This is a genomic window from Hymenobacter sp. 102 (assembly GCF_049949205.1).
In the GTDB taxonomy this organism is placed as follows: Bacteria; Bacteroidota; Bacteroidia; order Cytophagales; family Hymenobacteraceae; genus Hymenobacter.
In genome coordinates, this window is sequence record NZ_CP188172.1 from 3,788,313 (window position 1) to 3,845,983 (window position 57,671).

Consider the following 57,671-nt stretch of genomic DNA (forward strand, 5'->3'; position numbering starts at 1 on the left):
ATTTCTACTCCGGTCATTTCGTGCTGCAGGAGCGGGGCCGGCTCAAAACCCTGGCGCTGGGTGATTATCAGCTGCAGTACGGGCAGGGGCTGCTGCTGTCGTCGGGGTTGGCGGTGGGGAAGGGGGCCGAAACCATTACTACCCTGCGGCGCAGCTCGGTGGGCGTGCGGCCGTATTCTTCGGTGCTGGAAAGCACGTTTTTCCGGGGCGCGGCGGCCACGGTGGCCGTTACCAGTACCGTGCGGGCCACGGCGTTTGCCTCCCGCAAGCGGGTGGATGCCTCTCTGCAAGCAGCGCGTGATTCGCTGGCTGATTTCAGTGAATTCACCTCCGGCCTGCTGCTGACCGGCATGCACCGCACACCCACCGAACTGGCCAACCGCCAGGCCCTACGCGAAACCGTGCTGGGCGGCAACCTCAGCTACGCCAGCACCAGTGGCGACCTGCAGGCGGGCATCACGGCCGTCAATACGCTTTTCGATAAGCCCCTGCTGCGCCGCGACGAGCCGTATAATGCCTTCGAGCTACGCGGGCGGCGCAACCTGGCCCTCAGTGCCAACTACAGCTACGTGTGGCGTAACCTGCTATTGTTCGGCGAAACGGCCCGTAGCAGCGGAGGCGGGCTGGGCACCGTGAACGGCCTGCTGGCCAGTCTGGCTCCGAATGTGGACGTGTCGGCGCTGTACCGGCACTACGCCCGCAACTTTCACACGCTCTACGGCAACGCTCTCAGCGAAAACACCCGCAACATCAACGAAAGCGGCTTGTACCTGGGGCTGAAGCTGCGGCCGGCGGCCCGCTGGGAGGTGTCGGCGTACTATGATAGGTTCCGGTTTCCGTGGCTGCGCTACCAGGCCGGGGCCCCCACCACCGGCCACGACTGGCTGGTGCGCCTCGCCTTCAGCCCCACCAAAACCAGCCTGCTCTACGCCCAGATCCGGCAGCGCACCAAAGCGTACGACGCCGATACGCTGCGGCCGGTGCCTCTGCCCGTGCCCACGCGCCGCCGTAGCTTCCTGTTGTTTTACGATGCCAGCCCTGCCGCGTTTCTGAGCCTGCGTACCCGCGTACAAGGCTCCGAGTACCGGGAAGATGCCGGCCCCGCCCGCCACGGTTACGTGCTGGCCCAGGACGTGACCGTGCAGCCGCTGCCTCGCCTGCGCCTTACCGCCCGCTACGCCCTCTTCGATACCGATGATTACGACACCCGCCAGTACGTGTTCGAGCAGGATGTACTGTACGCCTTTTCGGTGCCCGCTCTTTACGGGCAGGGCACCCGCGCCTACGTGCTGGCTCAGGTAGAAGTCAGCCGCCACCTCACGCTCTGGCTGCGCTACGCCGATACGCACTACCGCCACCAGCGCACCGTGGGCTCCGGTCTGGAGGAAATCCAGGGTTCCCGCCGTTCCGAGGTGCACGCTCAGCTTCGCTACCGGTTCTGAAGGAGAGGTTGCGGCGCAATACGTGCGGTGTACTACAGGGTGCCGAACGGTGCATACCCCGGTGTAGAGACATGCTGCTGCTGGTGTCTCGGCATCCGCACCGCCTGGTTCCGGAGGAAATTCAAAAGCATAGAAAAAGCCGGCCCCTGTAGCAGGAGCCGGCTTCTTCATGTTCATGAGGCTGATTTATTGCTTCAGCAGGCGCACTACCGTCGAGCCGTTGGGCATATCGAAGTGGAGGGTGTACACGCCCATGGTAAGACGACTGAGGTCCAGGGGCACCTGCAGGGCAGTGGCCCCTTTGTTCAGCGTCTGGGTTTGCACCTGCCGGCCCAGCGCATCCGTCACGCGCAGCGTGATGCTGCCCTGCTGGGCATTGTCGATGCGCACGTTGAATACGCCGGCGCTGGGGTTGGGGGCCACCTCAATGCCTTGCAGCAGCGTGGCGTTGCTGAGGGCCGTTACCCCGGCTACCGTCTGGCAGCTTTCATTGCTGTAGGCTGAGGCCCCGGTGGGGTTTATAGCCCGCACGCGGTAGCAATAGGCTCCGTTAGACGTTACCTGGTCGGTGTAGAAGGTGGTATTGGCGGCCACCGTGGCAATGCGGGCGAAGGCCCCGCCCGAGCGGGAACGTTCAATCTCAAAGCCGGTTTCGTTGCCCGAGTTGTCCAGCCAGATCATATCAATGCTGGCTGAGGTAGCGGTAACAACGGGGGCCAGTGCGGTGAGGGACGCCGGCGCGGCGGGCAGGGCGCCCAGGGTACAGAGCTCCAGCGTCCAGCCCGTGAGGGTGCCGCCGTTGGCCGCGTTGTTATCGGCAATGGTCAGGGTCCAGTTGCCGGTAGCGGCCGTATTCAGCAGCTCGGCCAGGGAGGTGGCCGGCCGTACGGTGGCCCCGCTGGTAAGCGGGCAGGCCAGGGCAGCGGCGGCCGCTTCATCAAACGAGATACTGAGGTTGCTGGTGCCCGGGCAGGCCCGCGCGAACAGTACCGCTCGCTTGCCTGCCGGGTTGGTCAGGGAAATTTCCAGCTCACTCACGTCCGGGTGCGTGATGGTGAGGTTGCGCACCCGGATGGCGGATACCACTTCCGCGTTCTGCACATTGATAACCGACGTAACCGTGGCCGTTGCTCCGGCCGGAATAGTACGGGGCACGGTAGTGGCCACCGTGCTCTGGCAGGTTTGGGTGCCGGTGGTAAACTGCACTACGGCCGAGAACGGGGCCGTGCTGCAGGGGCTCAGGCCGCGCACCCGCACGTAGTAGGTAGTGCTGGGCAGCAAGGGGGCGGCAAGGGTGTAGCTGGTACCCGTGATGTTGGTTTGTTGCTGCACAATGGTGGTGAAAGCGGCGTCGGAGGCTACCTGCACTTCGTAGGCCGTAGCATTCGGCACGGCATCCCAGCTAATGACGGGGCGCAGGGTAGTGGCGCTGGCGCTGGTGGGGGCCCTCACCACGGCCGCCTGCGTAGCCGAAGGCTGAATGGTCAGGGTGACATCCTGGTAGCGGATAACGCCGCCGCTGGTGCCCGTCAGGCGAATGATGTAGGTGCCCGCCGCCGCCGTGCTGCCCGCGCTGATGGTGGCGGTAGTGCTGGCCCCGGCCTGTACCGTGGCGGTGGGGTAGGTAACGGTGATGCCCGTGGGCAGGTTGGTAGCCGAGAGCGTTACGTCACCGGTAAAATTCTGCAATTGTCCTACGGTTACGGCTACACTGCCGGAAGCACCCGGGCAGAACGACAGGGCCGGCGCGCCGCAGCCCGGCCCCTGCAGGAAGAACGTGGGGCCCGAGGGCGTTTCCAGCGTAAAATTCTGGTTGGAAATATCGAAGAAGATACCCCCCGTAGCCTGCACCCGAATGCGCGCCTGCGAGGAAGCGGCCACGGTAGCGGGCACCGTCAGGGTTTCGCAGCCGTCGTTGGGAGTGTTGGCCAGCAGGGTGGTGGGGTAGGTAAGGCCCCCGTCGGTGGAAAGCAGGATGTCCACGTTGGCGGCGCTGATAGGAGCCTGCGTAGTGTTGGCCACGTTCCAGGTAACCTGCTGCGGAGCGCCGACTACCCAGTTGGTGGCCGTGTTGGGGGCCGTCACCACAAATGGCCCGGCTGAACCCACCACCACCACGTTCATCGAGTCGTAGTCCACGCCGCCTCCGCCCACGCGGTTATCACGGGCGACCAGCCGGAAAATCAGCCGGCGGCCGTAGCTGGGCAGCAATTCTCCCTTGGTCTGGGTGTTGCTGATCAGGTCGGTGAGGCGGGGGAAGGTGCGCGTAGGGCTGGTAGTGGGCGTGAAAAACCGGAACAGCGGCGCATCGCCCGAGGGCGAGTTGGGGGCGCCCCCGTTGCCCAGGTTGTACTGCTCCCAGCTGTAGGTAAGCGCGTCGTTGTTGGCATCCGTCGCCGAACCAGTGAGCACAAAGGGAGTACTCACCGGAATAGCGTAGTTGCGGCCGGCGTTTACTACGGGCGGCGTGTTGCCGGTGGCCGTATTGACGGAGCAGTTGCCCAGGCCGGTGATGTGAGCCACAATCTGGTCGAAGCTCCGGGAGTGGAAGTAGGGGTCGGAGTTGCGTTGCAGGTCATCAATGCCGCAAATACCCGCGTAAGCCATGATGGTAGTACCCGAACCCGGCTCGTAGGCCGAGTTGGGGGCCCGGTTAACGCCCCCGCAGCTGCCGGTAACGCTGTTAAAGGTGTGGTCGGCCCCAAACTGATGGCCTATTTCGTGGGCTACATAGTCCACGTCGAAGGCATCGTTGCGCGGCGCGGAGGAGCCGGTTACGCCCCGGGCTTTGCCGGAAACGCACACCGACGGCTTCTGGGCTATGCCCCCGCCCCCGGTACTGAACACGTGCCCGATGTCGTAGTTGGCCGAGCCAACGCGCAGATCCACCGTGGCCTGGTTTTCGTTGAGCATGGCCGGACCGCTGGTATTGGTGTACGGGTCCGTATCGGGGTTCAGGAAGATGAGCGTATCGTTCTGGGGAATTATCACCATGCGCACGGCCAGCTCCTTTTCATAGATGCCATTCACGCGGTTCATGGAGGCCACCATGCCGGCCATAGCCCCGGCTTTGGTGCCTCCGTGGAAGGCCGTGTACTCGCCGGTGCAGGCCAGGGCCAGGCGGTAGGTGCGCAGGGTGGTGCCGTTGGCCACGGCCGCGCGCTGGGCCGCCGTTATCATTGGCTCGGGGCTGTTATCCGAGGCGGTAGCGCACACAAATGGGAAAGCACTCCGGTTCATGGCGCGACGCTCAAACACCAGGTGAGTTTGCTGGCCCCGCTCGGCCGGGTCGATGTATACGGTGCTCCGGGCCGACAGAATCATGGCGTGCAGCCCGTCGGGGCTGATGTCGAGGCGGGCGGTGGCGGTGGGGTCGTCGATGCCCTGAGCGGCGTAGGTGCGAATATCGGGGTATTTGGCTGCCAACTCCGGGGCCATTACCGGCACCTGCACCACCCGGAACCGCTGCGACGTGCCATCGGGCAGCGGCAGCGAGATAACGGGCGCGGCAGCGCGGGCCGCCGTGGCCCGCTCGGTTGGCGCAGCCCGCAGTACCGAGCGCACAGCGGCCAACTGGAAATCAACGGCCCGAAAATGGCTCAGGGGTTGCGTGGCCGGGCGTGCCGCAGCGGCTGCCGGGGCGGCATCGGCCCACAGCACCCGCTGAGCGGCTGCCGGAGCAGCGGCCCCGAGCCCGGCCAGCAGCAAACTGCCCGCCAGCCAGGGTCGCACTGCCTGCCGCAATGAAGTAGACGTTTCTTGCATTATATGGAAGTGAAGGAAATGAGTATCAGCCAGAATAAGCCGGTGTGATTGGCAGCCCAAGTTAAAGTTTTTGCCTGCCGAAGGCCCTTACCGGGAGGGATAAATTTTCTGACCTTTCGGCCGGCCTGTCGGGGGAGCCTGGGCAGCATTTCTTCCGAGGCAGCAAAAAAAATACTCCCCGCTACCTGGAATAGCGGGGAGTAGCAGATGAGACGGTATAACCGGTTTATGCCTCCGTTTTCAGCAGAACCAGCTGCGCCTTATCGGCCGCGCTGATTTTTCGCCGAAACTCCAGGTACGCCGGATACTCGGTGCGGGCAAAGCGGGTGCGGGGCATTACCAACCGGCGCACGTAGCGGAAGCTGCCATCGGGCAGCGCGGTGAGCTGGGTGCTGTACGTGCCGAAAGGAGTGGAAAGCTGCACCGGAGCCGGCAGCTGCTCGGGGCGCAGGCTGGCGGGCAGATGCAGCAGTACCGTATCCTGCTGCGTGAAGGCGTGGTCCAGCAACAAGTCTGATTGCCGCTCCCCCACTGTGGCCTGGGGCGGGGCCAGGCGGCTTAGCAGGTTGGGCGTCAGGAATACCCGCTTACCGCTGGGCGGGGCCAGGGCCGGCAGCGTCAGCGCCAGGGTTTCAGTGAGACCCGGCAGCGGAGCGGTTGGGCTGGTGTGCTGGTAGGCTACCTTGGTAAGCGTGAAGTTGGGCAATGACAGCCGGCTGCCAATGCGCTTTTTCTGCTCGGCCAGCTCCAGGCCCGGCAAACCCGAAACGGCGTCGTACTCCAGCCCGGTGCGCAGCGTGCGTAGGGTAGCCGTAGCGTTACCATCCACATCCAGATACACGTGAGCCAGCCGTTCCTGGCGGTTTTCCGCCGCGCCGTACCGGGGGGTCGGAATCAGCTTGCCGCCTTCGGGCAGCAGCAGCAACGCGTGACGGTTGCCCGTAAAGCCGCCCATGTAGCCGAACGGGTTGGTCTGGCTGGTGCATTCCAGCCACACGGTATCGGGACGGGCACTCTGCCGGAGCGGCACGCACAGCACTACGTGGTTGAACTGGGAGCTGGGAAAGGCGGTGCGGATGTCCTGCTCATCGGAGCCCGCCCGCACCAGGGCGGCGTGGGCCGTAATGCCAGCCGCCCCCAGCAGAGCCTGGCAGTAATTGGTGAGGGCTTTACAGTCGCCGTAGCCATTGGCCGCCACTGCGGAGGCCGGAAACGTCTGCCAGCCACCCAGGCCCAGCTGCACCGATATGTAGCGCGTATTGGCCTGCAGAAAGCGGTACACTTTCCGGATGCGGGCCCGCTCGTCGGTTTCGCCTTGTACCAGGGCCGCCACCCCGGCTTTCAGGGCCGGGGGCAGCTCGTCGCGGCCGGCGTTCAGCTCGTAGGTCCAGCGGCCCAGATCGGCCCAGGAGTTAAGGCGGCCGGCGTGGCCCTGCACTTCAAACTCAGAGGGGGCCGTGTACACGGCGGGCGTCAACTCGGCCAGGGGCGGGGCATCGGCTTCTTCCTCGCGGGCCACCAAGTTGTTTACCTGCCACTCATATACCTCTTGGCTGCCCTGGGTACGCTTGGCCTGGGCCGTACCGGCGGGCAGTAGCTGTTCCTGGTAGCGCAAGGCCATGCCGGCCGGCATCAGCACCTTAAAGGACGCCTGCTCCACGGCCAGCTGCTCCACGGGCTGGGGCCGCCAGGTAGAGTAGAACAGCGGATTGTCCGATACCACTTCGTAGTCGAACTCCACCGTGTAGGGGTAGGTTGGCTGGCTGAGGTCGGCTACGCGGCCCCGGGCATCGGAGGCCAGGCTAAACCCGTCGGAAAGGCTGATGTCCTGGATGTCCTGACTGCGCAGCTGCCGCAGCAGGTGGCCCCCGGCATCGTACACCGCCCCCCGGAAGTAGCTGATACTATTCAGGGAGCTGTAATACACCAGCTCCGACGCCCAGCGCGCCCCGGCCTCATCCAGAATCGTAACGGCCCGGTGCGTGGTTTCCACCGTACGCGCCGCCGATTTTACCAGCAGCTGCTCCTGCTGCTGCCGGATAACGGCGTGGGCATTTTCGCGCAGCGCGGCGGGCAGGTCGGCTACGGCATACTTGGGAGCCGGGCCATAGGCGGCCCAGGCCGCGGGGGGCAGCAACAGGCACAGCAGCACCCCCGGATAGATAACTCGAAGCATGGCTTAGCTTTTCTTCTTGAGGACCAGCTGTTCGCTCTGCTTGCTCATCATGCGGCTGAAAAACTCCCGCAGGTGCGCGTATTCTTCGGCTGCGTACACGGTCCGGTTTAGGCTCATGCGGCTGACAATCTGCAGGGTGCCGCTACCAGGCTGCACCATGTAGGAGAAGCGGCCGCCGCCCTCGGGCAATTCTACCACCATGCCCTTGGGTACTTCCTCCAGCTCGTAGCCGGTAGGAAGGGTCAGATTCACCATGACCGTTTCCTCCAGGTTGGCTCCGAAATCGACAGGAAAGCGCCGATTTTCGTGCAAAAAAGGATTTTTCTCGGTGCCAAAGTCGTGCAGGGGACTCAGGTAGATGGTGCCAACTGCTGCTTCAGCCCCGGTGGCAGCAAATTCGTAGTCCAGCGTGAGCGGTCTGTGCAACGCGGCCTGTTCCTTGAACGTGTACTTGGGAATGCTCCAGTTTTCGTGGGCCGAGGCCAGTTCCTCCACGTATTTCTTCTCACCCAGTTTGCGCAGTCTTTCCCGCTGGGCCAGGGCCTGGTAGCCGGCGTGCTCCTGGTGAACCTTTCCACTGAGGCCACCTTTCTCATCTACTACCAGGTTAACCTGGCTGTACTGCAGTATCCGGTCGGCGGGCTTGAGTTCCACCCAGCGGGAGGTCCCGTTCTTGCCTGCTAGCAGGCGCCCCATGCCATTAAGGCAGCGCGGGGGCAGCATGCCACAGGGGGCCAATTCCTCGGTAGCATCCACTAGCATGGTGTGGCCATCAGACAGTTCCACGTGGGCCAGTACGTAGTTGAAGCGCGAGATCAGCGGTACGTTGGTTGCCAGGCGGCCGTGGCTGCGGGTGCTAAGCAGCAGCGGATCGGCCTTGAAGCCTGCCTCCCGCAGAGCGGCAATCAGCAGCAGGTTAACATCGGCGGAGTTGCCGGTTTTCTGCTCGAAGGCTCGTCGCACAGGGCCAGAGGCATACATGCCATTAGTACCGTTGTGCTTCACGCTGCTGCGCACCAAGTGGTGAATGGCGGCCAGGCGGGCGGTGGGCTCCTGGTGCTGGGCCTGCAGAATGGTCAGTTGCTCTTTCAGAAAGCCGGCCCGGTTCAGCTGCCCACCCAGATTTTCGTGGGCCAGCAGTTCCTCATCAATCTTTTCCCACGTGTCGGCCACTGGCTTGTACGGCTCATCGGGCCACTTGAAACCAGCCAGCTCAAAGTCGATTTTGGAGACGTAATCGGCGGTGGTCGTCATGAAGGGCTCCTCGCGCAGGGCCGGTACGTTTTTCATGGCCCAGCGGTGGTTGGTCACCTGGGGGGTAACCACTTGGGAGCCGCCCGATGTGCGCTGACCGAATTCCAACGTCGGCGACCAGCTGATGGTGTACTGGGTGGAGGCTTGATTGCGCTCCTGCACTTCCAAGGGCTCATAGCCCTGCATCAGCATCTTGTAGTCAAAATACTCGGGAATGGCAGCCCGGTACTCACTCCAGCGCACCGGAATATCCCGTTGGAAGGTCCAGTCCTGGAAATTAAAGGTAAACGGCGACAGAACCTGGTAGGTATACTCGATAACGGAGCCCACGCGCACGTTGGGCAAGGTAAACTTGCGGGTTGTGATATTAGCCGTGGTTTCTTCGCGGAAAATGGCGTCGGCGTTGAGCTTTTCCTTTATCACCTGGCCATTTGCCAAATTATAGGTGAAGCCTTTCAGACCCAGCAGCTTTTCCTCGCTGCCGCCCTTATGGTAGAGGGGTACCTCTACGGTGGCATATTCGTAGCCGGCTTTGCTGAGAATCTTCAGCCGTGTTACCCGCTCGAATACGACTTTGAACTGGCCGTCGTTGAACTCAAAGCGGGTACGGCCGAAGTCGCCCAGAACCACAGCCGGGGCGGTACTATCGGCCACGAAGTTTTTGGACGTAAGGTCTAACTCGTCAATCTTGCCAAATTTGAGCGGGTCAGCTTGGGCCTGGGCCTGGTTATAGGCCGCGCCGGTGAGCACACCAGCCAGCAGCAGCCGGCGGAGTAGAGGTGACTTCATAGGAAGACGAAAGAGAATAAAAGAGGATTTCAGCAACTAGGATATTCCCCGGCGGCACACAGGCAGAGCAGGCAATAAAACACCACAGATGACGTAGATAGAAACAGGCAGAGGATCGGAACCGAAATATCCGACTTGTTTGGAACAAGCGCAAGCGCAGAAGCGCAGAACCCTACGGTTGAGTCTGAAATACCATTGGCTTCTCCGGGGCTTCCCTGCTAAGCCGTAAAAACGGCCTACCGGCGCTGCAGTACAATGGGCTCCGCCAGCTTGCTCAGGGCCGTGGTGTACAGCTCCCGGATGGCATGGTACTCCTCGGCGGAGTAGTGCGTTTTGAGCAAATGCAGCCGCCCAACTAGGTTGAGAGTAGTGGGGCTGGGCTGGGTGATGCTGAACAGGAAGCGTCCGCCGCCGTTGGGCAATACCAGCTGCATGTTGGCCGGCAGTTCCGCTACGGCATAACCGGCCGGGAGCGTGAGGTCGGTGGAGTATTCAATCCGCTGTACGGTGGCGAAATCAACCGGAAACTGCCGCTCGGTGGCCGTAAATGGGTTGCGGCCCAACACCAGCTGCTGTAAGGGGCGCAGGTAGAGCGTAGCTGCGGGGGCCTCGGCCCCGGGCAGGCTGGTAGCCAGCTCCAATACCACCGGCCGGCTCACATCGGGGGCAACTATTTCGGCCTTATCAATCTGCCAGTCTGGGTGCGCCTGCTGCCAGCGCTGCCGCAGCTCCGGCAGCAGGCGGCGCTGGCCGTATGCGGCGTATCCCGCGTATTCCTGCCGAATATTGCCCCGCAGTTCGCCCTGGGCCGTGGCCGTGAGCTGGGCGCGAGTGTAGAGCAGCGTGGGGGCAGCATCCATCAGGTTAATCCAGCGGCCGGCCGGGCCCAGCAGGCGTCCCTGGCCATTCAGGCAGGTTTCGGGCAGCAGCTCCGGGGGCAGAGTAGCATCGGTGGCATCCAGCAGCAGGTCCTTCCCATCGGGCAGGGTCACGTGGGCCAGCACGTAGTTGAACTGGCTCATCACGGGCAGCTCCGTCTGAATTTGCCCGTTCGAGCGGGTACTGAGCAGCAGGGGCTGGGCATTCAGCCCGGCAGCCCGCAGGGCCGCCAGCAGCAGCAGGTTTACCTCGGCCGCGTTGCCTTGGCGCTGCTCCGTAACGCGCTTGGCCGTGCTGCCGGGCCGGGCATACGCGGATGTCATTTCGTTGTACGCCACGCGCTCCAGCACCAGCTGCCGCACGGCCCGGGCCCGCTCGGCGGGGTTGGGCATGGGCTGGAGGATGGCAGCCAGGGTGGTCAGGGGCGTGGTTGCCTTCAGGTACTGGCCAAACCGCTCGTCCTCGAGCAGCTCCTTTTCAATATCGGCCCAGCTGCCCGTTATAAACTGCGGGTTACGCTGCGGGTCGAACTGAATGCGCTCCAGCTCAAAATCCACCCGCGTCAGGTAGTCGCGCCGCGTAGTCATAAACGACTCCGCGTGGAAGGCCGGCAGATTTTTGGCGGCCCAACGGCGGGTCAGGGCCTGGGTGGAAATGTTGTACGTGCGGTCGGAGCCGGTAGTCATGGAACCGTAGCCGGTTTGCTGCGACTCCCGGTAGGTGGTAGAGTAGGGCGTAGTGCCGGTTTCGTTGATGGTAAAGGGCCAGTAGGTGCGGGTTAGCTCCTTGTAGCGGTAAAAAGCCGGAATAACGGCCCGGTACTCACTCCAGCGCACCGGAATATCCTGCTGAAACTGCCAGTCTTGCAGATTAAACAGGAACGGCGAGCGAATCACGTACGTGAATTCCAGAATAGACCCCGCGCGCACGTTGGGCAGCGTGAAGGCATACTCGTCGAGCCGCTCGTTTATTTTCTTGCTGAATACGGCTTCCGTGCGCAGCGGCTCTTTGCTGAGCGTGCCGCCCGTGAGGTTGTACGTGAAGCCTTTCAGCTGCTGAATCTCTTCGCGGCCGCCCTCGCGCGGGTTGTGGTAGAGGTATACCCGCACAGTAGCATGCTCGTAGCCGGCCGGCCGCCGAATCAGCAGGCGGGCCGTACGCTCAAAGCGCAGCTCAAAGCCTTCGTTCTTCCCGTTGATAGTAGATTGGCCAAAGTCGCACAGTACTTCGGCCGCGGCGGAATCGGGGGTGGGAGAGGCCAGCAGCGTAGCGGCCTCTTTCGCATCCAGCTTACCAAATTTGATGGGAACTTCCTGCGCCCGGGCTGTGCCGGTGAGGCAGGCCAGCGCCACCACGGGCAACAGCCAGCCCGCAAAAACACGAGTAAACGTCACGATATATAGAGAAAAAAACAGTCGGCTAAACTTCGTCGCCCTAAAATTAAGGACAGTGCGCAGTATAATCCACTTACGCTTCCTGTTGATCAAGGCTGGCCGGGGGCGAGGTGCGCTGCAGCACCAGCAGATACCCCAGGGCAGCTACCACGCTAACAGCACTCAGGGCGTGCACGTAGGGTAGATGAGCCGCCTGGTTGCTGAATATCCACCCCGCCAGCAGCGCCCCAATACCGATGCCGGCTTCCAGGGCAATGTACATAGTGGCCACGGCCCGGCCGCGCCGCTCAGGGTGGCTCAGGTCCACCGTCCAGGCGTAGAGGGTGGGGGAGTTGAGGCCCGTACCCAGCCCTAGCAAAATAGCTCCCGCCAGAAATACCGGTACCGACTGTGCCAGGGCCAGCAGCCCCAACGAGGCGACCATGATAATTGAGGAGCCAATGAGTACCGGTACCCGGCCGTACCGGTCGGAGGTGCGGCCGGCCACCAGGCGGATAACCAGCGAGGCTCCCGTGTAGCAGGTATAGAACAGGCCCTTGTCCTTGCCCAGCAGCCCCAGGAACCGGCTTTGGTCGGGCACCACGGTGAGCACCGCCCCGAAGGGCAGCAGGCACAGCAGCGTTACCAGGGCCGGGGCCAGCACCTGCGGCTCAAATACTTCGTGCCAGCCTTCCAGCTTCAGCAGCCGCCAGCTGAAAGGCTGCCGTTGGGCCCGGGGCAGGGTTTCCGTCATGGTACCCTGCACCACCAGGCTCAGCAGCGCCAGCCCCGAGGAGCAATAAAACAAAGTGTCCAGGGAGAAGCGTTGGGCCAGCTCCGAACCCAGCATGGGGCCGGCCGCCATGCCCACCGAGCCCGCCACGCCCAGCAGGCCCATGGCCTCGCCGCGGCGCTCCAGCGGAATAATATCGGCAATGAAGGCGGCCGTGCCGGTGGGCTTGAAGCCGGTGCTGAACCCGTGCAGCAGCCGCAGCCCCAGAAACGCCGTCACCGTCATCGTGAACGGATAAAAGAAGCCGCAAATGAAGCACACCAGTGAGCCAAACACCATCACCGGAATACGGCCCACGGTATCGGCCAGCTTGCCGCTGAACGGCCGCGAAATGCCGGCCGTGAGGGTAAACAGGGCAATGATGAAGCCTTTGTAGTCGGCCCCGCCCAGGCGGGTGAGGTAGTCGGGCAGCTCGGGCAGCAGCATGTTGAAGCTCATGAAAAAGAGCATCGACGAGAGGCACATCAGCCAGAACCCAACCGTATACACAGGGCGGGAAGTAGAAACGGGGGCAGGTGAAGTAGGAGCAGGCATTACGGCTGCAAAGGTAGCGGATACCAGACGGGTCCGCACCGGCAGCCGGGCCACTAATCCGCAACCTCAACCGTGCAGCTGAACTGTAGCGACGAACTGTTGAGCGAGCTTCAGCATAAGCTGCGCCGAACATCTGACAAACGAAAAACGGCTGCCACAGAGCGTGGCAGCCGTTTTAGCAGATGCAAGGGCAGGTAGGTTGCTACTGCCAGCCGCCGCCCAGGGCCCGGTACACATTTACCGAGGCGTTGAGCTGCTGCATCTTGGTTTCGATCAGGTCAAACTTCGATTCCAGGGCGTCGCGCTGAGTGAACAGCACCTCGGTGTAGTCGGCGCGGGCGTAGTTGAACAGGTTGCTGGAGATGTTGATGGACTGGTTCAGGGCCTGCACCTCCTTGGCTTTGGCATCGTAGCTGCGCTGCAGGTTCTGAATGTTGGCCAGCTGGTTTGCCACTTCCACGTAGCCGTTCAGGATGGTGCGCTCGTACTCAAACACGGCCTGCGTCTGGCGGGCGTTGGCCGAGTAGTACAGGGCCTTGATGCCGTTGCGGTTGATGAGCGGAGCCACCGCGTTGCCGGCAATGGTCAGCAGCATCGACTCGGGCGCATTCACCAGCAACCCCGGGCGGAACGCCTGGAAGCCGGCCGCCGCGTCGATGCTCAGGCGGGGGTAGAAGTTAGCCCGGGCCACCGTTACGTCCAGTTTAGCGGCGGCCAGGTTCTGCTCAGCCTGGCGGATATCGGGGCGGTTTTGCAGCAGTTGGGCGGGCACGCCAGCCTGCACGGCTTTGGGCACCAGGTCCAGGAAGCTGGCCGAGTTGCGGGCTACCGGCTGCGGATACCGGCCCACCAAAAAGTTGATGCGGTTTTCGGTTTCTGTGATGCGCTGCTGAATAGTGTACTGCCGGGCTGTGGTGTTCTGCACCTGGGCCTCGAAACGCTGCACGGCCAGCTCGGTGGTCCGGGCGGCATCCTTCTGCATGCGCACCGCCTTCAGCGCGTTGGTCTGAATACCGATGTTCTGCCGCAGAATGGCCAGCTGATTATCCAGGGCCAGCAGCTCATAGTAGGAGGTGGCAATTTCGGCTACCAGGTTGGTGGCCGTGAAGTTCCGGCCCTCTACCGAAGCCAGGTAGCGCGAAGCCGCCGCCTTTTTGGCGTTGCGCAGCTTATGCCAGATGTCCACCTCCCAGCTGGCAAAGGCACCAACCTGGAAGTTGGTGAGCGGGTCGGGGGTGCGCTGCGAGGGACGAATGTCGATGTTCTCCTCCGTCGCGCCCTGAATGGTGTAGCGGCCCACCCGGTCGGCGGCGGCCTGGGCCCCCAAGTTCACGAACGGCAGGTACTCGCCCTTGCGGATGCGCACTTCCTGCCGGGCCAGCTCAATTTCCTGCTGGGTGATGTTCAGCTCCTGGTTGCGCTGCAGGGCCGTATCGATGAGGGCCACCAGGTTGGGGTCGGTGAAGAATGTGCGCCACTGCACCCGCGCGGCGTTGCCGGTTGAGTCTTGGGCGGTGCCGGTAAAGGCTACCGGCACCACTTTGTTTTCCTGTTTCTGCACCAGCGTCGGCGTTTTGCAGCCGGCTACGGCCAGGGCCAGGGTGGCCGCGCTCAGACTCTGGTAAATGCGTGATTTAAGCATACGACTCGGTTTCTTCCACTACTACCCGCTGCTCGAAGGCCTCGGATACGGGATACTCGTTTTCGTCTTGGATGAGTTTGCGACCCTCGGCCAGCGAGCCGAAGATGTAATACAGGCCGGGCACCACAATCACCCCGAACACGGTGCCGAAGAGCATGCCGCCCAGGGCCGCCGTACCGATGGTGCGGTTGCCGATGGCCCCCGCGCCGTGGGCTAGTACCAGCGGAATCAGACCGGCAATGAAGGCGAAGGAGGTCATCAGAATGGGGCGGAAACGCACCTTGGCTCCTTCCACGGCCGCGTCGCGCACCGACATGCCTTCCTCGTGCTTCTGCACCGCGAATTCCACAATCAGTACCGCGTTTTTCCCCAGCAGGCCCACCAGCATTACCAGCCCCACCTGGGCGTAGATGTTGTTGGCCAGGCCCATGGTTTTGATGAGCAGGAAGGAGCCGAAAATACCGGCCGGCAAGGAGAAGATAACCGACAGCGGCAGCAGGAAGCTCTCATACTGCGCGGCCAGCACCAGGTACACGAAGGCCAGTACCACCAGGAAGATGTAGATGGCCTCGTTGCCGCGGCTCACCTCGTCCTTCGACAAGCCGCCCCAGTCGATGTCGTAGCCGCGGGGCAAGGTTTTGGCCGCCACTTCCTGCACCGCCTTGATGGCCTCACCCGAGCTGTAGCCGGGAGCCGCGTCGCCGCGGATGGAGGCGGTGGGGTACATGTTGTAGCGGTTGATTTCGTTGGCACCCTGGCCCTTCACAATCTTCATGAAGGCCGAGAACGGCACCATTTCGCCCTTGTCGTTCTTCACCCACATGTTCAGGATGTCGGAGGGCAGCCGGCGGTACTCCGTCGAGGCCTGCACGAACACCTTGAAGAAGCGCTGGTACTTGATGAAGCCCAGCTCGTAGGTGGAGCCCACCATGATGCTCAGCGTGTTCATGGCGTTGCCGATGCTCACGCCCTTCTGCATGGCCAGCTGGTTGTCAATCTGCAGCTCGTACTGGGGGTAGTTGGCCGAGAAGAAGGTAAACAGCCCGGCCAGCTCCTTGCGTTTTTTGAGCTCCTTCATGAAGTCCTCGTTCACCTGCTCCAGCGCCTTGTAGTCGCCGGTGGCGGTTTTATCGAGCAGCTGCAGCTGGAAGCCACCCGCCGCGCCGTAGCCCGGTACTGCTGGCGGCTCGAAGAACTCGATGGTCGCGCCGGGAATTTCCTTGGCCTTCTCTTCCAGGCCCATCACAATATCGTGGATGCTTTGCTTGCGCTCATCCCAGGGCTTGAGGTCAATCAGCAGGGTGCCGGCGTTGGAGCCGCGGCCCTCGGTGAGTACCTCATAACCGGCCAGCGAAGAAATGCTTTCGATGCCGGGCACCTCTTTGGCCAGCTTGGAAAGCTGCTGCGAGAGGGCGTTGGTGCGCTCCAGCGTGGAGCCGGGAGGCGTCTGGATGATGGCGTAGAGCATGCCTTGGTCTTCGGCCGGAATGAAGCCCGAGGGCAGCGTGGACGAGATACCAAAAATGCCCAGGCCAAATGCTACCAGTACCGCAAAGGTCACGATGCGGCGGTCCACCACTTTCTCCAGGAAGCCCACGTAGCGGCCGGTCAGGCGCTCGAAGCCGCGGTTAAACCAGTCGATGAAGCGGTTGATGGGCGTTTTCTTCCTGGGGTGGCTCGGGTCGTGCTTCTTCAGAATCATGGCGCAGAGCACCGGCGTCAGCGTCAGGGCCACGATACCGGAAATCACAATGGACGAGGCCATGGTGATGGAGAACTGCCGGTAGAAAATACCTACCGGACCGCTCATAAAGGCCACCGGCACGAATACCGCCGTCATCAGGATGGTAATGGCAATGATAGCGCCGCTGATTTCGCCGATAACCTCGCGCACCGCCCCGTACGGGGATAAATGCTTCTCCTCCATCTTGGCGTGCACGGCCTCGACGACGACAATGGCGTCATCCACCACAATCCCGATGGCCAGTACCAGGGCAAACAGGGTAATCATGTTGATGGTCATCCCGAAGGCCTGCATGGCAATGAAGGCCCCCACCAATGACACCGGCACGGCAATAATCGGAATGAGCGTGGAGCGCCAGTCGCCCAGGAACAGGAACACCACCAGGGCCACCAGAATGAAGGCGTCGCGCAGGGTGTGGATTACGTTTTCCGTCGAGGCGTCGAGGAAGCTCGATACGTCGTAGCTGATTTTGTAGTCCATGCCGGGGGGCATGGTTTTCTTCAGCTCGTCCAGCTTGTCCTTCACGCGCTTAATTACGTCGGAGGCGTTGGAGCCGTAGGTTTGCTTCAGCACGATGGCCGCCGAGGGGTAGCCGTCGAGGTTGGAGTAGATGTCGTAGAACTCGGAGCCCAGCTCCACGTTGGCCACGTCTTTGAGGCGGAGGGTTTCACCGTTGGCGTTGGCCTTGATGATAACGTTCTTGTACTCCTCCACGTCGTTGAAGCGGCCCTTGTAGGTCAGCACGTATTCCAGCGCCGAGGCCTCCTTGCCGTCGGAACGGCCGATACGACCCGGCGAGCCAATCACGCTCTGGTCGTTCAGGGCCTCCATCACATCATCCACCGACAGGTTGTAGGCCCGCATGCGGTCCGGCTTCAGCCACACGCGCATGGCGTACTGGCGCGAACCCAGAATGCTGGCGCGGCCAATGCCGTCGATGCGCTGGATTTCGGGCAGCATGTTCACCCCGGCATAGTTGAACAGGTACCGCATGTCGGTATTCTTGTCCTTGCTATACAGGTTCACATACATGAGCATGTTCGGCACCACGCGGTTTACCACCACGCCCTCGCGCTGCACCAGCACCGGCAGGCGGTTCAGGATTTGCGCAATGCGGGTGTTCACGTTTACTACCGCCTGCTCGGGGTCGGTGCCCAGGTTGAACACAATCTGAATATTGGCTTCCCCGGCCGATACGGCGTCGGACGTCATGTACTTCATGCCGGGCACGCCGTTGATGGCCTGTTCCAGCGGAATCAGCACCGATTCGGTGAGCACCTTGGCGCTGGCACCCGGGTACGCCGTGCTCACCATGACCATGGGCGGCGAAATCTCCGGGAACTGGGAGTTGGGCAGGGTATTGATAGCCAGGATGCCCAGGAATAGGATGACCACCGAAATAACGATGGCAAACACTGGCCGACGAAGGAATTTACTGAACATGACAAATGAGTTCAGTTACCTGTTGCCCGTTGTCGGTTACCAGTCCGCGCCATGGTTGATTTCTGGCAACTGGTAACTGACAACGGGCAACTGATAACTATTCAGAATAGGTCTTCAAGTGGGCCACTACCGACTTGGGCTCCTGGTAGGTGAAGTCGATTTTGTCGCCGTCCTTCACCTTGCGGATGCCTTCCAGCATCAGCTTATCCCCGGCCTTCAGGCCCGCGGAGATGATGTAGAGGTCGGGCATTTCGGCGGCCACGGTTACCTCCGTCTGGTGCACCCGGTTCTTGGCGTCCACCACGTACACAAACTTTTTCTCCAGCACCTCGAAGGTGGCTTTCTGCGGAATAATGAGGGCGTGCTTCAGCGGCACGGTCATCAGCACCGAGCCGGTTTCGCCGTTGCGCAGCAGGCTTTTGGGGTTGGGAAAGGTGGCGCGGAAGGCAATGTTGCCGGTTTCGTTGTTGAAGTCGGCCTCAATGGTTTTCACCACGCCGGGGTACTGGAACAGCTCGTTGTCGGCCATGCGCAATTGCACCCGCATGGCGCTGTCGCCGTGCACGTGCTGCTTGTAGGCCAGGTACTCGGCCTCGGGCACGTTGTAGTACACCCACATCTGGCTATTGTCGGAAAGCGTGGTCAGCAGGTCGCCCTCGTCCACCAACGAGCCCAGCCGGGCCTGAAAGTGGTCCATGATGCCGCTGAACGGGGCCCGGATGGTGGTGAAGCCCAGGTGGGTTTTGGCCAGGGATACCTCGGCATTGGCCTTGGCCAGCTTGGCCCTGGACAGGGCCAGCTCACTGGAGGATACCACGTTGCCGCTGGCCAGCTTCTGGGTGTTCTGGTACTCAATGTCCACAAACTTGGCTTCTGCCTCGGCCTTTTTCAGCTCGGCCTCATACAGCATGGGCATAATCTGGAACATCAGCTGGCCCTGCTGCACACGCTGGCCCTCATCCACGAAAATCTTCTGCAGGTAGCCCTTCTCCAGCGCCCGCACCTCAATGTGCTGGATGGAATGAATCTGGGCCACGTAATCCTTGGTGATGGTAGTGTCTTTGAGCAGGGGGCTGGTAACCAGAAATTTAACTTTCTCTTCTTTGGCTTCTTCGTGTTTTGAGCAGCTTGTGGTAGCGGCCAAGACTCCCGAACTCATCAGCAAGAGCAGGCATGTTCTTTTCATAAAGCTTATGGGCAATGACGAGCGTTGCGCAACGCCTAAAAAATGGTGGTAGGAGAGGAGTGTCGAACTGAGAAGCCGGCGGTACAGCAGGCTTGCGTGGTACAAAGCACTGGCCGCTTCATGAAGCCGATATGAAGGGATAAAAAGATTCGGTCCGAACCGGGCCCCGGCCGATGCGGGCCGCAGGGCAATAAAAAAAGGCCTCTGCGCAGTGCAAAAGCCTTTAGGAGAAGCAGAAGCTGTTTAGAGAAGAGTAGCGCGCGTCATGCTTCGCGGCGCTCTGCATGACGTTCCGCTGATTTTCAGACTTTCTAAACGGAAAAGAAGGCGGAGAATTAAATGTCGCCGCCGGGGTTGTCCGCCGCTACTGAATCCAGCAGCTCACCCGCGTCGGCTGGCTGGTCCAGTGAGTCGGCCGGTACCACAACGTCCTCATCCGGGTTGGCAGCATCCTCGCCGGCGTCCTCCGCAATGGTATCAGGCTGGATATCGAACAAGGTAGGGGCCGCGGCTTCGGTGTTGTCGTCGAAGGTGTTGTTGGTTGGGGTGGGTGCCTGCCGGATAACGGGCTGGGGAGGGTGCAGCAGGGCCGGTAGCTTGGTTACGCCCCACAGGCCTACGCCCAGCGCACTCACGGAGGCAACTACCAGCGCGGCCCGTTGCCACTGCAGCCGCCAGGCTGGTGTAGATGCGGGTGCCGGTTGCCCAGCCGGAAGCTGCACCGCTGCCGGGGCGGCTGGGGCTATTGTGGCCGTAGGAGCCGGCACGGCCGTGGCTTGAGCCTGCAGTTGCGCAAGCTGCCGCCCCAACTGCTGAATACGCGCATCCAGGGACTGGTTTCGGGCTTCCGCTTCGGCCTGGGAAGCCTGAATAGCGGCTTGTAATTGCTGCTTCTCCTGGGTTTCGGCGGCCAGCCGGGCTTGCAGCGCCGTCACCTCAGCAGTGGCGGCGGGGGCGTGGGTGAGCTGGTCCCGGAGTTGGGCAATACTCTGTTCCCGCTCGGCCTCCCGGGCTTCCATTTCCTGGCGCTGCTGCTGCATTTCCCGCAGCATCTGATGGCGGAGCTGCTCCAGCTGCTGCCGCTCAGCGGTTTGCTGCTCAATAAAAACGGCCGACGAGTTGCCGTAAGGCGGGTCGGCGGGAACGTCCTCGGCACCCAGCCAACCCCAGAGCTGGCGCAGCTTGCCGGCCACAAAGCCTGGCTGCTCGTTGTGGTTCAATTCTGGTTCCGGCTGGTGCGCGTGGGTTAGGTCCTGGTGCCGGAGGGTTTCAGCCCAATGCTGCAAAGCGGCTGGGGGCAGGACGGCACCGGTTTCCAGCTGCTGCAGTCGTCGGGGTAGCTGGGGCAGCTGCGGTACCAGTTGAAACTGCTCATCGGCAGGGAACTGGGCCAGGCCGGCTTCTACATCGGGGGCAAACTGCACGGCCTGGGTAAATACTGCCAGCCCGGCCACGTCGGAGAAGGTTAGCGTCGGAAAATCGGGCTGTTCCCGTAGCCACTCTACCAAAGCGGCGCGCTGTCCCTGAAACTGCTGCCACGGCGAGCCAGCGCGTATGTCAACCGGCTGCCCGTTCAGGAGCCAGGGCCCAGCCACAAAATCCGGGGTTGAGAGTACCCCTCCGCCCGCTAGCAGCAGTAGCACCGCAATGCCGCCCGGCTGCACCAGCGCCAGTACGGGGGGCACGGCGGGCAACGGCAGGTTTACCAGTAACACGCCCTCCGTTGCGGCCCCGGCCAGGGTGGCTTGCAGGCGCTCGAAGCGGGCTTCGGTGGCTGTATCCGGGAAAGGGGCAAACAGAATACTGTGCAGCATAACGGCAGGAAACGACGGGAAGCTGGTAAAAGTACGGCCCGGCGCGGCTTCGGTACGGCCCAACCGGAGAACTGCCAAAACGGCCGCCGCCGCACTCCGGCCCGAAGTATGCCGTATAGCCCGTTCTATGGCTCGTTCCGATTCGTTTTTCTCTACCATTTCCGCCAAAAAGCCCCGCCCCGACGGCAAACCCAGTCTCACGGTGCGGGAGCGGTTTTCGGCCTTGCGCAACCTGCCGGCCTTTCTGCGCCTGATCTGGCAAACCAGTCCGGCCCTAACGCTGGGCAACGTGGCCCTGCGCCTGCTGCGGGCAGCCCTGCCCGTAGCCATGCTGTATGTGGGCCAGCTGATACTGGATGCCGTAGTGGAACTGAGTCGCCTGCCCGCCACCGAGCGTACCCTGGGGCCGGTGCTGGGGCTGGTGGCTTTGGAGTTCGGGCTGGCGGTGCTGTCGGATGCGCTGGGCCGGGGCGTGGCCCTGCTGGATTCGCTGCTCGGCGACCTGTTTGCCAACCAGAGCTCCATCCGGCTGATGCAGCACGCCGCCGAGCTGGACCTAGACCAGTTCGAAGACAGCAACTTCTACGATAAGCTGGAGCGGGCCCGCCGCCAAACCCTGTCGCGCACCGTGCTCATGGCCCAGGTGCTCAGCCAGGCCCAGGATGTACTGACGATGGGTTTCCTGGCCGTAGGGTTGGCTGCTTTCAACCCCTGGCTGCTGCTGTTGCTGCTGGTGGCGGTGGTGCCGGCGTTTTTGGGCGAAAGCCACTTTAATGAGCGAAGCTACTCGCTGGTGCACGGCTGGACGCCTGAGCGCCGGGAACTGGACTATCTGCGCCAGACCGGTGCTTCCGATGAAACGGCCAAGGAGGTTAAGATTTTTGGGCTTTCGGGTTTTCTCATCGACCGGTTCCGGCAGCTTTCGGATGAATTCTATCAGCAGAATAAGTCCCTGGTAATAAAGCGGGCCGGCTGGGGTACGTTTTTCGCGGCGGTGGGCGCGGCGGGCTACTACGCAGCCTACGTGTACATCATCAGCCAGGCCGTGTACGGGCGCGTCAGCATTGGGCAGCTCACGTTTCTGGCGGGCTCGTTTGCCCGCATGCGGGGCCTGCTGGAAGGCATCCTGAGCCGGTTTAGCTCGGTGGCTGAAGGGGCCCTGTACCTGCAGGATTTCTTTGAGTTCTTTCAGCTGCAGCCCCGCATCCGCCGCGACGAGTCGAGGCCGGTGCGGCCATTTCCGCGGCCCATCCGGCAGGGCTTCACCTTCGAGAATGTGGGCTTCAAATACCGCACCGCCGAGAAGTGGGCGTTGCGCAACCTCAGCTTCGAGCTGCAGGCCGGCGAGAAGCTGGCGCTGGTGGGCGAGAACGGGGCCGGCAAGACCACGCTGGTCAAGCTGCTCTCCCGCCTCTACGACCCCACCGAGGGCCGCATCCTGCTCGATGGCCACGACCTGCGCGAATACGACCCCCAGGAGCTGCGCCAGGAAATCGGGGTGATTTTCCAGGATTTCGTGCGCTTTCAGCTGCCGGCCGGCCAGAACCTGGCCGTGGGCCGCATCGAGGAGAAAGAAAACCAGCCCCGCATTGAGCAGGCTGCCCAGCAAAGCTTGGCCGACTCCGTAATTGCCAAGCTGCCCCAGGGCTACGGGCAGATGATTGGCCGCCGCTTCAACGGGGGCGTGGATTTGAGCGGGGGCGAGTGGCAGAAAATTGCCCTGGGCCGGGCCTACATGCGCGACGCCCAGCTGCTCATCCTCGATGAGCCCACCGCCGCCCTCGACGCCCGCGCCGAGTATGAGGTGTTCCAGCGCTTCAAGGAGCTGACGCAGGGCAAAACCGCCGTGCTCATCAGCCACCGCTTCAGCACCGTGCGCATGGCCGACCGGATTCTGGTTATCGAAAACGGGCAATTTGTGGAAATCGGGAGCCACGAGCAACTGCTAGCCCGCAATGGCCGCTACGCCGAGCTGTTCCGGCTGCAGGCCGCCGGGTATCAGTAAAGAGATAACATAGCCGGGTGCAACCTGCGGCCGCTGGGGCTTCTCTGAAAAAGAAATACTACGCAATACCGAAGGCTATGAAACGACTTCTACTTTTTACTTCGCTGGTACTGGGCGTGCCCGCTTGTAACGAATGCGGGCCAGGGCCCCAGTACGTGGATGTGACTGGCTTGTCGGCCGTGTTAACGCGGCAGGCGGCGGGTACTGCAACGCAGGTAGTCACAACCGGCCAAGCTTTGCCCGTAACTGAATTGCATTTGCTGCTCCGGCCTGACACCCGGCTGTACGGTACCGCTCCGGTGCGTACGGGTGGCTTCGCGGCTATGGCCTGTGAACCGGCTGACCCCACCTTCACCGAGCAGATTGATTCCATCAGAATTACCAGCCGCTACGATTTCGACGGGCAGCATCCGGCTGGTACCTCGCTGAATGACCTGATCCGGCTCGATAACGGGTACGGAGGCAGCATATTATTAAGCGAACTATTGCGCACTCCGCAACCAGTGCCCATGCTTGTACAGAACAGCCTGCAATTTACCCAGACCCCCACCAGTTCGGCCACGCAACAATTTCGGGTGCGCTACCACCAGACTAACGGCGAAGTGTACACCGCTGAAACGGTTGCGGTGATGATTCGCCCTTAGCCAGTTTCTGAGAAACTGCCTTTTGATAATTGCATTACATACTTTGATTAACGCATGAATTATACGTTTCGCATGCTTCCGGTAATAGCCTCGGACTTGGCACATTCCCGGCAGCTTACTGCGCTGCTGGCTGGGGCGCTGGAAACCACCTCTGCCGAGCTGGAAGCCGACCTGCAGTACCAACATGCCCGCCAGCCCGTGCAGGCATGGCTGGCCTACGAAGGGAATCAACTTATAGGCTGCAAGCTGGGCTACGAGCGGCAGCCAGGCCACTACTACAGCTGGCTGGGTGGGGTACACCCTGATTTTCGGGGCCGGGGTGTGGCGGGCGAGTTGATGCGGCAGCAGCACGCGTGGTGCCAGGAGCAGGGCTACCGCCGCATCCGCACGCACACGTATAACCGCTGGCGGGCCATGCTGCTCTTGAACCTGCGCCACGGGTTTGATATTGTGGGGACGGTGCAGGGTACGCGCGGCCTGACTATTGTGCTGGAGAAAAACGTGCTGCCAGCTGGCGGACAGTAGGCTTCAGCAAAGGCAATGGAGCGAAGAGAAAAAATATTACACGTTTTTTTATTCTGGAAGTCAGTCTATTAGGTCCGGGAGTTTCGTATTTTAGTTAGTACGATCTTTTACCCTCCCAGCGCCTATGAAATGGTATGTTACTCTGTTAGCCGGCAGCAGCCTGGCGTTTTCCAGCTGTCTGATGTCGCGGGAGGCCCGCGTGGAATCTGATTATAGCTATGCCGGGCAGTTCCGGCGCTACCGTACCTATGAGTTCATTAGCGGCGACGGTATCAACTCCGATACCAGCAAGCTGGGAACAGCCGTGCGCGACGCTATCCGGACGCGCATGAAGGTGCAGGGCTACCGCGCCGCCCGCCGCCGTCCCGATTTGCTGGTGAATTTTCGGCTATTTGAGGGCGATATGCGCTTTCGGGGGTATGCTCAGGAGGATTTTTCGCGGTGGGTGAAGGCAGGCTATACCGAGGATGATGAAACGCCCAAAGAGAGCCGGCAGGGCTACCAGCCGGTGCGCCTGCTGCTGCAGGAAGGCACGCTGCTGGTTACACTCATCGATAACCGCACCAACCGGGCCGTGTGGAACGGGTATGCCTCAGGAGTAAGCGTGCCCTCCGGTCCCCAGGGCGAAATTGTGCTGCGCCGCTCCGTACGTTCCATCTTCGACCAATATCACATCTTCACCGAGGGTTACCTCAATGGGCAAAATACTGCCAGTGAGGCAGATGAGTAAACGAGGGCAAGGGGAAATAACGCCACTACCCCGGAGCGCAGTCCCGGGGTAGTGGCGTTTATACCAGATTTCGCTCCCGGATCAGCTCGGCAGCAATACTAATGGCTATTTCTTCGGGTGTGCGGCTGTTAATGGGCAAACCAACAGGTGCGTGTACCCGGCGTAGGGTTTCATCGGCTACGCCTTCGGCCCGCAGAGTGGTTAATAGCTCCACAATTTTGGCTTGGCTGCCCAGTACGCCCAAGTAGCGCACGGGGTGGTGCAGCAGGGCCCGTAATGCCACCAAATCCGAGCGGTACCCGAAGGTCATCAGGATAACATACTGGTGCGGGCCGGCCGGAATTTCCTGGGGCAACTGCTCGTAGGCCACGGTGCGCTTGTAGTGCGCGTAAGGATTCCGTTGATGGGTATGCAGATTGGGCCGGTCATCCAGCACAGTAAGGCCAAAATCAAGGGAGGTCAGCACCCGCGACAGGGCCAGGGCCACGTGGCCGCCCCCCACAATAGTTAACTGGTCGCGGAATCCCAGCTTTTCGGAATAAGCCCAGTCGGGCCCAGCCTGAAAAGCGTAGTGCGGTTCCGGAGTAGCCTCCGTTGCTACGCGCAGCCCCTCAGCCGCCGACAGCTGTAGCCGGCCTTGGCCCAGTTGCAGCAGCTCCACAATGCCGAGAACTGCAGGCAAATCAGCGGCCGACAGCGGGTACACGAGAAGCTGTTGCTCCCCGGAGCAAATCATGCCTGAGCGGTCGGTAGGTGCTTCCTTGCGGTGAATCTGGCGGCGCAGCACCGGGGCAAAGCTGCCCTCGGTGAGCAACGTGCGGGCCAGTTCCACAAATTTGTGCTCCATGATGCCGCCCCCAATCGAGCCGGTCATATCATCAGCCGTCACTACCATCTTAAACCCTTGCCGGCCGGGGCTGCTGCCTTCACTGGTCAGCACGCACAGCAGGGCCACCGGTACTCCCGCCCGCAAACTGGCAGCGGCGTGCTGCCAAACCGGTAGGTCGCGCGGAACAGGGGGCGAAGCAGAAGGCGAAAGCACGGGCAACATCAGGGTAAAGGTAAGCAGCCCCGGTGCAAGCCGGGCCCGGCTACCAGGTAGAGCTCAGGGCGTAGTACACCGCCATAAACCCCGAAAACAGCGCGCTGGCTATAAACCGCCAATCGGCCGATACCTTGTTTTGAATGTAATAATTCACCACCAAGGCCACCGGCACATTCAGCAGGAACGAGCGGGCCGCAACGGGTACCAAGTCCAGGGAAATCTGCTGAAACTGGCCGCTGAATAAGTGCAGGAACACATAGTGCCGCACAATCCAGAGCGGGTTGAAATACACCTGCGACAACGCCGCCCGCAGCCACTGCCGGCCCAGGCCCGCGTTGCGGCGCTCGGGTACCTGCCGGTCAATCCAGCGGAAAAAAGCGGGCACTTCCCAGGAGTAGAGGATACCGCCAACCAAGGCCATGCCCAACAACCGGGTCCAGGAAAACTGGTGCAGTAAAATGGCGGCGGCGGTGTCGCCGGCGGCGTAAATCAGGAAGCCGCGGAGGTGATTGCGGAGGTTAAGGGAGCGGGTGAGTTCCAAGCGTCAGGAGCAGGTATTCGTAAATGGGGGTGCAAATTTACGAGAACCTTTTCCGGCGTCATAGGAGCGGTGAAAGAAATACTGGAATCGGGGTTGAAAGCCCGCACCGCGTCGCGCAATGCGAAGTAGGCCCCGATGCCATACATCAGCGGCGGCTCACCCACGGCTTTAGAGCGCAGCACGGCCCGGGAATGGCCCGGCGTATCCAGGAAATGCACGTCCAGCACCTTGGGGGCCGAGTACAGGTCGGGGATTTTGTAGGCGTTGAGGGAGTTGCTCAGCAGGCGGCCTTCCTCGTTGTACACCAGCTCCTCCAACGTCATCCAGCCAATGCCCTGCACGGCTCCGCCTTCAATCTGGCCCCGGTCCACGGCCGGGTTCATACTTTGACCGAAGTCGTGAGCAATCTGCACGGCCTGTACCTCGTAGGTGCCGCGGCGGCAGTCCACCTGCACGGTGGTCAGAGCCGTGCCGTACACGTGGTAGGCGAAAGGGTAGCCCTGGTTGGTGGTGGCGTCGAAATGCAGGTCGGGCGTGGCGTAATGGGCGTTTTCGGAGAGACTCACCCGCTGCCAGTAGGCCGCCGAAACCAGCTTCTCCCACGTGGTATCGGCGGGTTTGCCAGCCGCCAGCACCTGCTCGTTTTCGATGTGCAGGCCCTCGTAGTCCATGCTCAGCTCGGTGGACGCCAGCCGCAGCAGCCGTTCCCGCAGGGCTTGGCAGGCCAGCTCGGTGGCTTTGCCGTTGAGGTCGGCGGTGGCGGAGGCGGCCGAGGGAGACGTGTTGGCCACGCGGGTAGTGTTGGTGCTTTCCACCTTGATGCGGTTTACGCTGATGCCCAGCGTGCGGGCCGCTACCTGCGCAATTTTGGTGTTCACACCCTGACCCATCTCCACGGCCCCGGTGCTCACGCCCACCGAGCCATCGGTGTAGATGTGCACCAGCGCCCGGGCCTGGTTCATGGCCGTTTTGGTGAAGGAAATACCGAAGCAGATGGGCATGACGGCTAGCCCCTGCTTCTGCCAGCGGTGGGTGCGGTTGAACTCGTCCACCTCGCGGCGGCGGCCGGGCAGGTCAAATAGCTCGGCAGCCGTATCCCAGGCCTGCTCGGCGTGGCAGCCCTCGGCCGGTTGGCGGTACGGGAACAGGTCACCCTCGCGCAGCAGGTTGCGGCGCTGAATCTCGGCGGCCGGTACGCCTAGCCGCTCGGCCGCGCTGGCAATGGCCGACTCTATCACAAACATGCCCTGCGGCCCCCCAAAACCCCGGAAGGCGGTGTTGGGCGGCAGATTGGTACGGCAGCTGTAGGCCGTGGCCGTTACATTCGGAATGAAATAAGTATTGGTGCTGTGAAACAAGGTGCGCTCCATGACGGCCGGCGATAAATCGGCCGCCGCACCGCCGTTCTGGTAGAAGGTCACCTCATAGGCCACAATCTTCAGGTCGGCACTGAGCCCGATTTTGAAGTCGGAGGAGTAGGGGTGGCGCTTGCCGGTCATGCGCATGTCGGCCATGCGGTCCAGCACCAGCTTTACGGGGCGGCGGGCCACAAAGGCTCCCAGCGCGGCCAGGGCGCCCCAGGGCGTGGCCTGGTCTTCCTTACCCCCGAAACCGCCGCCCAGGCGCGTCACATCCACTTCTACCTGGTGCATGCCCAGGCCCAGCACGTGGGCCGTGTGGCGCTGCACGGCCGTAGGGCCCTGGGTAGAGGAAATGATGCGTACCCCGCCCATTTCGGTGGGGAAGGCATAAGCGCCCTGCGTTTCGATGTACAGGTGCTCCTGCCCACCCGACTCGGCCACGCCCTCGAACACGTGGGCACACCCAGCCCAGGCCTCGCCCGAGTTACCGATACGGAATGTGCGCGGGGGCACCAGCAGCTCCCCTTGGGCGGCGGCTACGCGCGAGTCGGTAATGATGGGAAGCGGGGCTACCTCCACGCGTACGTGGCGCAGGGCGGCGTGGGCCGCGTGTTCTGATTCGGCCAGCACCAGGGCCACCGGTTGCCCCCGGAAGTGCACGTGGCCCTCGGCCAGCAGGGGCTCATCGGGTACGATGCCGCCAATCTGGTTTTCGCCCGGAATATCCTGGGCCGTGAGAACGTGCACCACGCCGGGCAGTGCCAGCGCCGCCGTGGCATCCACCGTCAGCAGCTGGCCGTGCGCCACCGGCGACTCCACCACGGCCGCGTACAGGGTGCCGTGCTGCACCGGCACATCATCCAGGTACTGGGATTCGCCGCGCACGTGGCGGATGGGGTCAAGGTGATTCACTTGGGTAGGAGGGTATGAGGGTGTGAGGGTAGGCGTGAGGTTGAACGATGTAGAGACGCGACACTTCGCGTCTTCCGTCTGCACGACCTTGCCAACCGTATTGTAACAACGTCAGCAACGACAAGACGCGAAGTGTCGCGTCTCTACAGCTGTTCTTCGGTGAGCAGGCCCATTTCCACGAAATGAGCTTCCAGCAGCTGGTGCAGCAGCAGGCGCTTGTATTGCTCAGTGCCGCGCACGTCGCTGATGGGGCTGATTTCCTGCTGCGCCAGCTCCTGAGCCCGCCGCAAGGTATCGAGTGTAACGGGTTGGCCGACGAGAGCGGCGGCGGCGCGGGGCAGCAGTAGCGGAATAGGCCCCACACCGCCCGCCGACAAGCGGGCTTCCTGCACAAGGCCGTTTTCCAGCCGCAGCCACGCGGCGGTGTTCACGCTGGCAATATCCAGGTGAGTGCGCTTGGATACTTTTTCGAAGTTGAAATAGTCGGTGGAAGCCGGGGCCGGGAAGCGAATTTCCGTTACCTGTTCATCGGCAGTTTTGCGGAGCTGTTTGTAGCCCTGGTACAACTCGGCCAAGGGCAGGGTGCGGCGCTGGCCGGCCGTGTTTTCCAGCTCCACTTCCGCGCCCAGGGCCAGGAACAAAATGGTCAGGTCGCCGATGGGGGAAGCGTTAATGAAATTGCCGGCCACGGTACCCATCTGCCGGATGGGCGTGCTGCTTACCAGCTTCAGGTAGCGCGGCAACTGGGGCAGGGCCCCCAGCATTACCTCCGATTCGAGGAGCTGCTGAGCCGTTGTGGCGGCTCCCAAAACTATGGTGTCGCCTTGCTGTCGGATGCCGCGCAGGTGGGTTTGGTCGTACATCAGCTCTACGGTCGTATCCCGCAGATTTTCGGGCTGTTGCACCAGCAAATCGGTGCCGCCGCCCAGAATGCGGGCCCGCGCCGCGGCCGGGGCATCCAGCTCTGCTCCGTTAGATGGGAGGGAGACAGTAGCTTCGGTGCCGCCCGTGGCAGCGGCCGTGGCAGCGCTACGCAGTGCCTGCAGCTTGCCGGGCATATCGGCGAAATATGGGGGCACGAAACCCTGTTCCGCCAGCCAGGGCAACGTTTCGGTAGGGGGGCGCTGCTCCAGCTGCTGCTGCAACTGGGCAGCGGCCCGCTCCAGGCTTTTGTACCCGGTGCAGCGGCAAATGTTCCCATCAATGGCGGCCAGCACGCTGCTTTCGGTGCTGGGCTTGGCGCTGAGGGCGTGACCGGTCAGGCTCATCACAAACCCTACCGTGCAGAACCCGCACTGGGAGCCGCCTTCCTGCACAATGGCCTGCTGCACCGGTGTGAGGCCGCCCTTGGCTTGGTTAATGCCTTCTACCGTTACCACGTGCTTGCTATGGGCATTGCCCAACGGCGTGAGGCAGGAAGTCATAGACTGGTACTGCACCGCTTCGCCCGTGGCGCTCAGCTCCCCTACCAGTACGGTACAGGCTCCGCAGTCGCCCTCCCGGCAGCCTATTTTGGTGCCTTTCAGGTGCTGGTTGTACCGCACAAAATCGAGCAGGGAGCTACCGGCGGGCTGGTTGGTACGGATGAGCTGGTTGTTGAGGTAAAACTGGTGCATAACCGGGCAGAGTTTCCAATAGCGGAAAGGAAAGTTACAGGATTTTCAGGTGTAGCCGTAACAATTCGGTAACGTTGGTGGCTCCGGCATACAAACTGTGCAAGACCGTTAGTTGATGAAGCAACCCACAGCTTCCGTGCGGGGCACTGCCACGGGCTGCCCGCTTACTACCGCTGCCAGCGCATCCCGTAGCTCCTGATGGGCAACTACCGTACGCCGCTTGCCCAGCGCCACGTAACTATCGTCAATGCGCCCCTGGTAGAGAATACGACCGTTGGGGGCCAGCACCACGGCTTCGGGTGTGATGCGGGCGTGGAACCGCCGGGTCAGGAGCTGGCCTGCATCCTGCCGCAGGGGAAACGGCACCTGGTACTGCTGCTGAAACAGGATGATATCGGCGGGGCGGGTTTGGGCATCCGGGAAAACCCCCACGAAGGCAACGCCCCGGGGAGCGTACGTGGCGTGCAACTGCCGCAATGCCAAGGTAGTGGTCTGGCAGATCGGGCAGGTATCCGCCAGAAATACGTACACGGTGGCTATGGGGGGAAATGAATGCCGCGTGGCCCCCGTTGCGCCCAGCATCAGCAACCCGCAGAGCAGAACCTGCCAACCAGGCAAATGCCAGGTGAAGTATCGTTTCATAGTCAAAGATAAAAAGCAGGGCGTACTGGTCCCGCCCAACAACCTTGGCTCAGCAACAGCCTCGTTCTGCTGGCGGGTTCAATCCGACTGCGGGCACTATCTGGAATAGCGGGGTTGCCGGGCTTTTCCTACTTTCGGCCTGATTTTGGCCACTAGCCGGTCTTGCTCCTTCCTATTCTGCTCGCTGATGAATAATTTCTTCTCCTTGCGTACTGCCCTGAGCCTGCTGGCCGGCGCGGGCTTATTGTTCTCTACTGCCTGTACGGCCCCCCGCGCCATTGTGAGCACTGGTAAGGTAACGCCCCGGGGCGAGTTCAAGGTAGGCGGCAATATGGCCTTCAATGTGCCCACCGAAACCATCGGCAAAACCGGCTCGGCGCTAATAGATGCGGCCCGGTCGGCGGCCGCTAAAACGAAGGAGGACACTATTCGCTACAACCAGACCCTCGATAAGCTGCAGATTGGGGCCCTGGCCTACGTGCTGGACCCCGTACGCCCCACCTCCGACTTATACATCCGCTACGGCGTTATCGACCGGGTAGATGTGGGCTACAAGTATGGTTTTGGCTCCCACGTTTTCGATGCCATGTACCAGTTTCTGGGGCCGGTGGGCACGCCAGAAAACCCGGGTAGCCGGGCAGCGGGGGCTACCTATGGTAGCATTGGGCTGCAGTTTGCTACCCAGCGCAGCAAGCTGCCCAGCGTCCCGTTCCTGGACAATATAACCGATTTTCTGGGTTTTGAAGCCAGCCGCCACGACCTGATTGTGCCACTGGTGTTCAGTAAATCTTTGGGTGTTGAAGAGGAAATAGGGGCCATTTCCTATGGGGTAGTATACGCGCACAGTTTTTTCAAATACGGCTTTCAACCCCGGAATGTGTTTGATGCAGCTGGCCGGCTGGCGCTGCCGGCACTGCCCTCGGCGCGCCGCAATTTTGGCTCTTACGGGGCCTTTTTCAATGCCAAGCTGGGTTACCGCTACGCTTACTTTATTCCGGCTCTGTCAGTGTATTACCAGAACTACGGCGAGTATCAGCTGCTGAACAACAAAACGGCCAAGCTCAGCGGCCTCACTTTTATTCCCAGCCTGGGTGTACAGTTCCGTATTCCTACTACCCGCCGATAATTCAGCGCACGATGAATATCCTGTACGGAGTGCCGGGCGAAGGGCTGGGCCACGCCACGCGCAGCAAAGTAGTTATTGGCCATCTGCTCAGCCAGGGGCATAACGTGTGCGTGGTGAGCAGCTCCCGGGCCTACCAGATGCTGGCGGCCAATTTTCCTGGTCGGGTGCACGAAATCCGGGGTTTTCACCTCGCTTACAAGCACCTCACGGTGTCCAAGTCGCGCACGGCGGCCCTCACGCTGCGCACGGCTCCGGAAAACCTGCTCATCAACTTCCGCAAGTACCGGGAGCTGCTCTGCGACTTCGAGCCCGAGGTGGTTATTTCCGATTTTGAGTCGTTCAGCTTTCTGTTTGCCAAGTGGAAGGGCCTGCCCATCATCAGCATCGATAATATGCAGATTATCAGCCGGGCGGCGCTGGATATTACGGTGCCGGCCCAGGAGCGGGGCAACCTCACGCTGGCCCGGCAAATTGTGCGGGCCAAGCTGCCCGGCAGTCAGCAGTATCTGGTGTCCACGTTTTTTCCGCTGCCGGTTATCAAGGAGCGCACCACGCTGGTACCGCCCATTCTGCGGCCCGAGGTGCTGGCGTTGCGGCCTACCAAAGGCCAGCACGTGCTGGTGTACCAGTCGGCCACTACGCAGAAGGACTTGGTGGCGCAGTTGCAGCAGCTGCCGGGGCAGGAGTTTCGGGTGTACGGCTTCAACCGGGAGGAAACGCACGGCAACGTACAGTTGCGGGCCTTCAGCGAAGCTGGCTTTCTGGACGACTTAGCCAGCGCCCGGGCCGTAGTGACCAACGGTGGTTTCTCGCTCATCAGTGAGGCCGTGTACCTGCACAAGCCGGTGTGTGCCATTCCCATTCCGGCCCAGTTTGAGCAGTTCCTGAACGCCGCCGAAATAGAGAAGCTGGGCTACGGCCGCCACTTCTCCGCCATCACCCCCGATAACCTGAAGGCCTTCCTATACGACCTGAGTGGGTTTGAGCAGGCGCTGGCGGGCTATGCGCAGCAGGGAAACAAGGTGTTGTTTGCCGCCTTGGATAAGGCTTTGGCGGAAGTGTAGACTCCGGAGTGCTCGTTTCTACAGGGCCGCCAACTGCTGCTGTACCTCAGCCAAGCGGGCTTGTTTCTGGGCTTCGCGGCGGGCGGTGGCGGTAGTTGTCCAGTAGCGGTGGCTGCTCAGGAAATCAACCTGGAGCTGCAGCCAGGCGGTTTTGTCGCTTACCATACCGCGGGCGGCCAGCTCATCGTAGAGCGACTGACTGATGGGCCAGAAATCGGGGCGGCCCAGGTAGTCCAGGTCGGCGTCGCAGAGGATGCGCGCCAAGGGCAGCGTGCCGGGCGTTTGGGGCATGCGCGTGGCCATAATCAGCTGCTCAATCAGCGCAATCTGAGCCGGCTGATAGCCAAAATCGGGGAGAACCCGCCGGGCTAGGGCGCAGCCAGCGGCTTCGTGGCCTTGGTAGGTAGTCAGAAAGCCGGAGTCGTGGTACAGCGCGGCGGTGCGCAGCAGCGTTACCTGTTCCTCATCGGTAACGCCCGCCGCTTGCGCCAGGGAAAGGGCCTGCTCCACTACATCCAGCGTGTGGTGCAGGCCGTGGTAATAGAGAGTAGGCGAGAGGTGCTGACGAAGTTGAGAGAGGATGTAAGCTTCGGCGCGGAGGCAGTCCATGTGGTGGCAGGCTGAGCGTAGAGGCCGTAAATAGCGCAAAAAATCGGCAGTAACCCGCCCGAAGGCTCCTATCTTGCGGCGAAGTAGTGATGAAATGATGGGGAAATGAAGTGATGGAGAAGGTAGCGGCACCGGCCGCCTTTCTCAATTTCTTTTCTTAGCACCTGTCGTAATTCACCACCGCCCCCCCATCATCCTATTCCCTCATTACCCCCCCATGACCTTGCGCGCACGTTGGCAACAGTTGCTGGGCATCCGTCCGGAGGAAGGCCGTACGGTCGGGCTATTCTTTCTGCACAATTTTCTGCTCGGTATCGGCACCATTCTGGTGTACGTGGCCGCCAACGTGATTCTGCTCGAAAACCAGCCCGAGCGCAACCTGCCGCTGGCCTACGGCGTGGCGGCTTTGGCCATGATGGGGGCGGGCCGCATCTACGAGCATTTCGAGCACCACCTGGGCCTGCAGCGCGTGGCGGTGCGGGTGCTGCTGGCGGTGGTGGTCCTGATGGCCGTGCTGGGCGTGCTGGTGGCGGTGGGCCATTCGGTGGCCGCGGCCGTGGCCATCATGACGGGCTACCGCGTTATTTACCTGCTCACCAACTTGGAGTTCTGGGGCGTATCGGCGGTGGTATTTGATGTGCGGCAGGGGCGGCGGCTGTTCAGCGTCATCAGCTCCGGCGATATGCCGGCCAAGGCCCTGGGCGCCGTGCTGGCCCTGCTCATTCATCACCACACCGAGCTGCTGTGGCTGCTGCTGCTGGCTTTCGGGGCGTACGTGGGCGCTTTGCTGGTACTGCGCACTACCGGCCGGGAGCACGTGGTGGAAGCCCATTCCCGGGCCCGCGCCGCCCGCACCGAAGCCGTGGCGGCCCCGTTGCAGCGGTGGTTTGGCAGCAGCCGCCTGGTACTGACGATGTGCCTGAGCATGCTGGCCATTGCCGCCGTTACCACGGGCATCGAGTACACATTTTTTGTGAATGTGAAGCACCGCTTCCACGACCAGTCGGTGGTGATGCGCTACGTGAGCACCGTGCTGGCCATTACCTATCTGGTAGCGTTGCTGGTGAAACTGCTGGTAACGGGCAAGGTGCTGGACCGGGCCGGGGTGCGGCCGGTACTGCTGGCCCTGCCGGGCCTGGTTGTGGCTGGTTTGGCGGCGTATGTGCTCAACGCTTCCTGGAGTGCCGCCGGACTCATGCTCTACTTCTGCGCCCTGTTTCTGACGCTGGAAGTGCTGCGTCGCGCCTTCTTCGACCCCGTATTCCTGGTATTGTTTCAGCCCCTGCCGGCCCCCGAGCGGCTGCAGGCCCACACCCTGGCGAAAGGCCTGTACGAGCCGCTGGGCATGGGCCTGGCCGGGGTACTGCTCGCGCTGCCTCACCTGATGCCAGAGTTGGGTACCGGGTTTGCGTTTGGCTGGATGACCCTGCTGATGGCTGGCGCTCTGCTACTGCTCTACCGAACCTACGGTCAGTATCTGGGGGAGCTACAGCACGCCGTAAGCCGCCGATTTGCTACGGATGAGGTGCCAGCTACTCTCACGCACAACGGCCATGCTGCGGCCGCCAACCAGGATATTCCGACGCTGGTAGAAGCCCTGCGAGATAAAGCAACACGGCCCGATGCCGCCGCCCAGCTCCGGCAACTGGGAATAGCGGCCGTGCCAGCTCTGGTGCAGGCGCTGGCCGCTGCAACCGACGAGCCCCAGGTACGCCGCGTGGCCCAGCTGCTGGGTCACGTGCCGCAACCCGCCAGCCGAGCTGCGCTGGTTGCCTTGGCTCAGCGGCCGGAGCTGACCCACCGCGAAGCTGCCCTGCGGGCCCTGCGCAACTTCGCTCCCGAGCCCACCGATGCCCCCGTGTTCCAGGCACTACTGCAGCAGGAACTGCTACTGGCCCGGCAACTGCTGCACGGCAAAGCCGCGTCCGACGACCAGCCCCTGCGCGATGCCCTGGCCTACGAGCTGCACCGCTTAGAGCAGCGGCTGTTTGGCTTGCTGCTGCAGCTCTACCCGCCCCAGGCCATTGCCGATGCCCAGCGCAGCGTGACGCATGCCGCCCGGGAGCGGCAGGCCAACGCCCTCGAAATCCTGGATAACCTGATTGCCCGGCCGGTGTACCAGGCCCTGCAAACCCTGCTGGAGCTGCGCCCCGCCGCCGAAAAAGCCCGCGTGTTCGACCGGCTGCTGCCTGCAGCCCCGGCACCCGCGCCCATTCTGGCCCTGGTAGCTGAGCACGGCGAAACCGTGTTTTCTGACTGGACGCTGAGTCTGGCGCTACGGCAGTGGCAGCCCGCCGTAGGAGGGTTTGAATTGTTGCGGCCCCACGCGGCCAGCGCCAGTCCGCTGGTACGGGAGGCCGCGTGGGCTGGCCTTGCCCAGTGGGCGGCCGCGTACCCAGTGGCGTACCAGGCCGCCCTTTCTCATCATCCCGAGTTACCCGATTTGCTTATGCATCATTCCACCGCCGCCGCGCACCTTTCCGCCGCCGACCGGGTGGCCCTGCTGCAACACACGGCCCTGTTTGCGGCCACCCCGGCCAACGTGCTCAGCAGCATCGTGCCCATCATGCAGGAAGTGAAATTCAGCCCCGAGGAGCAGATTTTTGCCAAAGGCGACCTGGGTGCTTCCCTGTTTGTGGTGTACGAGGGCGAAGTCGGCATCTTCAACGGCAGCCAGCAGCTGGCCACCTTCCGGGCGGGCGACTTTTTCGGCGAGCTGGCCCTGCTGGATGCGGAGCCCCGCTCGGCCACGGCCGTGGCCCAAACGCCCGTACTAGCCTTCCGCCTCGATCAGGACGACTTCTACGACGTGATGGAGGAGCGCCCCGAGGTGCTGCGCAACATCCTGCGCGTGCTCTGCCAGCGCCTCCGCCGCCAGAATGAGATGGTGAAGTAAGCCCGTCATTGCGAGCAGCACGAAGCACCCGAAGGACAGCGCAGCTAATCCTTCCTTTGCAGAGCGCGAAACCCAGAAAAGCAGAAATCCCCTGACGCCAGTGCTAGCGTCAGGGGATTTTGAGTATTCCAGGGCTTGGTACTGCGAGAAGGAAGGATTAGCTGCGCTGTCCTTCGGGTGCTTCGGCCTTCGGCCTCGCAATGACAAAGTAGTAATGCGTTGCTACGCCACCACCTCGTAAATCATCACCGGCTGCGACTTGTTCTTGAGCGTTACCTCGCGCAGCGGGCGGCACTGGAACGACTCTTTCACCCGCTCGTAGGTGGATTCGGTGATGATAATCTGGCCGGGTTGAGCTACGGATTGCAGGCGCTGGCTCACGTTCACGTTGTCGCCAATAACGGTGTAGTCGAGGCGCTTGAGCGAGGCCGAGCCGATGTTGCCCGATACCATTTCGCCGGTGTTGATACCGATGCTAACCTCCGGCTGGTAGGGGCGGCCGTCGGGCAGTATATCGTTGTTGGCCTGTACCACTTGGCGCACGGCCAGGGCCGCATCAATCGCCCGGTCGAGGTGGTACTCGCCCCGGAACACGGCCATCACGGCGTCGCCCATAAACTTATCGATGTAGCCGCCCTGGGCAATAACTTCCTGCACCATCTGGTCGAAGTAGCGGTTCAGCATCGTCACAATGTCGGCGGGCGGCAGTACCTCCGAGAGGCTGGTGAACCCGCAGATGTCGATGAAGACCACCGTGGCTTCCACCGTTTCGGAGGCCATGAGCGTGTTCTGAAACTCGGGGCGTTCCACGAACTTCAGCACGGTTTCATCCACGTACATGCGCAGGATGTTGTTTTCCTGGATGGCCCGCAGGGTTTCGCGCAGTTGCTGCACGTGCTGGGCGGTTTTATCCATGGTCGTTTCCAGATCCTGGAAATCCACGGGCTTGGTCACGAAGTCAAACGCGCCCCGGTTCATGGCCGTGCGGATGTTCTGCATATCCCCGTAGGCCGATACCATCACCGTCTTCAGCACCGGGTTGGCCTCCTGCAGCTTGCTGAGCAGGGTGAGGCCGTCCATCACCGGCATGTTGATGTCGGAGAGGATGATGTCGAGGTCGGGGTGTTGCTGCAGGGTGTTCAGGGCCTCCTGGCCGTTGCTGGCAAACACAAACTCGTACACACTCTCCCGGATTTTGCGCCGGAATTTCTGTTTGATGAGCAGCTCCAGGTCCGCCTCATCATCCACTACCAGAATCTTAGTTTTCATGCTCGGTGAGGTGCAGCAGTTTTTCCTTGAGGGCGGCAAAATCTACGGGTTTCGCCAGGAAGTCGTTGGCCCCCAGCTCCAGGGCCTGCTGACGACTGGCCTCGTCGCCGTAGGCGGTAATCATCATTACCTGGGGCGGGGTGGGCGGCGGGGCCCCGTACTCCTGCCGGATGTGGCGCAGCAGCTCCAGCCCGCTCATGCCGGGCATGTTAATGTCGCTCAGAATCAGTACGACCTCCGAGGCGTGCCCGTGCAGATACTCCAACGCTTCCTCACCGGAATACGCAAACGAAAACGTGAATACGCCACTCCGGATTTCGCGCCGGAACCGCTGCTCAAACAGCGTCCGCACGTCTTGTTCGTCATCAACAACTAAGATCTTCATCAACAGCAAAACTAACAGAAACTACCAGCCAATGGCCTTTTTAGGCTGGCAACGTAATAATGAACTCCGTGCCCTGGCCTTCTTCCGATTCTACCTCCAGCGTGCCGCCGTGGGCTTTGGTTACGATGTCGTAGCTGAGCGAGAGGCCCAGGCCGGTGCCCTCGCCGGTGGGCTTGGTGGTAAAGAAGGGCTGGAAGATTTTCTGGCGCACACTGGCCGGAATGCCGGTTCCGTTGTCGCGTACCCGCACTTCCACGTCGCCGGTGGGCAGCTGGCGGGTGGTTACGCTCACGGTGGGCGCAAAATTGGCGGGGCTGGCTTCTTTGCGCTTCTGCACGGCGTAGAAGGCGTTGGTAAACAGGTTCAGCAGCACCCGGCCCAAATCCTGGGCCACGGCATCCACTTTCACCAGAGTAGGGTCGAAGTGGGTGTTAAGGGTGGCGTTGAAGGTTTTATCCTTGGCCCGCAGGCCGTGGTAAGCCAGGCGCAGGTACTCGTCGGCCAGGGTATTGAGGTCGGTGGGTTGCCGCTCCCCGGTGCTGGCGCGGCTGTGCTCCAGCATGCCCCGCACAATGCTGGCCGCCCGCTGCCCGTGGTGGGTAATTTTCTGCAGGTTCTGGCGCAGATCCGCCAATAGCTCCGCTTCCAGCTCATGGTCCCGCTCGGGGCGCTGCTGCTCCTCTTCCAGCTCCTGCACCAGCTCGGCCGATACATCGGAGAAGTTGGTCACGAAGTTGAGCGGGTTCTGAATTTCATGGGCAATACCGGCCGTCAGCTCGCCCAGACTGGCCATTTTTTCGGCCTGAATCAGTTGGGCCTGGGTGGTTTTCAGCTCCTCCAGCGCGTGCTGCAGCTCCTCGGTTTGTTGGGTCAGGGAGGATGTCCGCTCGGCTACCAGCCGTTCCAGCTCGGCGTTTTGGGCGGCAATGGCGCGTTTTTCCTTTTCCTCTGCCTCCCGCACCACCCGCTCCGCCTCCAGGTGCTTTTTCTGATTGCGGGCAATGAATACGAAGGTGATGAGCCAGATAATGGCAAATACCTTGGACGTGTCGAAGGCATCATCGTACTCCTTGATTAACCAGCTGCTGAGCCCGGCGGCGACCAGCTCAATAACAGAGTAGAGCACAAACGGCGCCACTGCCAGCAGCAACGTGCGGGCTGGGCGGTACGCCTGGCTCCGCAGCAGCACCAGTACCACCACGGCCAGCACAAACAGCATGTACAACTCGTCGAGTCGGTCGGTTTTCCAGTGAATCAGTAAGGAAAACGCGTAGAGCACCACCCCAGGCAGCCAGAAATAATTCAGCAGGGCATTGAGCCGGGGAAAGCGCGTGGGTAAATCCAGAAACTGGCGGAGACTGCGCACTACCAAGGCCGCAATGACCATTGTGAAAAGCACAGAGGCGTTGACGTCCATTCAACTGAAGATTTCGGAGAAAGCGGGAAAAACGGGAGCTTGGGTAAGTATAAGGTAATTACGGCTGACGCGGAGCCGGATCGGTGCTGCTCAGGAAGCGGGGCAGGGGCACGGCCAGCGTTACCACGGGGTTTCGGGTAGGACTATTTTTCTCGTTGGGTGCGGCGCGGGGAATCCAACCGGCCATTTCGCCCACTTTGCCTACCACCGTGGGCAGCGTTAGGCGCACGGTAAGCACTTTGCGAGCAGGTGGGGCAGTCGGCTTGTGTTGGCAATAGCCGGGCTGGGCTGCCAGGAGCAGTAGCAGAAACAACAGCCAGCAAAAAAGCGCGCGGAACATGGAAGGAGGGATGCTGCTGTAAATATGCACGGATAAACTACGTTTCCTTCTGGCGGCCCCCGCCTCATTTTATCAGCCGAGGGCGTACGCCCGGATAGATGGGTTTTGTGGGGGAAGCGTTGCCTTCGTGGGCAGAGTATTTACCTTAGGGCACCCATGAGCCACTCTTCCACGTACCGCCTTGCCGCCAGCCTGGCTGCCACCGGCTGGGCATTGCTCCAGGCCTGCGCCCCGCATCCTTCCGCCACTTCCGCTCCGGCCGCCGTCAATCGTTTCGCTACCGACAGCACTTTCCGGCGCATTGCTACCCTGCAGGATGCGCGCCGTACCACCGGGCTGCTGCCGTACCTGAGCCACGCCGAGGCGCGCTACCGCCGCGCTGCCGCCGAAGCCCTGGCCTCCGTGCAGGATAAAATCGCCACGCCTCAGTTGCTGGATGCCCTGAAAGATACCGACTGGATGGTGCGCCGCCAGGCCGCCTACGCCCTGGGCCAAACCGCCGACTCCACGGCCGAAACCACGCTGTGGCGAATGGTAGTGGAGGAGGCTAACCCAACAGTGCGCCGCTACGAGCTGGAAGCGCTGGGCCGCTGCACCTCCCGCGGCACGTTTGCGCTACTCACCAGGCTCCCGGCCAACCTGCCCGCCGACACCGCCACGCTCAGCGGCCAGGCCTGGGCCCTGTACCGGGCCGGCCTGCGCGGCCTCACCTCCGAAGCAGCCGTGAAGCGGCTGGTACAGCTGCTGGGCCGCAGCAACCCGACCAGCGCCCGGCTGGCGGCGGCTAATGCGCTGGCCCGTACCCGGGGCCTGAACTTGGCTCCGTTTGCCGCCGATATCAGCACCGCCGCGCAACAGGATACCGACTACGCCGTGCGCAGCGGGGCCGCTGCCGCCCTCGGTAAAGCCGCCGCTGCCCCCGCCGTGCCGGCCACCCTGGCCACGCTGGCCCGCCGCGACGCTGATTACCGGGTGCGGGTGAGTGCCTTACGGGCCATGAACAAGGCTATGTACGCCCCTGTGAAAGAGGCTGCGTGGGCCGCCCTCACCGATGAAAATGCTCAGGTAGCCCTTACCGCCGCCGAGTTTTTTCTGGCTAACGCCGCCGATGAGCCCGGTACGCTGTTTCTGGAAAAGGCCAACCGTCTGCCCCAATGGCGGGTACGGGCCACGCTGCTGGCCGCCGCCCTGCGCCAGCCGGACTCCGAACGGGCCGCCATTCGCCGGGCCATTGAGGAGCGGTACGCGGCGACTACGAGTGTGTACGAGAAAGGCTATTTGTTGAAAGCCCTGAGCGAAGACCCCGCCGCCTTTGATTTCGTGCGGCAGGTAACCTTTGCGCCCGGTCATCCGGTGGTAATTGGTACCTATGGCATGGAGGCCCTGGTCGCCCTGCGCCGTCAGGCCGATTTTCCTTCGGCTCGTTACCCCGAGGTGGCGCTGGCTCTGCGTCAGGGCGTGCTCAGCGGCGACGTGGCCATGATGGGCACGGCCGCCGAGGCCATCCGGGACCCCAAGCTGGATATGCGTCGGCTGCTGCCCAACCCTGATTTTCTGGTGCAGGCCCGTGACCGGCTGACCCTGCCCCGCGACCTGGAAGCCTGGCAATCCTTACAGCAAACCATCGATTATGTGCAGCAGCGGCCCGCTACGCCCACGCCCGTTGCGCAGGCCGCCACCCACCCCATTGATTGGGGATTGGTGACTACCATTCCGGCCGGGCAGCGGGCCGTGGTGCACACCAGCAAGGGTGACGTGGTGATGCGGCTATTGGTAGAGCAGGCGCCTAGCTCGGTAGCCAGCTTTGTGGCTCTCATCCGTCAGGGCTTCTACAATGGCAAGAACTTCCACCGGGTAGTGCCCAACTTTGTGGCCCAGGGTGGCTGCCCCCGCGGCGACGGTTGGGGCAGCTCCGACTACAATCTGCGCTCCGAGTTTGCCGACCTGCGCTACGGTGAAGGAACTGTCGGTTTGGCCTCGGCCGGCAAGGATACCGAAAGCTGCCAGTGGTTCATCACCCACGCCCCCACGCCCCACCTCGACGGCCGCTACACCATCTTCGCCCAAGTAGTGCAGGGTATGGACGTAGTCAGCCGCTTAGAAATTGGGGAACGGATTGATAAGGTGGAGCTGGTGAAATAGTGACGGCAATTCGGTTAGAAACCAAGCTCCGGACGGTTTGCGTGGCGTTATCAGACGCACGCAAACTACCCGGAGCTTGTACTTCCAGTGGGTAGCCGACAATTGAGTTATTCCTCGTCGCGGCCGTGGGCCTGGGCAGGCGGCGTGGTAGCTTCCACGGCCGAAAAGGTCTCCAGAATCTTGTAGGTGTGGGAGGCTCCTTTGGGTACTACCCAGGAGTTGCCTTGCTCCAACACTACCATCTGGCCTTCTATGTGCAGTTCGGCGCGGCCTTTCAGCACGTAGCCCACCGTTTCGTAGGGGCGGGCTGAAGGTTCTTTCGGCTCACCGGGCTGCTCGTTTTCCCAGAGGCGCATGGCCACGTTTTTACCGGAGGCCAGGTATTTTTCTCCCTCTGAGCCGGTGGGGGAGGTACGGGAATCTATCTTGGTGATGGTGGTATCAGCCATGGTACTGCGCGGATAAAAGAGGTGAACGGAACGTATAGCAGGGCTAACGCAGGGCGGCGGGAAGAGGTTGTTTCGGCGGAGCCCCAAACCTTCCGGGGGCGGGTAGGTTAAAAAAGGCCGTGGCAGCCCGCTGGTTTTTTGCTTTTCTTTGGTCTGCTGCCGCGCGCCCGGTTACGCCACCATGTACGACTCTGACTTTTTAAACTCACTGGCCCAGTCGCATCAGCACACGGCCGTACCGCTGCCAGCCGCGGCGTTCTGCCAGCTGGCCGACCAGCTGCTGGAAGTTCTTTTTCCGGAGCGGGCCGCCCGCCCCCTGCGCGACGCCGATGCTATTGCGGCCACGTTGCGGCTTTTGCAGGATGATCTGGCTGAGTTGCTGCGCGTGGTTCCAACGGCCCAGCCTGCCCCGCAACTGGCGGCCGCTCTGCTGGCCTCCCTACCGTTTCTGCGCGATACGCTGCTGCTGGATGCCGCTGCTATTGTGGCCGCCGACCCCGCCGCCCAGGGCCTGGCCGAAGTCATCAGCACGTATCCGGGCTTCTATGCCATTGCCATGCACCGTTTCGCCCACGGTCTGCACCTGCGCGGGGTGCCCCGGGTACCGCGCCTGCTCAGTGAGTATGCCCACCAGCGCACCGGCATTGATATTCACCCCGGAGCACAAATTGGCCCCTCGTTCTGCATCGACCATGGCACGGGGCTGGTTATCGGCGAAACCTGCGTTATCGGGGCCGGGGTGAAGATCTTTCAGGGCGTTACGCTGGGGGCGCTCAGCGTGGCCAAGCAGCTGCAGGGTATCAAGCGCCACCCCACTATTGAAGACCATGTGGTGATTTACGCCGGGGCTACTATTTTGGGCGGTAATACCACCGTAGGCAGTCATAGCATCATCGGGGGCAACGTGTGGCTGACGGAGAGCGTGCCCTCGCACTCCCGGGTCTACCATCAGGCCCAGATTCACGTTACCCGCTCTCAGGACCCTGCCGAAGACATAGTTTTCTCTATCTAGTCCTGGGATGCTGAAGTCCGGAATCTGCTTCAAACAGCACCATCCTAGCCTGTCGCTCCTGTTCAGCCACTAGTCTCAAGTCTTACTTCTCCTAGTCTTAGTTCCCAGAAATGAAAGCCAATTCCATTCTCGACACCATCGGCAATACGCCGCTTTTGCGCCTTACCAAACTGTTTGCCCACCGTCCCGATGTGGAAGTGTGGGTGAAGCTGGAACGGGCCAACCCCGGTGGCAGCATCAAAGACCGCATTGCCCTGAGCATGATTGAGCAGGCCGAGCAGGACGGCACGCTCACGCCCGACAGCACCATTGTGGAGCCTACCTCCGGCAACACCGGCGTGGGCTTGGCAATGGTGGCTGCCGTGAAGGGCTATAAGCTCACGCTGGTCATGCCCGAGAGCATGAGCATTGAGCGTCGTCGGCTGATGGCGGCTTACGGAGCCAACCTGGAGCTCACACCCCGCGAAAAGGGCATGAAAGGCGCCATTGAAAAAGCTCATGAGCTGGTACAGAACACGCCCGGGGCCTGGATGCCTATGCAGTTCGAAAATCCCGCCAACATTAAAGTACACCAGGAAACCACCGCCCAAGAAATTCTGCAGGATGTGCCTGAAGGATTTGATTTCTACATTACCGGCGTGGGCACCGGCGGCCACCTTACCGGCGTAGCTGAGGTACTGAAGCCGAAATTTCCCGATATGAAGGTGTTTGCCGTGGAGCCGGAACTCTCGCCCGTTATCAGTGGTGGAGCCCCCGGCCCGCACCCCATCCAGGGTATCGGCGCTGGTTTCATCCCCGCCAACCTGCACCAGAACGTGCTGGACGGTACCATTCAGATCAGCCAGCAGGAAGCTTTCGATATGGCCCGCCGTGCCGCCCGCGAAGAAGGCATCTTCATGGGCGTATCCTCTGGAGCCTCATTAGCAGCCGTAGCTAAAAAGCTGGACGAAGTTCCCCAGAACGGTCGGGTACTCACCTTCTGCTACGATACCGGGGAGCGGTACCTGTCGGTGGAGGGCTTATTTGTCTAACCACGAATTCCGGCAGATTTTCCGGCTGCAGCGAAGTAAAACGATAAGCTGCTTCGGCTTCATCGTTGACAAACAAAAAGGCCTTCCCGTCGGGAAGGCCTTTTTGTTTGTCAACGATGAAGCCGAAAAAATCAACCTGAACCTGTAGTACAACAAAAAAGCCCAACCCGAAGGTTAGGCTTTTATAACGGGAGTGGAGAATATCGGAGTCGAACCGATGACCTCTTGCATGCCATGCAAGCGCTCTAGCCAGCTGAGCTAATCCCCCGTTAGGTAAAAACTGCTCGTCAAGTACGAGTAGGAAAGTGGAGAATATCGGAGTCGAACCGATGACCTCTTGCATGCCATGCAAGCGCTCTAGCCAGCTGAGCTAATCCCCCAAGTAGTATGGCTACCAAACCGCCGGATGCGTTTTGGTTTGGCAAAAGTACGCCGGCTTTTCGATTTCGCAAGTAATTAATCAAAAAAAAGTGGGCTGACGATATCGTCAGCCCACTTTCAGGTGGCTAAGTGGTTGAGACTTAGTTGAAGATGTAGCGCAGGCCCACCTGCATCCGCCAGCGGGAACCTTCGCCCGTGTTGTAGCGGAAGGTTTGCGACAGAGGAGTGCCGGGGGTTGTTACACCGTTAGACGTGGTGGGATTCACCAGGTAGGGGTACGTGAAGCGCGGCTTGCCGGTACCGGATTCAAAATCCGAGAAAGTCAGCAGACCCGAACGGTTAGCGCTCTGACCTACACCCCACTCTTTGTTAATGAGGTTGCCTACGTTGAAGATGTCGAAGCTGAACTGCAGCGAGTTCTTGGTGTTACCAATGTTCGTGAATACGTCCTGCAGAATACGGGCGTCCACGAAGTTGATCCACGGAGCCACACCACCGTTACGCTCAGCATACTCACCCCGGCGCTTGCTGAGGTACTTGTCCTGCGAGATATAGGCGTCGAGGTCGGACCACTGCTGAGCAGCCGTGTAGGTAGTACCAGCCACGGTAATGTCGCGCAGTACAATCTCACCCTGGTTGCGAGGAATGTAGATCAGGTCGTTGTTGTTCTGACCGTCCCCGTTCAGGTCACCGTTGTAAGTGTAGGTAACACGGCCCTGAGGACCAGCGTCCATGAACAGCGAGAGCGTGGTAGCCAAGTGGCCCAGGTATTCCTTGCGGTAAGAGAGCGAACCTACTACCCGGTGCTGCTGCAGGAAGTTGGTGTAGCTAAGCACGTCTGCGTTCGGGTCGCCGGAAATCTGCCGGTCACGCCAGATCGATTGGGCAATCGAGCCACCATCGTTTACTGAGCGGGCATCGGCGTAGTTATAGGCCAGCGAGGCGGCCAGGCCGTTGTCGAAAGTTTTCTGCAGTTGAGCCGTTGCCGTGTAAGAATACCCTTTCTTGGTATTCTTCATCAGGATGGCATCCGTGATGTTGGTATTGATGCGGTTAACAGCCGTACCCAGCGCAGCCGGGTTGCGGTAGAGGATGCGGTTATCCGCACCCGCAGCGCGCACCTGCGAGTTGGGCAGGTTCACGTTGACGTGGTACACGCCATTGATGTCCTTGCTGTAGATACCTTCCAAAGTCAGCAGAATGTCGCCGGGCAGGCGCTGGTCAATGGCCAGGTTGGTACGCCATACCTGCGGGAAGCGGAAGTTCGGATCAGTTACGGCCAGGTTGTAGCTGGCAGCCGCTGCCGCGTTAACGGGCAGGTTAGCATCTACATTCGGCGAGAATACCACCGCTCCACCACCAGGCACCGTGGTGCTGCGGTACGTGCCGAACTGTACCCCGTTGTTGGAGGCTTGGTTGGAGATGTACACGTAAGGTACCCGACCGGTAAAGACGCCGGTACCACCACGCACTTGGGTTTTCTGGTCGTCGTTCACATCCCAGTTAAAGCCCAGGCGCGGCGACCAGAGCGGCCGCGTTTTCTGCACCTTATCAGTTTCCAGTCTCACGCCGTCGCGGAAGGTGAGACCGGCAGCCTGCTCGTTGCGGGCAATGTCGGTGTTGATAATTGGAATATCAGCCCGGATACCAGCCGTTACGCGCAGGTTCGGTAGCACGGAGTATTCATCCTGGGCGAAGAAGCCCAGCTGCACCGCTTTAATATCAGCAAAGGGGAACTCGCGGTTCGGCAGGGCTGAGTAGCGGAGTTCGTAGTCGCTGATAGCAGCGTTGTTTGCGCCGTTAGTACGCGGAGTCAGGCCACCGGTGGCCGGATCGTACGTGTAGCCGGCAGCAGCGTAGAAGTTAGTCAGCGAGGAGAAGCGGTAGCGTCCGTAGAAGTTCGGCGCAAACCCGTTACGGAACTTGTAGGCCTCGTTGTAAGTACCCACTGTGAGCACGTGTTTGCCCAGCGAGTACGTCAGGTTGTCGGAGAACTGGTACGTGTCAGTGTTGAGCACGTTGTTAGCCGAGAAAGGCTCATAGCCGAATGCCGTGAAAGCCTGACCAGCGCCGTTCTCAATGTCTACCAGCGGGAAAATTCCCCCTGAGCTCTCGCGGAAGTCACGCATACCCACGTACCCGATCTGCAGGTTGTTGGACAGACGCGAGGTAATCTGCGAGTTCAGCTCGCCGATATAGGAGTTCAGGTTGTTGTTAATACGGTAATAAGCCGCGAGGAAGGGCAGGTTGGTGCTGCTGGGACCCCGGCCTCCGGACGGTGCCCCCGAGCTGCTCGGCGGTACGTCGCGGTACGACTTCAAGTACGTGTACTTGAGGTTGAAGGTGTTTTTGGCGTTGATGTTCCAGTCCAGCTTGGCCGAAACTTTGTCGCTGTAGGTATTGAGACGGTAGTTCTCATACGGACCAGCCTCGTAGCCATACTGGTCGCGCAAGAAATTGGAGAGCTGGGTCAGTTCACGGGCCGAGGCCTGCGAAGTGCTCGAACCAATGCCAGGTGCGGGCGTTTCGCCGGGGCGGTTGGCGATGAGCGTCGTGCCCGGATCGTCGCGCCGCTCGCTTTCGGCACTCACAAAGAAGAACAGCTTATCCTTGATGATAGGGCCACCTACGCGGGCACCCACCTGCCAGAGGCTGAAATCGGGAAAAGCCTGCTTCAGGTCACGTACCCGGTCACCTACCAGGTTTTCGTTGCGGCGGAAGGCGTATACCGAACCGGTAAACTTGTTGGTGCCCGAGCGGGTAACGGCATTAATGCCAGCACCGGTAAATGCACCTTGACGAACGTCGTAAGGAGCCAGGTTTACCTGAATTTCCTCAATAGCATCAAGCGAAATCGGCTGCGAGTTGGCCTGCCCACCGATGGTAGATGACAACCCGAAAGCATTGTTGAACAGAGCACCGTCAATGGTTACGTTGTTCGACTGGCCACTGCGGCCACCTACGCTCAGACCCCCGCGGTTAGCCTGGGGCGTCAGACGAGTGAAGTCGTCAAACGAACGGCTCAGGGTGGGGAGGCGCTCAATCTGCTCGCGCTGCACGTTGGTAGCGGCACCTGTACGGCCGGAGTTGATAACCGGGTCGCGGCGGCCGCTTACAACTACTTCACCCAGCGTCTGCTCCGCTTCGCTCAGGTTAATGTCCAAGCGCAAATTCTGACCCAAGGTCAGAAAAATGTTTTCCCGCACCGCCTCTTTGTAGCCCACAAACGAGATGCGGATGGTGTAAGGACCACCCACACGCATGTTCTGCAGGTTAAAACGTCCCTCCGAGTTGGTGGGCGCTACGTACTGCGTGTTTGTAGGAGTGTGTACGGCAATAACCGTGGCTCCGGGCAAGCCTTCACCAGCCTTATCGGTAATAATACCGTTCATGGCCGACGTGGTACTACCCTGCGCCCAGCTCAACTGCGCTGCAAGAACCGCTATGGGCACCAGCGCCACTGAAGCGTAATGGTTGCGTTTCATAAAAGGGGGATTGATGAAAAAAGGGGGGTGCTTACTCGGGGTGAAAAAGCGGCGCAAAAGTACGGCCTGTTTCATGGTACTGCGTTACCGCAGTGTTATGATTCCGGCGACCTCAGGCTACCTGATTTCGGCGCAAAGGTAAAGGGAAAATTCACAATCTGGGTCGTACAGCTTTAATGAATCTGCTCAGATAGTAGTCAGATTCCAAGGCATTTTCAACAACCCCTAATGAGCTGGAAGAGTGTATGAACTGTACGCTTTCGGGCGAGGCTTCCGTCACCATGCCCACGTGCGTTATTGTTGCGCTGCCAGGTGAGGCTCCAAAAAATACCAAATCACCGGGGCGTAAGTCTTGAGGGCGCACGGGCTCCCCCCACGCCGCCTGCTCGTTGCTGGAGCGCGGAATAGCCACGTTAATGGCCGCAAATGACTCGTGCAGCAGCCCCGAGCAGTCCATGCCCTGGCGGGTGGTGCCCCCAAATTTGTAGGGCGTACCTTGGTAGGAGCGGGCCGTTTCGATGACGGCTCCCAGCTGGGCGGGTACGTTGGCGGGCAAGGGCCGCCGCACCACTGTTTTGCTGCGGCCGGCAGCAGTGGGCGTCTTGGTTTTGGTTTTGACCGTAGCAGTGGATCGGGCCGGCGTGCGGCGCCGGGCCGCCGCCTTCATGCGGGCCATATCCCGGGCCGAGTAGTAGCGGCCGTTGCGGTAGTTTACCTTGCTGGTGGGGCTACAGGCCCCCAGCCAGCTCAGCACACTCAGCAACACAACCGTCAGCAGCGGCCGGGACCACTGCCCTGAATGCCGTACCTTCGTAGCGTATTCGCGCATCGGGGCAAAGATACGCGAAGCTGTCATTTCACTCCTCATCTTTCTTATGGACTTTCAACTCCTGAAGCCCGCGCTACTCACCGAATTGGCCGCTATTGTGGGACCGGCCCACGTACTCACGGCCCAGGGTACTGAAGCTGACGTGTATGCCGACTACGGCCGCGACCATACCGAAGACCTGCAGTTTGTGCCGGAGGTAGTGGTGCGCCCCGGTAACGCGGAGGAAATCAGCCGTATTGTGCGCTTGTGCCACGAGCACCGGATTCCGGTAACGGCCCGGGGGGCGGGTACAGGTCTTTCCGGGGGAGCACTGCCGGTACACCAGGGCGTGGTGCTGAGCACGGAGCGGCTCAACCGTATCCTGCACATCGACGAGCGGAATTTGCAGGCCACCGTGGAGCCGGGCGTGGTGAACGAGGTGTTTCAGAACGCCGTGAAGGAAGTGGGCCTGTTTTATCCGCCCGACCCCGCCAGCAAGGGCAGCTGTTCATTGGGGGGCAACCTGGCCCACAGCAGCGGTGGCCCCAAAGCTGTGAAGTACGGTACCACGAAAGACTACGTGCTGAACCTGGAGGTCGTATTGCCCACGGGCGACATCATCTGGACGGCCGCTAACACACTCAAAAACTCCACCGGCTACAACCTTACCCAGCTCATGATTGGCTCGGAAGGTACGCTGGGTATCATTACCAAAGTAGTATTCCGGCTGCTGCCCTTCCCCAAGCATACCATTCTGATGCTGGTGCCCTTCCGGCAGGAGGAGCAGGCGGCCGAGGCTGTATCGGCGGTATTCCGGGCCGGTATTATTCCCTCGGGTATGGAGTTTATGGAACGGGAGGCCATTCTGTGGTCGTCGGAGTACTTGAAAATTCCGCTGACGCTGCCCGAAGACATCAAGGCCCACCTGCTCATTGAGCTGGATGGCCAGGACCTCGACCAGCTTTACAAGGAGGCCGAAGCGGTGTATGGGGTGCTGGAGGGCTACGATATTGATGAGATCCTGCTGGCCGATACGGCCGGGCAGAAGGATGACCTCTGGCGCATTCGTCGCAACATTGGCAATGCCGTGCGTTATAACTCGGTATATAAGGAAGAAGACACCGTAGTGCCCCGGGCCGAGCTGCCCACGCTGCTGGCCGGCGTCAAGGAAATCGGCCGCCGCTATGGGTTTAACTCCGTGTGCTATGGCCACGCCGGCGACGGCAACCTGCACGTGAACATCATCCGCGGCAACCTGACCGATGAGCAGTGGCACCACGGCCTGCGGCAGCCCATCAGCGAGATTTTTGAGCTATGCGTAAAGTTGGGCGGTACCATCAGCGGGGAGCATGGTATTGGGCTGGTGCAGAAAGGCTACATCGGCATTGCCCTCAAGGAAACCAACCTGGAGCTGATGCGCGGCATCAAGCGCGTATTCGACCCCAACGGCATCATGAACCCCGGCAAAATCTTTTAAATCACTGATGTTGCAGATTTGCGGATAACGCAGATTCGTTCGGGTAAGCAGCTAACGAGAGGCGTAGTAGTAAAACAGCGCAGGCTACCCAAGTTGGGTAGCCTGCGCTGTTCTGGTGCAGTAGTACAGTACGCTGGCACGAATCTGTGCCATCCCTATAGCTGCAACATCAGTGATTTAGCTTTGGTCGCCTTTCAGCTTGTCTTCGCCGCCGTAGGGTGCGCCGGCCGTAATATCACCGCGCAGACCGCCCTGCGATACGCCCGGACCCGTGGTGGGCTGCTGCGAAGTGGTAGTGTTGTCGTCATTCTGCACGTTGGGGCCGGAGGCTGCATCGGCGCCGCCTACCTGCGAGCCGGTAGCTGGGTGACCGTTGCCGGTAATCACGTTGGCTTTTTCCGCCACGGGTCCAGCCAACTCATTCACTTTCGCCACGTATTGGCGACGGGCATCGTCTTGGTCGAGGCCCTTGTATTTGCTCCAAGCGTCCCATTGAGCCTGGGACAAACCGCTCGGACCGTTGGGGTTATCAGGCGAGTCGTCACCTACCTCGTCGCGTTTGGTGTCATGGTCGCCCTCAGTAGCCTGCTTATACAAGCCGTACAACTCGTTCATGTGGGCGGCGGCCCGGTCGCCGGGTAGGCCGTCTACGCGCGTAACGGCCTTCTCAAATTCCTGCTGCAAGCTTAATTGGTCCTGTAAAGTCATGGTGCAAAACTGAAGAGTAAGGAATGGGAATGGAAGTTGTACTAGGGCAGCAGAGCTTAGGTTGCGGGAGGCAGCCAGTAGTTTTCTAAAACTCAAGTCCTGATAGTTCGTACTTTTGCGCGCCTTATGTGTGGAATCTCCGGAGTATTCGCTTTTACTGATGCAGGCCGCAGTTCGCTGGCCTCCCTACGTGCTTCAACTGACGCCATCGTGAGTCGGGGTCCCGATTCGCAGGGCCACTTCGTGTACGAGCGGTGCGGGCTAGGCTTTCGGCGGCTGGCCATTCTTGACCTTACGGCCGATGGGAACCAGCCCATGACCGACGAGTCGGGCCGCTACACCATCGTATTCAACGGCGAAATCTTCAACTTTAAGGAGCTGCGCCAGAAGCTGGTGGCCCGCGGCCACCGCTTTCATTCCCAGACGGATACGGAAGTGGTACTGCACATGTACATAGCCGAAGGCCGCGGCTTCCTTAAAAAGCTCAACGGCTTTTTTGATTTCGCCATTTACGATAAGGAGGAGGACTCCATTTTCCTGGCCCGCGACCGGATGGGGGAGAAGCCCCTGCTGGTGTACCGCGACGAGGACAAGCTACTGTTTGCTTCGGAAATGAAGTCGCTGCTGGCGCTGGGCATCCCGCGCAAGCTGGATTACGTGTCGCTCAGCCATTACCTGCAGCTGAATTACATTCCGGGCCCGGCTACCATCTTCAAAGGCGTAAAAAAGCTGCTACCTGGCCACTACATGTATATTAAGGGCAAGAAGGTGGTGCGCAAGCGCTGGTACAAAGTGCCCTACGACCCCAAGCGGGTTGAGAAAAACAAATTCAGCTACGAGCAGCAGCAAAAGCAGCTGGTGGATATTCTGGACGACGCCACCGCCCGCCGCTTGGTGGCCGATGTACCCGTGGGCGCCTTCCTCAGCGGCGGCATCGACTCCTCCGTGGTAGTGGCCTTGGCTTCCCGCCACACCCAGCACCTGAATACGTTCAGCATCGGGTTTGCCGACGAGCCGTTCTTCGATGAAACCAAGTACGCCAAGCTGGTAGCCGACCGGTACAAGACGAACCACACCGTCTTCTCCCTCACCAACCAGGATTTGTACGACCACATCTTCGATGTGCTGAACTACATCGACGAGCCTTTCGCCGACTCCTCGGCCCTGGCGGTGTATATCCTCAGCAAGCGCACCCGCGAAAAAGCTACTGTAGCCCTGAGCGGCGACGGGGCCGACGAGCTGTTTGCGGGCTACAACAAACACATGGGGGAATTTCAGGTGCGGCAGGGCGGCTTCAAGGCCGAGGCTGTAACCGGCCTGAATCTGCTCTGGGACGTGCTACCCAAATCCCGCAATTCGTTCTTCGGCAACAAAATCCGTCAGTTTCAGCGGTTCTCGCGCGGCATGCTCAGCGGCCCGAAAGACCGGTACTGGGACTGGGCCACGTTTGCCTCGGAGAAGGATGCCCGCGGCCTACTCAGCGCTGGCTCCCGCCGCAAAGTGGGCAAGAAGCTGGCTGAAAAGCGCCGCCGCGTAATTCTGGAAGACATTCACGCCGATGGCGACCTGAACGAGGTGCTGCTCACCGATACCAAACTGGTGCTGCCCTACGACATGCTCACGAAGGTGGACCTGATGAGCATGGCCAACTCCCTGGAGGTGCGCCCGCCCTTCTTGGATCCCAACGTGGTGCGCTTCGCCTTCTCGCTGCCCGTGTCGAGCAAAATCGACGCGAAGATGAAGAAGAAGATTGTGCAGGATGCCTTCCGGCCCATGCTGCCCGAGGAGCTGTACAAGCGCCCCAAGCACGGCTTCGAAGTGCCGCTGCTGAAGTGGTTCCGCGGCGAGCTGCGCCCCCTGATTGAGGACGACCTGCTCTCCGACAGTTTCATTGAGGCTCAGGGAGTATTTGACGTGGACGCTATTCGTAGCTTGAAAAAGCAGCTGTTCAGCAGCAGCCCCGGCGACGTGCACGCCCGCATCTGGGCCCTTATCGTGTTCCAGTGGTGGTGGAAACGGTGGATGATGAGCTAGGGTAGCCTTGGCCTCGAAGTTTTATCCGGTTTATTCATCCCAGCCCCTGTTCTCATCTCCGAAATGATTGCCCCCCGTAAGCTTTCCATCATTATTCCGGCTTACAACGAAGGCGCAACCATTCAGCTGATTCTGGACCAGGTGAAAGCCGTAGAACTGATAGGTGGATTTGCCAAGGAGATTATCTTGGTGAATGATTGCTCCCGGGACAACACAGAAGAAGTCATTCGAGGGTATATGGCCGCTAACCCGGACGTGCATATTCAGTACCACCGCCACGCCGTAAACCAGGGCAAAGGCGCGGCGCTGCATACCGGCATCCGGGAAGCTACCGGCGACTACATTATCATTCAGGATGCTGACTTGGAATATGACCCACAAGAGTACAACGTATTGCTGCGCCCGATCGTAAGGGGCGTGGCCGATGTGGTGTATGGTTCCCGATTTGTGGGAGGGCGCCCCCACCGGATCCTCTTCTTCTGGCACAGCATCGGTAATAAGTGGCTTACCATGCTCTGCAACGCGTTTGCCAACCTAAATCTGACTGATATGGAAACCTGCTATAAACTGTTTCGACGGGATATAGTACAGGGCCTGCGGTTGGAGGAAAAGCGTTTCGGCTTTGAGCCCGAAGTAACCTTGAAAATGGCCCGCGTGCCCAACGTACGCGTGTACGAAGTGGGCATCAGCTACTATGGCCGCACCTACGCCGAAGGCAAAAAAATTGGCTGGCGAGATGGATTCTGGGCCATCTATTGCATCATCAAATACGGCCTGCTGAGCTAATTCTCAGGGGACGTACAAAACGTTTTTTGTACACATAGTTAACCGACCTTTTCCATATGAAAGTTGCAGTAGTAGGCACTGGCTACGTAGGCCTTGTGACTGGCACCTGTTTCGCCGAAGTGGGCATTGATGTAACTTGCATCGATATCGACCAGCGTAAGATTGATAATCTCCATAAAGGTATTCTGCCCATTTACGAACCGGGATTGGAGGAAATGGTAACCCGCAATGTGGCCGCTGGCCGTTTGCACTTTTCTACTAAGTTAGCTGACGCTATTAAGGGCTGCGACGTGGCCTTTATTGCCGTGGGCACTCCTCCTGGCGAAGATGGCTCAGCAGACCTGAAATACGTGCTGGGCGTAGCCCGCGAGATTGGCGAGAACATGAGCAGCTACGGCGTGATTGTAACCAAGAGCACGGTGCCTGTGGGCACGGCGGCCAAAGTGCGCAAGGAGATTGAAGATGCCCTGGCCCGCCGTAACGAAACTATTGAATTCGATGTGGCCTCCAATCCCGAGTTCCTGAAGGAAGGTGCCGCCATCGACGACTTCCTGAAGCCTGACCGGATTGTGGTGGGCATCTCATCGGAGCGGGCGGAGGAAGTAATGCGCCGCCTGTACAAGCCATTCCTGCTTAACGGCCACCCCATTATCTTCATGGATATTCCGTCGGCGGAGATGACGAAATATGCGGCTAACTCTATGCTGGCTACCAAGATTTCGTTTATGAACGACATTGCCAACCTGTGCGAAATCATGGGGGCCGACGTGAACATGGTGCGCAAGGGCATTGGCTCCGACGCCCGCATCGGCACCAAGTTTATCTACCCTGGCATCGGCTACGGCGGCTCCTGCTTCCCGAAGGACGTGAAAGCCCTCATCAAAACCGCTCAGGAAAACGGCTACCAGATGCAGGTGCTGCAGGCTGTGGAAAGCGTAAACGAAGCCCAGAAGGAAGTACTCTACAACAAAGTGCAGAAGCACTTCGGCGACGAGCTGAGCGGTAAAAAAATTGCCGTGTGGGGCCTGTCGTTCAAGCCCAAAACCGACGACATGCGCGAGGCTCCCTCGCTGGTTATCATTGAGAAGCTTCTGGCCGATGGCTGCACCGTAACGGCTTACGACCCCGTAGCCATGGAGGAAGCCAAGCACTCACTCGGCGACCGGGTTACCTACGCTAAAGACCAGATGGAGGCCCTCATTGACGCCGATGCCCTGCTGGTAGTGACGGAGTGGCCCGAGTTCCGCGTGCCGAATTTTGAGGTAATGAGCCGTCTGCTCAAGCAGAAAGTTATCTTCGACGGCCGCAACATCTACGATGCCGCCGAATTGCAGGCGGCCGGCTACGCCTACCACTGTATCGGTATCAAAACCGCGCACCACGAGCCGGCTTAAAAAGGAGTTTCTCGTTTCTGGTGGTTGGTTTTTGGTCGTCATACAAGCTGGAACCAACCACCAGAAACAAGAAACCAACAACTAGAAACTCTCAGAAATACAATGGCTGATAAAAAACGAGTTCTGATTACGGGTGGGGCCGGCTTCCTCGGCTCCCACCTCTGCGACCGGTTTCTGGCGGAAGGCTACCATGTCATTGCCATGGATAACCTGATTACCGGCGACCTGAAAAACATCGAACACCTGTTCGGCAACGCGGATTTTGAGTTTCACCACGCCGATGTGTCGAAGTTTGTGTTTGTGCCTGGTAAGCTGGACTACATCCTGCACTTTGCCTCGCCGGCTTCGCCCATCGACTACCTCAAAATTCCGATTCAGACGCTGAAGGTGGGCTCCCTGGGTACACACAATCTGCTGGGTCTGGCCCGCGTGAAGGGTGCCCGGATGCTGATTGCCAGTACCTCGGAAGTGTACGGCGACCCGGAAATTCATCCCCAGGTAGAGGAGTACTTCGGCAACGTGAACCCCGTGGGCCCGCGTGGCTGCTACGACGAGGCCAAGCGCTTCCAGGAGGCCATTACCATGGCCTACCACACCCACCACGGGCTGGAAACCCGCATTGTGCGCATCTTCAATACCTACGGCCCGCGCATGCGCCTCAACGATGGCCGCGTATTGCCGGCGTTCCTGAGCCAGGCCCTGCGCGGCGAAAACCTGACGGTATTCGGCGACGGCTCACAGACCCGCTCGTTCTGCTACGTGGACGATCTGGTGGAAGGCATCTACCGCCTGCTGCTGTCGGACTACCCGCTGCCCGTTAACGTGGGCAACCCCGACGAAATCACCATCAAGGAGTTCGGTGAGGAAATTGCCCGCCTGACCGGCGTGGAGTTCAAGCCCGACTACCGCCCCCTGCCCACCAACGACCCCATGAAGCGCCGGCCCGATATCAGCAAGGCCAAGGAAATTCTGGGCTGGGAACCGAAGGTTGACCGTGCCGAAGGTCTGCGCCGCACGCTGGAATACTTCAAGGAAAACGTGCCGGGTGTAGTGAGCGGTGACGTAGACAATACGCCCCGCAGCTTCTAGGCCTGCACCTGCTCACGCTGCCAAGCCTAGCTAGGTGGCGCACCAAACGGATAAAAGAAGAGGATTCTCACGCTGGTGAGAATCCTCTTCTTTTATCCGTTTGGTGCACGTTGGAACACTATATATTTTACAAGGGGCCTGCCGGCGCATCGGGGAGTCGTAGCTTCAGGCGCAGGGCTCTTTCCTCTACCAGCTTCCAGGAAAGATACCCCATGATGTAGGCCCCGATGATGGAAAAGACAACCAGCTGCAGATACGAAGGGTGGAAGTAATATATCAGCAACTGCTGCACCGGCCAGCCCCACAGATACACGCCGTAGCTGATGTCGCCGAACCGGGGTAGTGCGGAAATGCCAGGGTAGGCCAACGACCCCAGCGGCACCAGGATAAGCGGAAACAGGAAGTAGGAAGTCCAGGCCATATGAGGCAGGCTGAGAACCAGCCCGAAGAAGACAACGAAGGCCGTACCCGCCAACAGATTGCGCCGCCGCTCCGTGGGCAGCGGCAACAGCGCCCAGATAGCTCCTCCAACGAAATACAGCGCCAGATGCACTACCTGGGAGGGTTTCAGCAGCCAGACCCCCAGGCCCGCTTCGGTGGCCGGATTGGCATTGGCATACAGCAGAAACCGGGCAGCCAGCAACCCCACAAATGCCAGAACCATCACCACCAGCATTGCCCGGGTATTTTTGCGGATGTACCAGGTAGAGGCCAGCACGATGTACATAAATACCTCTACCGGTATGGTCCACAGGGAGCCATTAATCAGGTGCCAGGGAAGCTGCTTAAAAACGCCGTCTATTTCGTACTGCATGCGTAGCAGGCCGCTGAAAAAGACGTAGTCCCGCACGGTATAGTGGCTGAAATACTGCACCGCACTCTTGTTGCTCACGAAGAAGCACACCCCGGCCATG

At 60.8% G+C, this 57,671-nt stretch carries 40 protein-coding genes and 2 tRNA genes (2 of these 42 cut by a window edge); 16 read left to right on the forward strand and 26 right to left on the reverse strand.

All coding sequences use genetic code 11. The features are described from left to right. Positions 1-1,442 carry the 3' portion of a helix-hairpin-helix domain-containing protein gene (locus ACN19L_RS16325; protein WP_426490533.1) on the forward strand. The gene continues 664 nt to the left of window position 1, outside the view, so 1,442 of the gene's 2,106 nt are visible here — the last part of the coding sequence; the start codon falls outside the window, past its left edge; the stop codon is at positions 1,440-1,442. A gap of 186 nt (positions 1,443-1,628) precedes the next feature. Here ACN19L_RS16325 and ACN19L_RS16330 read toward each other — a convergent pair whose 3' ends face one another. The 9 genes from ACN19L_RS16330 to ACN19L_RS16370 all read right to left on the reverse strand — a co-directional run bounded on the left by ACN19L_RS16330 (position 1,629) and on the right by ACN19L_RS16370 (position 20,834). Beyond that, positions 1,629-5,207, reverse strand: coding sequence for a reprolysin-like metallopeptidase (locus ACN19L_RS16330; RefSeq protein WP_426490534.1), 3,579 nt, complete (start codon positions 5,205-5,207; stop codon positions 1,629-1,631). A 226-nt stretch (positions 5,208-5,433) separates the two neighbouring features. Further along, complete coding sequence (locus ACN19L_RS16335; RefSeq protein ID WP_426490535.1) at positions 5,434-7,383, reverse strand: DUF3857 domain-containing protein; 1,950 nt, start codon at positions 7,381-7,383, stop codon at positions 5,434-5,436. A gap of 3 nt (positions 7,384-7,386) precedes the next feature. Further along, entirely contained in the window at positions 7,387-9,426 is a 2,040-nt protein-coding gene (locus ACN19L_RS16340) for a DUF3857 domain-containing protein (protein ID WP_426490536.1), read from the reverse strand. Between the two features lie 236 nt (positions 9,427-9,662). Further along, a complete protein-coding gene (locus ACN19L_RS16345; RefSeq protein WP_426490537.1) occupies positions 9,663-11,699 on the reverse strand; it encodes a transglutaminase domain-containing protein in 2,037 nt (678 codons plus the stop codon). Positions 11,700-11,772: 73 nt separating this feature from the next. Continuing rightward, positions 11,773-12,960 (reverse strand): MFS transporter, encoded by a 1,188-nt coding sequence (locus tag ACN19L_RS16350; protein ID WP_426490538.1) that lies wholly within the window; start codon positions 12,958-12,960, stop codon positions 11,773-11,775. 247 nt (positions 12,961-13,207) lie between these two features. Then, complete coding sequence (locus ACN19L_RS16355; RefSeq protein ID WP_426490539.1) at positions 13,208-14,647, reverse strand: TolC family protein; 1,440 nt, start codon at positions 14,645-14,647, stop codon at positions 13,208-13,210. Further along, entirely contained in the window at positions 14,640-17,834 is a 3,195-nt protein-coding gene (locus ACN19L_RS16360; RefSeq protein WP_426490540.1) for an efflux RND transporter permease subunit, read from the reverse strand. The genes ACN19L_RS16355 and ACN19L_RS16360 overlap by 8 nt, the downstream gene beginning before the upstream one ends. A 97-nt stretch (positions 17,835-17,931) precedes the next feature. After that, positions 17,932-18,993: an efflux RND transporter periplasmic adaptor subunit gene (locus ACN19L_RS16365; protein WP_426490541.1), complete on the reverse strand. Its 1,062-nt coding sequence runs from the start codon at positions 18,991-18,993 to the stop codon at positions 17,932-17,934. Positions 18,994-19,355: 362 nt separating this feature from the next. Next, a complete protein-coding gene (locus ACN19L_RS16370; protein ID WP_426490542.1) occupies positions 19,356-20,834 on the reverse strand; it encodes a hypothetical protein in 1,479 nt (492 codons plus the stop codon). 127 nt (positions 20,835-20,961) lie between these two features. On the opposite strand from ACN19L_RS16370, the gene ACN19L_RS16375 reads away from it, so the two are divergent. The 4 genes from ACN19L_RS16375 to ACN19L_RS16390 all read left to right on the forward strand — a co-directional run bounded on the left by ACN19L_RS16375 (position 20,962) and on the right by ACN19L_RS16390 (position 24,738). Further along, positions 20,962-22,839, forward strand: a complete 1,878-nt coding sequence (locus ACN19L_RS16375; RefSeq protein ID WP_426490543.1) for an ABC transporter ATP-binding protein — start codon at positions 20,962-20,964, stop codon at positions 22,837-22,839. 77 nt (positions 22,840-22,916) lie between these two features. Next, complete coding sequence (locus tag ACN19L_RS16380) at positions 22,917-23,483, forward strand: hypothetical protein (RefSeq protein WP_426490544.1); 567 nt, start codon at positions 22,917-22,919, stop codon at positions 23,481-23,483. 54 nt (positions 23,484-23,537) lie between these two features. Continuing rightward, positions 23,538-24,008, forward strand: coding sequence for a GNAT family N-acetyltransferase (locus tag ACN19L_RS16385; protein ID WP_426490545.1), 471 nt, complete (start codon positions 23,538-23,540; stop codon positions 24,006-24,008). A gap of 124 nt (positions 24,009-24,132) precedes the next feature. Continuing rightward, positions 24,133-24,738 (forward strand): DUF4136 domain-containing protein, encoded by a 606-nt coding sequence (locus ACN19L_RS16390; RefSeq protein ID WP_426490546.1) that lies wholly within the window; start codon positions 24,133-24,135, stop codon positions 24,736-24,738. Between the two features lie 58 nt (positions 24,739-24,796). Here ACN19L_RS16390 and ACN19L_RS16395 read toward each other — a convergent pair whose 3' ends face one another. The 5 genes from ACN19L_RS16395 to ACN19L_RS16415 form a co-directional block, all read right to left on the reverse strand. Further along, the gene (locus ACN19L_RS16395; RefSeq protein WP_426490547.1) at positions 24,797-25,789 is read right to left on the reverse strand and encodes an XdhC family protein; all 993 of its coding nucleotides are present in this window, start codon (positions 25,787-25,789) and stop codon (positions 24,797-24,799) included. Positions 25,790-25,829: 40 nt separating this feature from the next. Then, positions 25,830-26,324, reverse strand: coding sequence for a hypothetical protein (locus tag ACN19L_RS16400; protein ID WP_426490548.1), 495 nt, complete (start codon positions 26,322-26,324; stop codon positions 25,830-25,832). After that, positions 26,273-28,597 (reverse strand): xanthine dehydrogenase molybdopterin binding subunit, encoded by a 2,325-nt coding sequence (locus tag ACN19L_RS16405; protein ID WP_426490549.1) that lies wholly within the window; start codon positions 28,595-28,597, stop codon positions 26,273-26,275. The genes ACN19L_RS16400 and ACN19L_RS16405 overlap by 52 nt, the downstream gene beginning before the upstream one ends. 143 nt (positions 28,598-28,740) lie before the next feature. Continuing rightward, complete coding sequence (locus tag ACN19L_RS16410) at positions 28,741-30,213, reverse strand: FAD binding domain-containing protein (RefSeq protein WP_426490550.1); 1,473 nt, start codon at positions 30,211-30,213, stop codon at positions 28,741-28,743. Between the two features lie 108 nt (positions 30,214-30,321). Continuing rightward, positions 30,322-30,855, reverse strand: a complete 534-nt coding sequence (locus ACN19L_RS16415) for a redoxin domain-containing protein (protein ID WP_426490551.1) — start codon at positions 30,853-30,855, stop codon at positions 30,322-30,324. A 187-nt stretch (positions 30,856-31,042) separates the two neighbouring features. On the opposite strand from ACN19L_RS16415, the gene ACN19L_RS16420 reads away from it, so the two are divergent. Beyond that, positions 31,043-31,981 (forward strand): hypothetical protein, encoded by a 939-nt coding sequence (locus ACN19L_RS16420; RefSeq protein ID WP_426490552.1) that lies wholly within the window; start codon positions 31,043-31,045, stop codon positions 31,979-31,981. A gap of 11 nt (positions 31,982-31,992) precedes the next feature. Further along, positions 31,993-33,045, forward strand: a complete 1,053-nt coding sequence (locus ACN19L_RS16425; protein ID WP_226271007.1) for an MJ1255/VC2487 family glycosyltransferase — start codon at positions 31,993-31,995, stop codon at positions 33,043-33,045. An 18-nt stretch (positions 33,046-33,063) separates the two neighbouring features. Here ACN19L_RS16425 and ACN19L_RS16430 read toward each other — a convergent pair whose 3' ends face one another. Beyond that, positions 33,064-33,654, reverse strand: a complete 591-nt coding sequence (locus ACN19L_RS16430) for an HD domain-containing protein (protein WP_426490553.1) — start codon at positions 33,652-33,654, stop codon at positions 33,064-33,066. A 217-nt stretch (positions 33,655-33,871) separates the two neighbouring features. Between ACN19L_RS16430 and ACN19L_RS16435 the strand changes: the two genes are divergently transcribed. Continuing rightward, on the forward strand, positions 33,872-36,550 hold the full coding sequence (locus tag ACN19L_RS16435; RefSeq protein WP_426490554.1) for a cyclic nucleotide-binding domain-containing protein: 2,679 nt from the start codon (positions 33,872-33,874) through the stop codon (positions 36,548-36,550). Positions 36,551-36,772: 222 nt separating this feature from the next. Here ACN19L_RS16435 and ACN19L_RS16440 read toward each other — a convergent pair whose 3' ends face one another. The 4 genes from ACN19L_RS16440 to ACN19L_RS16455 form a co-directional block, all read right to left on the reverse strand. Further along, complete coding sequence (locus ACN19L_RS16440) at positions 36,773-37,819, reverse strand: adenylate/guanylate cyclase domain-containing protein (protein ID WP_426490555.1); 1,047 nt, start codon at positions 37,817-37,819, stop codon at positions 36,773-36,775. Next, positions 37,809-38,204, reverse strand: a complete 396-nt coding sequence (locus ACN19L_RS16445) for a response regulator (protein WP_426490556.1) — start codon at positions 38,202-38,204, stop codon at positions 37,809-37,811. Before ACN19L_RS16445 ends, ACN19L_RS16440 begins: the two co-directional genes overlap by 11 nt. Positions 38,205-38,244: 40 nt before the next feature. Further along, complete coding sequence (locus ACN19L_RS16450; RefSeq protein WP_426490557.1) at positions 38,245-39,591, reverse strand: sensor histidine kinase; 1,347 nt, start codon at positions 39,589-39,591, stop codon at positions 38,245-38,247. Positions 39,592-39,679: 88 nt separating this feature from the next. Next, complete coding sequence (locus ACN19L_RS16455) at positions 39,680-39,961, reverse strand: hypothetical protein (RefSeq protein WP_426490558.1); 282 nt, start codon at positions 39,959-39,961, stop codon at positions 39,680-39,682. Between the two features lie 156 nt (positions 39,962-40,117). On the opposite strand from ACN19L_RS16455, the gene ACN19L_RS16460 reads away from it, so the two are divergent. Further along, positions 40,118-42,103: a peptidylprolyl isomerase gene (locus tag ACN19L_RS16460; protein WP_426490559.1), complete on the forward strand. Its 1,986-nt coding sequence runs from the start codon at positions 40,118-40,120 to the stop codon at positions 42,101-42,103. Positions 42,104-42,210: 107 nt separating this feature from the next. Here ACN19L_RS16460 and ACN19L_RS16465 read toward each other — a convergent pair whose 3' ends face one another. Beyond that, a complete protein-coding gene (locus ACN19L_RS16465; RefSeq protein WP_426490560.1) occupies positions 42,211-42,552 on the reverse strand; it encodes a cupin domain-containing protein in 342 nt (113 codons plus the stop codon). A 181-nt stretch (positions 42,553-42,733) separates the two neighbouring features. On the opposite strand from ACN19L_RS16465, the gene ACN19L_RS16470 reads away from it, so the two are divergent. Next, positions 42,734-43,564, forward strand: a complete 831-nt coding sequence (locus tag ACN19L_RS16470) for a serine O-acetyltransferase (protein WP_426490561.1) — start codon at positions 42,734-42,736, stop codon at positions 43,562-43,564. A gap of 110 nt (positions 43,565-43,674) precedes the next feature. Next, a complete protein-coding gene (cysK, locus tag ACN19L_RS16475) occupies positions 43,675-44,595 on the forward strand; it encodes a cysteine synthase A (RefSeq protein WP_426490562.1) in 921 nt (306 codons plus the stop codon). Between the two features lie 194 nt (positions 44,596-44,789). Here the strand turns inward: cysK and ACN19L_RS16480 are convergent. From ACN19L_RS16480 to ACN19L_RS16495, 4 genes are all read right to left on the reverse strand, one after another. Beyond that, positions 44,790-44,863: transfer RNA gene (locus tag ACN19L_RS16480), tRNA-Ala, on the reverse strand. Positions 44,864-44,901: 38 nt separating this feature from the next. Beyond that, positions 44,902-44,975 (reverse strand) — tRNA-Ala (locus ACN19L_RS16485). A 141-nt stretch (positions 44,976-45,116) separates the two neighbouring features. Then, entirely contained in the window at positions 45,117-48,461 is a 3,345-nt protein-coding gene (locus tag ACN19L_RS16490; protein ID WP_426490563.1) for a TonB-dependent receptor, read from the reverse strand. A gap of 151 nt (positions 48,462-48,612) precedes the next feature. After that, the gene (locus tag ACN19L_RS16495) at positions 48,613-49,290 is read right to left on the reverse strand and encodes a C40 family peptidase (protein ID WP_426490564.1); all 678 of its coding nucleotides are present in this window, start codon (positions 49,288-49,290) and stop codon (positions 48,613-48,615) included. A 46-nt stretch (positions 49,291-49,336) separates the two neighbouring features. Between ACN19L_RS16495 and ACN19L_RS16500 the strand changes: the two genes are divergently transcribed. Beyond that, complete coding sequence (locus ACN19L_RS16500; protein WP_426490565.1) at positions 49,337-50,746, forward strand: FAD-binding oxidoreductase; 1,410 nt, start codon at positions 49,337-49,339, stop codon at positions 50,744-50,746. A 177-nt stretch (positions 50,747-50,923) separates the two neighbouring features. On the opposite strand, the gene ACN19L_RS16505 is transcribed toward ACN19L_RS16500, so the two are convergent. Then, positions 50,924-51,454, reverse strand: a complete 531-nt coding sequence (locus tag ACN19L_RS16505; protein WP_426490566.1) for an acyl-CoA-binding protein — start codon at positions 51,452-51,454, stop codon at positions 50,924-50,926. A gap of 126 nt (positions 51,455-51,580) precedes the next feature. Here ACN19L_RS16505 and asnB point away from each other — a divergent pair, with 126 nt between their 5' ends. From asnB to ACN19L_RS16525, 4 genes are all read left to right on the forward strand, one after another. Next, a complete protein-coding gene (gene asnB, locus ACN19L_RS16510) occupies positions 51,581-53,488 on the forward strand; it encodes an asparagine synthase (glutamine-hydrolyzing) (RefSeq protein ID WP_426490567.1) in 1,908 nt (635 codons plus the stop codon). 63 nt (positions 53,489-53,551) lie between these two features. Further along, the gene (locus tag ACN19L_RS16515) at positions 53,552-54,274 is read left to right on the forward strand and encodes a glycosyltransferase family 2 protein (protein ID WP_426490568.1); all 723 of its coding nucleotides are present in this window, start codon (positions 53,552-53,554) and stop codon (positions 54,272-54,274) included. Positions 54,275-54,330: 56 nt separating this feature from the next. Then, a complete protein-coding gene (locus ACN19L_RS16520; RefSeq protein ID WP_426490569.1) occupies positions 54,331-55,668 on the forward strand; it encodes a UDP-glucose dehydrogenase family protein in 1,338 nt (445 codons plus the stop codon). A gap of 102 nt (positions 55,669-55,770) precedes the next feature. Beyond that, entirely contained in the window at positions 55,771-56,757 is a 987-nt protein-coding gene (locus tag ACN19L_RS16525) for a UDP-glucuronic acid decarboxylase family protein (RefSeq protein ID WP_426490570.1), read from the forward strand. A 127-nt stretch (positions 56,758-56,884) separates the two neighbouring features. On the opposite strand, the gene ACN19L_RS16530 is transcribed toward ACN19L_RS16525, so the two are convergent. Beyond that, positions 56,885-57,671, reverse strand: the 3' portion of a protein-coding gene (locus ACN19L_RS16530) for an acyltransferase family protein (RefSeq protein ID WP_426490571.1). Its footprint extends 320 nt past the window's final position; the window shows 787 of its 1,107 coding nt (coding positions 321-1,107); the start codon falls outside the window, past its right edge; it ends in the stop codon at positions 56,885-56,887.

Bases quoted from the DNA above. Each gene is read 5' to 3' on its own strand.
- ACN19L_RS16330 (WP_426490534.1), bottom strand. From the start codon at position 5,207: ATGCAAGAAACGTCTACTTCATTGCGGCAGGCAGTGCGACCCTGGCTG.
- ACN19L_RS16335 (WP_426490535.1), bottom strand. From the start codon at position 7,383: ATGCTTCGAGTTATCTATCCGGGGGTGCTGCTGTGCCTGTTGCTGCCC.
- ACN19L_RS16340 (WP_426490536.1), bottom strand. From the start codon at position 9,426: ATGAAGTCACCTCTACTCCGCCGGCTGCTGCTGGCTGGTGTGCTCACC.
- ACN19L_RS16355 (WP_426490539.1), bottom strand. From the start codon at position 14,647: ATGCTTAAATCACGCATTTACCAGAGTCTGAGCGCGGCCACCCTGGCC.
- ACN19L_RS16360 (WP_426490540.1), bottom strand. From the start codon at position 17,834: ATGTTCAGTAAATTCCTTCGTCGGCCAGTGTTTGCCATCGTTATTTCG.
- ACN19L_RS16365 (WP_426490541.1), bottom strand. From the start codon at position 18,993: ATGAGTTCGGGAGTCTTGGCCGCTACCACAAGCTGCTCAAAACACGAA.
- ACN19L_RS16370 (WP_426490542.1), bottom strand. From the start codon at position 20,834: ATGCTGCACAGTATTCTGTTTGCCCCTTTCCCGGATACAGCCACCGAA.
- ACN19L_RS16375 (WP_426490543.1), top strand. From the start codon at position 20,962: ATGGCTCGTTCCGATTCGTTTTTCTCTACCATTTCCGCCAAAAAGCCC.
- ACN19L_RS16380 (WP_426490544.1), top strand. From the start codon at position 22,917: ATGAAACGACTTCTACTTTTTACTTCGCTGGTACTGGGCGTGCCCGCT.
- ACN19L_RS16385 (WP_426490545.1), top strand. From the start codon at position 23,538: ATGAATTATACGTTTCGCATGCTTCCGGTAATAGCCTCGGACTTGGCA.
- ACN19L_RS16390 (WP_426490546.1), top strand. From the start codon at position 24,133: ATGAAATGGTATGTTACTCTGTTAGCCGGCAGCAGCCTGGCGTTTTCC.
- ACN19L_RS16395 (WP_426490547.1), bottom strand. From the start codon at position 25,789: ATGTTGCCCGTGCTTTCGCCTTCTGCTTCGCCCCCTGTTCCGCGCGAC.
- ACN19L_RS16410 (WP_426490550.1), bottom strand. From the start codon at position 30,213: ATGCACCAGTTTTACCTCAACAACCAGCTCATCCGTACCAACCAGCCC.
- ACN19L_RS16415 (WP_426490551.1), bottom strand. From the start codon at position 30,855: ATGAAACGATACTTCACCTGGCATTTGCCTGGTTGGCAGGTTCTGCTC.
- ACN19L_RS16420 (WP_426490552.1), top strand. From the start codon at position 31,043: ATGAATAATTTCTTCTCCTTGCGTACTGCCCTGAGCCTGCTGGCCGGC.
- ACN19L_RS16425 (WP_226271007.1), top strand. From the start codon at position 31,993: ATGAATATCCTGTACGGAGTGCCGGGCGAAGGGCTGGGCCACGCCACG.
- ACN19L_RS16430 (WP_426490553.1), bottom strand. From the start codon at position 33,654: ATGGACTGCCTCCGCGCCGAAGCTTACATCCTCTCTCAACTTCGTCAG.
- ACN19L_RS16435 (WP_426490554.1), top strand. From the start codon at position 33,872: ATGACCTTGCGCGCACGTTGGCAACAGTTGCTGGGCATCCGTCCGGAG.
- ACN19L_RS16440 (WP_426490555.1), bottom strand. From the start codon at position 37,819: ATGAAAACTAAGATTCTGGTAGTGGATGATGAGGCGGACCTGGAGCTG.
- ACN19L_RS16445 (WP_426490556.1), bottom strand. From the start codon at position 38,204: ATGAAGATCTTAGTTGTTGATGACGAACAAGACGTGCGGACGCTGTTT.
- ACN19L_RS16450 (WP_426490557.1), bottom strand. From the start codon at position 39,591: ATGGTCATTGCGGCCTTGGTAGTGCGCAGTCTCCGCCAGTTTCTGGAT.
- ACN19L_RS16455 (WP_426490558.1), bottom strand. From the start codon at position 39,961: ATGTTCCGCGCGCTTTTTTGCTGGCTGTTGTTTCTGCTACTGCTCCTG.
- ACN19L_RS16460 (WP_426490559.1), top strand. From the start codon at position 40,118: ATGAGCCACTCTTCCACGTACCGCCTTGCCGCCAGCCTGGCTGCCACC.
- ACN19L_RS16465 (WP_426490560.1), bottom strand. From the start codon at position 42,552: ATGGCTGATACCACCATCACCAAGATAGATTCCCGTACCTCCCCCACC.
- ACN19L_RS16470 (WP_426490561.1), top strand. From the start codon at position 42,734: ATGTACGACTCTGACTTTTTAAACTCACTGGCCCAGTCGCATCAGCAC.
- cysK (WP_426490562.1), top strand. From the start codon at position 43,675: ATGAAAGCCAATTCCATTCTCGACACCATCGGCAATACGCCGCTTTTG.
- ACN19L_RS16490 (WP_426490563.1), bottom strand. From the start codon at position 48,461: ATGAAACGCAACCATTACGCTTCAGTGGCGCTGGTGCCCATAGCGGTT.
- ACN19L_RS16495 (WP_426490564.1), bottom strand. From the start codon at position 49,290: ATGCGCGAATACGCTACGAAGGTACGGCATTCAGGGCAGTGGTCCCGG.
- ACN19L_RS16500 (WP_426490565.1), top strand. From the start codon at position 49,337: ATGGACTTTCAACTCCTGAAGCCCGCGCTACTCACCGAATTGGCCGCT.
- ACN19L_RS16505 (WP_426490566.1), bottom strand. From the start codon at position 51,454: ATGACTTTACAGGACCAATTAAGCTTGCAGCAGGAATTTGAGAAGGCC.
- asnB (WP_426490567.1), top strand. From the start codon at position 51,581: ATGTGTGGAATCTCCGGAGTATTCGCTTTTACTGATGCAGGCCGCAGT.
- ACN19L_RS16515 (WP_426490568.1), top strand. From the start codon at position 53,552: ATGATTGCCCCCCGTAAGCTTTCCATCATTATTCCGGCTTACAACGAA.
- ACN19L_RS16520 (WP_426490569.1), top strand. From the start codon at position 54,331: ATGAAAGTTGCAGTAGTAGGCACTGGCTACGTAGGCCTTGTGACTGGC.
- ACN19L_RS16525 (WP_426490570.1), top strand. From the start codon at position 55,771: ATGGCTGATAAAAAACGAGTTCTGATTACGGGTGGGGCCGGCTTCCTC.